This is a genomic window from Roseibium sediminicola, assembly GCF_023156505.1.
Lineage (GTDB): Bacteria > Pseudomonadota > Alphaproteobacteria > Rhizobiales > Stappiaceae > Roseibium > Roseibium sediminicola.
The window spans coordinates 170847-228517 of the sequence record NZ_JALNMJ010000001.1 but is presented as its reverse complement, the minus strand read 5'-3'; the positions used below and the strand labels follow the sequence as shown (position 1 = coordinate 228517).

General features: G+C 62.0%; 45 protein-coding genes and 1 pseudogene (2 of these 46 cut by a window edge). 29 read left to right on the top strand and 17 right to left on the bottom strand.

Translation table 11 applies throughout. The features are described from left to right. The 4 genes from M0H32_RS00990 to M0H32_RS00975 all read right to left on the bottom strand — a co-directional run. Nucleotides 1-15, bottom strand: partial view of a lysophospholipid acyltransferase family protein gene (locus M0H32_RS00990; RefSeq protein WP_248149595.1) — the 5' portion only. The gene continues 684 nt to the left of window position 1, outside the view; the window shows 15 of its 699 coding nt (coding positions 1-15); it begins with the start codon at nucleotides 13-15; its stop codon lies beyond the left edge, outside the window. A gap of 29 nt (nucleotides 16-44) precedes the next feature. Next, on the bottom strand, nucleotides 45-284 hold the full coding sequence (locus M0H32_RS00985; protein WP_248149592.1) for a DUF4170 domain-containing protein: 240 nt from the start codon (nucleotides 282-284) through the stop codon (nucleotides 45-47). A gap of 136 nt (nucleotides 285-420) precedes the next feature. After that, nucleotides 421-1239: a 3'(2'),5'-bisphosphate nucleotidase CysQ gene (locus tag M0H32_RS00980; protein WP_248149589.1), complete on the bottom strand. Its 819-nt coding sequence runs from the start codon at nucleotides 1237-1239 to the stop codon at nucleotides 421-423. Further along, nucleotides 1226-2569: a TldD/PmbA family protein gene (locus tag M0H32_RS00975; RefSeq protein ID WP_248150520.1), complete on the bottom strand. Its 1344-nt coding sequence runs from the start codon at nucleotides 2567-2569 to the stop codon at nucleotides 1226-1228. The genes M0H32_RS00980 and M0H32_RS00975 overlap by 14 nt, the downstream gene beginning before the upstream one ends. Before the next feature lie 445 nt (nucleotides 2570-3014). On the opposite strand from M0H32_RS00975, the gene M0H32_RS00970 reads away from it, so the two are divergent. Beyond that, entirely contained in the window at nucleotides 3015-3605 is a 591-nt protein-coding gene (locus M0H32_RS00970; protein WP_248149586.1) for a DUF6101 family protein, read from the top strand. Nucleotides 3606-3863: 258 nt separating this feature from the next. On the opposite strand, the gene ubiA is transcribed toward M0H32_RS00970, so the two are convergent. Continuing rightward, entirely contained in the window at nucleotides 3864-4805 is a 942-nt protein-coding gene (gene ubiA / locus M0H32_RS00965) for a 4-hydroxybenzoate octaprenyltransferase (protein ID WP_248149583.1), read from the bottom strand. A 186-nt stretch (nucleotides 4806-4991) separates the two neighbouring features. Between ubiA and M0H32_RS00960 the strand changes: the two genes are divergently transcribed. From M0H32_RS00960 to M0H32_RS00930, 7 genes are all read left to right on the top strand, one after another. Next, on the top strand, nucleotides 4992-5816 hold the full coding sequence (locus M0H32_RS00960) for a PEBP family protein (RefSeq protein ID WP_248149581.1): 825 nt from the start codon (nucleotides 4992-4994) through the stop codon (nucleotides 5814-5816). Between the two features lie 139 nt (nucleotides 5817-5955). After that, nucleotides 5956-7227, top strand: a complete 1272-nt coding sequence (gene purD / locus M0H32_RS00955; protein WP_248149578.1) for a phosphoribosylamine--glycine ligase — start codon at nucleotides 5956-5958, stop codon at nucleotides 7225-7227. A 75-nt stretch (nucleotides 7228-7302) separates the two neighbouring features. Then, entirely contained in the window at nucleotides 7303-8208 is a 906-nt protein-coding gene (locus M0H32_RS00950; RefSeq protein ID WP_248149575.1) for an alpha/beta fold hydrolase, read from the top strand. Between the two features lie 306 nt (nucleotides 8209-8514). Continuing rightward, nucleotides 8515-11661 (top strand): bifunctional diguanylate cyclase/phosphodiesterase, encoded by a 3147-nt coding sequence (locus M0H32_RS00945; protein ID WP_248149573.1) that lies wholly within the window; start codon nucleotides 8515-8517, stop codon nucleotides 11659-11661. Nucleotides 11662-11780: 119 nt separating this feature from the next. Continuing rightward, entirely contained in the window at nucleotides 11781-12632 is an 852-nt protein-coding gene (locus tag M0H32_RS00940; RefSeq protein ID WP_248149570.1) for a patatin-like phospholipase family protein, read from the top strand. 115 nt (nucleotides 12633-12747) lie between these two features. Further along, entirely contained in the window at nucleotides 12748-13086 is a 339-nt protein-coding gene (locus M0H32_RS00935; RefSeq protein ID WP_248149567.1) for a hypothetical protein, read from the top strand. Nucleotides 13087-13304: 218 nt separating this feature from the next. Beyond that, nucleotides 13305-14162 carry an MBL fold metallo-hydrolase gene (locus M0H32_RS00930; protein WP_248149565.1) on the top strand — a complete coding sequence of 286 codons (858 nt, stop codon included), beginning with the start codon at nucleotides 13305-13307 and terminating at the stop codon, nucleotides 14160-14162. A gap of 11 nt (nucleotides 14163-14173) precedes the next feature. On the opposite strand, the gene rsmD is transcribed toward M0H32_RS00930, so the two are convergent. Continuing rightward, nucleotides 14174-14731 carry a 16S rRNA (guanine(966)-N(2))-methyltransferase RsmD gene (gene rsmD / locus M0H32_RS00925; protein ID WP_248149563.1) on the bottom strand — a complete coding sequence of 186 codons (558 nt, stop codon included), beginning with the start codon at nucleotides 14729-14731 and terminating at the stop codon, nucleotides 14174-14176. Between the two features lie 371 nt (nucleotides 14732-15102). After that, nucleotides 15103-16164 (bottom strand): annotated as a pseudogene (locus tag M0H32_RS00920) (pseudouridine synthase); the annotation flags it as partial. A gap of 169 nt (nucleotides 16165-16333) precedes the next feature. Here M0H32_RS00920 and M0H32_RS00915 point away from each other — a divergent pair. Next, on the top strand, nucleotides 16334-16801 hold the full coding sequence (locus M0H32_RS00915) for a nucleoside deaminase (protein ID WP_248149559.1): 468 nt from the start codon (nucleotides 16334-16336) through the stop codon (nucleotides 16799-16801). Nucleotides 16802-16940: 139 nt separating this feature from the next. Then, nucleotides 16941-18122 (top strand): porin, encoded by a 1182-nt coding sequence (locus tag M0H32_RS00910; RefSeq protein ID WP_248149556.1) that lies wholly within the window; start codon nucleotides 16941-16943, stop codon nucleotides 18120-18122. Nucleotides 18123-18194: 72 nt separating this feature from the next. On the opposite strand, the gene M0H32_RS00905 is transcribed toward M0H32_RS00910, so the two are convergent. Both M0H32_RS00905 and mutL read right to left on the bottom strand, forming a co-directional pair. Further along, nucleotides 18195-19067, bottom strand: coding sequence for an alpha/beta hydrolase (locus tag M0H32_RS00905; RefSeq protein ID WP_248149554.1), 873 nt, complete (start codon nucleotides 19065-19067; stop codon nucleotides 18195-18197). A gap of 62 nt (nucleotides 19068-19129) precedes the next feature. Beyond that, on the bottom strand, nucleotides 19130-21025 hold the full coding sequence (mutL, locus tag M0H32_RS00900; protein ID WP_248149550.1) for a DNA mismatch repair endonuclease MutL: 1896 nt from the start codon (nucleotides 21023-21025) through the stop codon (nucleotides 19130-19132). A 120-nt stretch (nucleotides 21026-21145) separates the two neighbouring features. On the opposite strand from mutL, the gene M0H32_RS00895 reads away from it, so the two are divergent. Further along, nucleotides 21146-22021: a TIGR01459 family HAD-type hydrolase gene (locus M0H32_RS00895; RefSeq protein ID WP_248149547.1), complete on the top strand. Its 876-nt coding sequence runs from the start codon at nucleotides 21146-21148 to the stop codon at nucleotides 22019-22021. 245 nt (nucleotides 22022-22266) lie between these two features. Here M0H32_RS00895 and M0H32_RS00890 read toward each other — a convergent pair whose 3' ends face one another. After that, complete coding sequence (locus M0H32_RS00890) at nucleotides 22267-22839, bottom strand: TetR/AcrR family transcriptional regulator (protein WP_248149544.1); 573 nt, start codon at nucleotides 22837-22839, stop codon at nucleotides 22267-22269. Between the two features lie 267 nt (nucleotides 22840-23106). On the opposite strand from M0H32_RS00890, the gene M0H32_RS00885 reads away from it, so the two are divergent. Both M0H32_RS00885 and M0H32_RS00880 read left to right on the top strand, forming a co-directional pair. Continuing rightward, on the top strand, nucleotides 23107-24474 hold the full coding sequence (locus M0H32_RS00885) for an efflux RND transporter periplasmic adaptor subunit (protein WP_248149541.1): 1368 nt from the start codon (nucleotides 23107-23109) through the stop codon (nucleotides 24472-24474). Next, on the top strand, nucleotides 24471-27590 hold the full coding sequence (locus M0H32_RS00880) for an efflux RND transporter permease subunit (protein ID WP_248149538.1): 3120 nt from the start codon (nucleotides 24471-24473) through the stop codon (nucleotides 27588-27590). Before M0H32_RS00885 ends, M0H32_RS00880 begins: the two co-directional genes overlap by 4 nt. A gap of 206 nt (nucleotides 27591-27796) precedes the next feature. On the opposite strand, the gene M0H32_RS00875 is transcribed toward M0H32_RS00880, so the two are convergent. Together M0H32_RS00875 and M0H32_RS00870 are read right to left on the bottom strand one after the other, a co-directional pair. Then, complete coding sequence (locus M0H32_RS00875; protein WP_248149535.1) at nucleotides 27797-28489, bottom strand: protein phosphatase CheZ; 693 nt, start codon at nucleotides 28487-28489, stop codon at nucleotides 27797-27799. A 166-nt stretch (nucleotides 28490-28655) separates the two neighbouring features. Next, nucleotides 28656-29039, bottom strand: a complete 384-nt coding sequence (locus tag M0H32_RS00870) for a response regulator (RefSeq protein ID WP_006935666.1) — start codon at nucleotides 29037-29039, stop codon at nucleotides 28656-28658. Between the two features lie 252 nt (nucleotides 29040-29291). On the opposite strand from M0H32_RS00870, the gene M0H32_RS00865 reads away from it, so the two are divergent. The 3 genes from M0H32_RS00865 (at nucleotide 29292) to M0H32_RS00855 (ending at nucleotide 31852) form a co-directional block, all read left to right on the top strand. Continuing rightward, on the top strand, nucleotides 29292-29738 hold the full coding sequence (locus M0H32_RS00865) for a MaoC family dehydratase (protein WP_248149532.1): 447 nt from the start codon (nucleotides 29292-29294) through the stop codon (nucleotides 29736-29738). A 177-nt stretch (nucleotides 29739-29915) separates the two neighbouring features. Next, nucleotides 29916-30914 carry a bifunctional riboflavin kinase/FAD synthetase gene (locus M0H32_RS00860; RefSeq protein ID WP_248149530.1) on the top strand — a complete coding sequence of 333 codons (999 nt, stop codon included), beginning with the start codon at nucleotides 29916-29918 and terminating at the stop codon, nucleotides 30912-30914. Next, complete coding sequence (locus M0H32_RS00855) at nucleotides 30911-31852, top strand: DMT family transporter (RefSeq protein WP_248149528.1); 942 nt, start codon at nucleotides 30911-30913, stop codon at nucleotides 31850-31852. Before M0H32_RS00860 ends, M0H32_RS00855 begins: the two co-directional genes overlap by 4 nt. On the opposite strand, the gene M0H32_RS00850 is transcribed toward M0H32_RS00855, so the two are convergent. Next, entirely contained in the window at nucleotides 31828-33090 is a 1263-nt protein-coding gene (locus tag M0H32_RS00850) for a glycosyltransferase family 87 protein (RefSeq protein ID WP_248149526.1), read from the bottom strand. The genes M0H32_RS00855 and M0H32_RS00850 overlap by 25 nt on opposite strands. Nucleotides 33091-33469: 379 nt before the next feature. Here M0H32_RS00850 and ileS point away from each other — a divergent pair, with 379 nt between their 5' ends. The 5 genes from ileS (at nucleotide 33470) to M0H32_RS00825 (ending at nucleotide 42458) form a co-directional block, all read left to right on the top strand. Next, nucleotides 33470-36427 carry an isoleucine--tRNA ligase gene (ileS, locus tag M0H32_RS00845; protein ID WP_248149523.1) on the top strand — a complete coding sequence of 986 codons (2958 nt, stop codon included), beginning with the start codon at nucleotides 33470-33472 and terminating at the stop codon, nucleotides 36425-36427. 21 nt (nucleotides 36428-36448) lie between these two features. Next, on the top strand, nucleotides 36449-36985 hold the full coding sequence (gene lspA, locus M0H32_RS00840) for a signal peptidase II (RefSeq protein ID WP_248149521.1): 537 nt from the start codon (nucleotides 36449-36451) through the stop codon (nucleotides 36983-36985). A 92-nt stretch (nucleotides 36986-37077) separates the two neighbouring features. Beyond that, the gene (locus M0H32_RS00835; protein WP_248149519.1) at nucleotides 37078-37773 is read left to right on the top strand and encodes a hypothetical protein; all 696 of its coding nucleotides are present in this window, start codon (nucleotides 37078-37080) and stop codon (nucleotides 37771-37773) included. A 166-nt stretch (nucleotides 37774-37939) separates the two neighbouring features. After that, entirely contained in the window at nucleotides 37940-39172 is a 1233-nt protein-coding gene (locus tag M0H32_RS00830) for a hypothetical protein (RefSeq protein WP_248149518.1), read from the top strand. 1 nt (nucleotide 39173) lies between these two features. Next, nucleotides 39174-42458 carry a tetratricopeptide repeat protein gene (locus M0H32_RS00825; RefSeq protein WP_248149515.1) on the top strand — a complete coding sequence of 1095 codons (3285 nt, stop codon included), beginning with the start codon at nucleotides 39174-39176 and terminating at the stop codon, nucleotides 42456-42458. Here M0H32_RS00825 and M0H32_RS00820 read toward each other — a convergent pair. Together M0H32_RS00820 and M0H32_RS00815 are read right to left on the bottom strand one after the other, a co-directional pair. Beyond that, nucleotides 42412-43494 (bottom strand): hypothetical protein, encoded by a 1083-nt coding sequence (locus M0H32_RS00820; RefSeq protein ID WP_248149512.1) that lies wholly within the window; start codon nucleotides 43492-43494, stop codon nucleotides 42412-42414. The two genes, M0H32_RS00825 and M0H32_RS00820, sit on opposite strands and share 47 nt — an antisense overlap. A gap of 88 nt (nucleotides 43495-43582) precedes the next feature. Continuing rightward, nucleotides 43583-44077: a hypothetical protein gene (locus M0H32_RS00815; RefSeq protein ID WP_248149510.1), complete on the bottom strand. Its 495-nt coding sequence runs from the start codon at nucleotides 44075-44077 to the stop codon at nucleotides 43583-43585. A gap of 425 nt (nucleotides 44078-44502) precedes the next feature. Between M0H32_RS00815 and M0H32_RS00810 the strand changes: the two genes are divergently transcribed. Both M0H32_RS00810 and M0H32_RS00805 read left to right on the top strand, forming a co-directional pair. Beyond that, a complete protein-coding gene (locus M0H32_RS00810) occupies nucleotides 44503-45873 on the top strand; it encodes a M16 family metallopeptidase (RefSeq protein ID WP_282449062.1) in 1371 nt (456 codons plus the stop codon). A 1-nt stretch (nucleotide 45874) separates the two neighbouring features. Beyond that, complete coding sequence (locus tag M0H32_RS00805) at nucleotides 45875-47200, top strand: M16 family metallopeptidase (protein WP_248149504.1); 1326 nt, start codon at nucleotides 45875-45877, stop codon at nucleotides 47198-47200. A gap of 289 nt (nucleotides 47201-47489) precedes the next feature. On the opposite strand, the gene M0H32_RS00800 is transcribed toward M0H32_RS00805, so the two are convergent. Further along, nucleotides 47490-49025, bottom strand: coding sequence for an EAL domain-containing protein (locus tag M0H32_RS00800; RefSeq protein ID WP_248149502.1), 1536 nt, complete (start codon nucleotides 49023-49025; stop codon nucleotides 47490-47492). Nucleotides 49026-49562: 537 nt separating this feature from the next. Here M0H32_RS00800 and M0H32_RS00795 point away from each other — a divergent pair. From M0H32_RS00795 to groL, 5 genes are all read left to right on the top strand, one after another. Next, nucleotides 49563-50192, top strand: coding sequence for a hypothetical protein (locus tag M0H32_RS00795; RefSeq protein WP_248149500.1), 630 nt, complete (start codon nucleotides 49563-49565; stop codon nucleotides 50190-50192). Nucleotides 50193-50482: 290 nt separating this feature from the next. Continuing rightward, nucleotides 50483-51964 carry a sigma-54 dependent transcriptional regulator gene (locus tag M0H32_RS00790; RefSeq protein ID WP_425607279.1) on the top strand — a complete coding sequence of 494 codons (1482 nt, stop codon included), beginning with the start codon at nucleotides 50483-50485 and terminating at the stop codon, nucleotides 51962-51964. Nucleotides 51965-52188: 224 nt separating this feature from the next. Next, complete coding sequence (locus M0H32_RS00785; protein WP_248149497.1) at nucleotides 52189-52725, top strand: hypothetical protein; 537 nt, start codon at nucleotides 52189-52191, stop codon at nucleotides 52723-52725. A gap of 270 nt (nucleotides 52726-52995) precedes the next feature. Then, nucleotides 52996-53283, top strand: coding sequence for a co-chaperone GroES (gene groES / locus M0H32_RS00780; RefSeq protein WP_094074079.1), 288 nt, complete (start codon nucleotides 52996-52998; stop codon nucleotides 53281-53283). 54 nt (nucleotides 53284-53337) lie between these two features. Continuing rightward, entirely contained in the window at nucleotides 53338-54981 is a 1644-nt protein-coding gene (gene groL, locus M0H32_RS00775) for a chaperonin GroEL (RefSeq protein WP_248149495.1), read from the top strand. A gap of 181 nt (nucleotides 54982-55162) precedes the next feature. Here the strand turns inward: groL and M0H32_RS00770 are convergent, their stop codons facing one another. Further along, entirely contained in the window at nucleotides 55163-55753 is a 591-nt protein-coding gene (locus tag M0H32_RS00770) for a hypothetical protein (RefSeq protein WP_248149493.1), read from the bottom strand. Between the two features lie 294 nt (nucleotides 55754-56047). Between M0H32_RS00770 and M0H32_RS00765 the strand changes: the two genes are divergently transcribed. After that, a protein-coding gene (locus tag M0H32_RS00765; protein WP_248149491.1) for an HTTM domain-containing protein crosses the window boundary here: on the top strand, nucleotides 56048-57671 show its 5' portion. Its footprint extends 152 nt past the window's final position; 1624 of the gene's 1776 nt are visible here — the first part of the coding sequence; its start codon is at nucleotides 56048-56050; its stop codon lies beyond the right edge, outside the window.

Sequence of the window (57671 nt, the reverse complement as noted above, 5' to 3'; positions counted from 1 at the left end):
AAGGCGTTTGATCATTTTTGTTTTTGCCTGAAAATTCCGACCGTTTAACTTGCCGTTTCCGGATCAAGCAGGCGGTGCATGTGGACTATGAAATAGCGCATATGCGCGTTGTCGACCGTCGCCTGCGCCTTGGCTTTCCAGGCGGTGTAGGCTGTGGCGTAATTCGGGTAGATACCGACAATATCAAGGTCATCCAGATCGCGGAATGTCAGCCCGTCCGGCGATTCCAGCTCTCCGCCAAAGACGAGATGCAACAGCTGTTTCGGGGCGTCTGTGTCACTCATATTTTCCTCGCTTCTCGTCACTGCAAGCCTGAGCCCTGGACGGTTTCTGGCCCGGATCTCACGTCCACAAGCTGTCCATTTCCAAACTCGTGGAGCAAGCAACCCGCATTCTCAGGGACGCAGGTTGCCCCAGTTGTCAGCCGATCACGCCCTTCAGCGCCTCGCGCACCTTTTCGATCAGGGCGCCGGGCGCTGCGATCAAAGCCGGATGGCCTGTCTTGGCGCGGTTATAGGTCAGCAGCCGGCCTGACAGGTCGGTCAGCTTCCCGCCCGCTTCCTGCACCAAAAGATCGGCTGCCGCAAGGTCCCAATCGCTGGGGCCTCCCCGTGCGGCACCGACATCCACACGCCCGGCTGCAACGGTGACCAGCCTGTAGGCCAGAGACCTGAGAATATCGGTCGCCACGAAACCCGAGGCCAGAACATCCTCATTGGCAACGATCGAATGCGGCCCGGTCAGCGTGGCGCCGGCGACAAACTGCTGCCCGGAAACGCTCAGCTTCTTGCCGTTCAGAAAGGCCCCACCGCCCGAACGGGCCAGGAACATTTCCGCACGCACGGGACAGAACACGGCACCGGCAACAGGCCGGCCCGCCTCGACGACTGCCAAAGAGACCGTCCACTCGTCGCCACCGGCCAGAAAGGCCCGCGTTCCATCGATCGGGTCGACAATAAAGACCCTGTCATGATCCAGGCGCGAGCGATCGTCCGCGGTTTCCTCCGACAACCAGCCGTAGCCCGGCCGGGCCGTGCGCAGCGTTTCCGCTAGCATCCTGTCAACGGCCAGGTCCGCCTCCGACACCGGCGAGACACCCTGTTTGCCCTTGAACCAGCTTTCCGGATTCTGGCCGAAGAACGACAGCGCCAGGTCGCCGGCCTGGCGCGCCGCCGCTTCCAGGAGCGCCAGATCGTCTTCCGGTCCGGTGTCTGTAAAGTTGCCGTCAGCTACCGGCAAGAGCCATTCCCTCAATCATCAGGGACGGGGTCGCCGACGAGTAGCGGTTGTCCAGATCGTTGCCCGGAACAAGCCGCTGGAACATGTCGATCAGATTGCCGGCAATGGTGATCTCGCTGACGGGCTCGACAATCTGGCCGTTCTCGAACCAGAACCCGGAAGCGCCCCGGGAATAATCACCGGTGATGCCGTTGACGCCATGGCCGATCAGGTCGGTCACCAGCAGGCCCTCGCCCGCATCCGCCATCAGCTCCTCAAGGGATTTGTCGCCCGGCATCAGGGTGATGTTGGTCGCGCCGGGTGAGGTTCCGCTGCCGCTGCGATGGGCGCGTCCGTTCGGCGACAGGCCGAGTTCGCGGGCCGAGGCCCCGTCCAGGAACCAGTGCCTGAGAACACCGTCCTCGATCACGTTGAGCACATCGGCGCGCGTGCCTTCGCCGTCAAAGGGGCGGGTGGCGGCGCCGCGGCGCTTGAACGGATCGTCGACCACCTGAATGCCGGGCGCGAACACCGCCTCGTTCATCTTCTCTTTCAGAAAACTGGTCTTGCGCGCAATCGACGCGCCGTTGATGGCGCCGGCCAGGTGGCCGAGGATGCTGCGGGCGGCACGGGATTCATAAATGACATTGGTCGTGCGGGTGGAGAGTTTCTGAGGATTGAGGCGCCGGACCGCGCGTTCACCCGCCCTACGGCCGATCTCGGCCGGTGCTTCCAGATCCTCAAAGAAGGTCCGGCTGTCGAAATCATAATCCCGTTCCATGGCGGTGCCGTCTCCGGCCACCGCCGTCATGGACATGCCATAGCGTGAAGACAGGTACGAGCCTTCGAAGCCATGGCTCGTTGCCAGGACCACGCCGGCCAGACGCCAGGAGGCCCCGGCCCCGCCCGATTTGCTGACGCCGTCGACAGCCAGCCCGGCGGCCTCCGTCTCGAGCGCGATCTCGGTCAGCTGCTCAGCGGTCATTTCAGTGGTGTCCAGCAGTTCCAGCACCGGGAAGTCCTTCACCAGAAGCTCCGGATCTGCAAGACCGGCGTAAGGATCTTCCGGCGCGACCTTGGCCATGGCAACGGCGCGTTCGGCCAGACTGGCCGGATCGTCAAGCCGGTTGGCGGAAACAGCCGCCGTGCGCTTGCCGACAAACACCCGCAAGGTGACGTCGTCGCCTTCGGCACGTTCCGTTTCCTCGACCTTGCCTTCGCGGACATCGACGCCAAGCGAGACGCCGGTCACCGCGATGGCGTCGCAAGCATCGGCGCCTGCCTTGCGCGCAGCCTCGACAAGGCGTGCCGCGCGGGATTGCAATTCACTTTGATCGATCAGGTCCGACATGTTCTCAAGCTCATCCGCCATCTGGTCCGGCTGTTGTTTACGCCCCGTGCGTCCGCACCGCAACCGCCGGGGCCATTTGCCAACAATCCATTGCGTCTTCGCACCGCAATGGGACGATGCGCGCAACGGGATTTACAGCAAATGGGTTTGCGGCCATGTCCCGGCAAGAGGTTGCATTGCCACAGCCGTCAGCGGGATTTTTGCAGTCACCGCCGAGGCATAGCAAAAAGGGCCGCAGTCCGTCGCTGCACCTTTTACGTGTAAATCCAAGTTCCTGGCCACACAGCTGAACAAGCCGTTACTACCTTGATTACATTCCGGTAACCCTCTTTAAAATCAGACTTTTTTAACTCTGTCTCTTAAGCGGTTCACGACTCTTCTTCGCTACATTCAATCCCATCGAGAGACCAAAAAGGTCCGACCAAAAGGTCCGGTGGAGAGTCATTTGAGACGTCAAACAGAACAACAGGAAACTTCGGCAACCGGGACAGGCATTGCCACAATGCCCCAGCCCGGTTGCCTTCCGGTCCGCTTCGAGCAACGCCTTGAAAGCCGTCCCGGAACACCGTCCCTTCCTGCAGAAATCTTTCTCGACCGCGACCGGGCGGTCATCAAGCGCCGGGTCGCCGGTGTCCCGGTCACCGTCGTCGTGCCCGCACAGGGGTTCGACGGTGTCATGGTGCGTATCGTGCCTGGTGCCGCGGCCGGTGAAATCGTCGCTGCTTTGATCCTGAAACATCCGGACAGCGCCCTGTCGATCACCCTGGCCGAGACGAACCATTCCGACGACCTCGCCGTGTTGTGGAGCCGTTGGGCCCAGGTGTTCAACCTGCCGATGCTGGTCTGCGACCTCGGCGGCAAGGTCAAGCCGATCGAGGCCTTCAGCGCCGTGCCGACAGCAAAACCGACGCCGCGCCGCAAGCTGCGGCTTCTGACCGGCCGCCGCCCGCGGTTCCTGAACCGCCGCCAGCCGGGCCGCACAGCTGAGGCGACAAAGGTCCATGCCAACGAACGGGAAATCATCGCCCGCTCGTGATACCTCAGCTTGAAGCAGAACGCAGGAAAAAAGGCCCCGTCTTTCGGGGCCTTGATCGTTTTCAATCCTCAAATTCGTCATCCCGGACGCAGCGAAGCGGAGATCCGGGACCGGCGCGCCGATTTCCTAAGTTAGATCCTGCAATATTCGAAGACTTGAGCCTCTCCGGTCCCGGCTCGCGCTGCGCTTGGCCGGGAAAACACCGATGGGTGTTATTTCTCCCTAACAGCGCATGACACGCCGGACATGCCCGCCCGCCTACAGCCAGCCGATGAACGCATCCGCCACGAAACCCGCGAACAGGATCCAGCCATAGGTGCCATTGGAGCGGAACAGTTTCAGGCACTGGTCGCCATCGTCGATATCAAGCACGACGATCTGCCAGCCGAGATGAACCACACCGGCGAGAATGCCGAAAAAGGCGGCCGGGCCTGCATCCGCGAAACTCGCTGCCAGCATGAACAGCACCGTAGCTGCGCTATAAAGCAGGATCAGTGCGATCTTGGTGTGTTCGCCAAAGAGGCGCGCGGTCGATTTGACACCGACCAGCGCATCGTCTTCCTTGTCCTGGTGGGCGTAGATCGTGTCGTAGCCGATGGTCCAGCAGATACCGCCGAGATAAAGCAGGATCGGCGTCCAGCCGAGATCGCCGAACACCGCCGACCAGCCCATCAGCGCGCCCCACGAAAAGGCGAGGCCCAGAAACAGCTGCGGCCAGTTGGTGACGCGCTTCATGAAGGGATAGATGGCGACTGGCAGCAGCGAGGCGATGCCGAGCCAGATCGAGAATGTGTTGAACTGCAGCAGCACCGCCAGACCGATCAGCGCCTGGATCACCAGGAAAGCCTTGGCCTGGAATTTGGTCACCTGTCCCGCTGGGATCGGCCGCGAACGGGTCCGCTCCACCTTGGCATCGATGTCGACATCGACAATGTCGTTATAGGTGCAGCCGGCGCCGCGCATTGCCACCGCGCCGACGAAAAACAGCACCAGGTGCCACGGGTTTGGCCAGCCATGACCAGCGGCAATCGCGGCCAGGGCCGCGGACCACCAGCACGGCCAGAGCAACAACCACCAGCCGATCGGCCGTTCCCAGCGCGCAAGGCGCGCAAAGGGACGCAAGACAGGCGGCAGGCGCGTGTCGACCCAGTGACGCTTGACGGCGTCGGCGACAGGTCCGGTGTCCTTGGTGGTAAACATGGTTCAGCTGCCTATGCGAGTCTGTTGAGAGCGGGCCTACCGCCGGTCCGGGCGATGTCCCCGGCACTTCTACCGATATTTGAGATGAAATTCACCCTGCAACAGGTCATAGTGCCGCTGTCGTGGGCCTGTAGCCGAAAAGGCCAGGGAACCCACCCCCGGGCCATCCGGAAATCGGAGACCGTCTTGACACTTTCAGCCAGACACGCCGCCGCAGTTCTGCTTTCGCTTGCCGTTGGCCTAGCCGCCGTTCCCTCCATGGCCTTCGCCCAGAAACCGCCGCCACCGCCAGGGCATGGCGACGGCAAGCCGCCCCCTCGCCCGGGTGACGGAAATCCACCGCCCCGGCGTGGTGACGGACCGCCGCCGCGCCCCGGCGGTGGCGGAGACGTTCATGAGAGTGCCCCGGCCTCTTCCGGCGCGCGGACGATTGTCGGAGAAGTCTGGGTCGACAACTGGTTTCGGCTTTATGTCAACGGCGTACCACTTGTGGAGGACAGCGTTGCCTACAAGAGCGAGCGTTCGTTCAATGCCGAACGGTTCCGGTTCAACGCCGACCTGCCGATGACACTGGCCTTCGAATTCCGCGATTTCATGGAAAACGAAACGGGTCTTGAATATATCGGCACCCGGCGCCAGCAGATGGGCGACGGCGGAGCGATCGCACAGTTCAAGGATGCTGCGAGCGGAAAGGTGCTTGCCGTCACGAGCCGGGACTGGCGCTGCCTGACGGTCCAGGCCGCTCCGGCAAATGCGTCCTGTGCCGATGAGCGCAAACCCGATGTCTCGAAGGCCAATTGCGCGCCTGTCCGGGCAACGGTCGCAAGCGATTGGATGGCTCCTGGCTTCGACGACAGCGCCTGGCCGAAGGCAAGCCTTCATTCGGCCCGCGACGTCGGCCCCAAGGGCGGGTATGACCGGATCGACTGGGACCGGTCGGCAAAACTTATCTGGGGACCGGACCTGAAAAAGGACAATATTCTCTATTGCCGCCTCACCGTTGGAGGCTGATCCGAGCATTACCGGCCGCTTTCACGCGGCCGGGATTTGCAGCGCCCGGGCACCCGTGATAGACCGCGCCAACGCCATCCTGCCGTTCGGCAGGCTCCGGCCTTGCGCGTCAATCTCCTCAAAATGAGGCAGCCTTTTCATGAAACTCCTCCTGATCGGATCCGGCGGCCGCGAACATGCGCTGGCCTGGGCCCTGGCGAAATCTCCCAGACTGACCAAGCTCTATGCGGCGCCCGGCAACGCCGGCATCGCGGATGTCGCCGAACTGACGGATCTGAACGTCACAGACCACGCGGCCGTCATCGACTTCTGCCGCGCGCAAGACATCGATCTGGTTGTCGTGGGTCCGGAAGCCCCTCTGGTTGCCGGGCTCGTAGATGACCTGGCGGGCGCCGGCATCAAGGCCTTCGGGCCTTCTAAAGCCGCTGCCCAGCTGGAAGGCTCCAAGGCTTTTACCAAGGGTGTTTGCGACGAGGCCGAGATCCCGACCGCGGGCTATGGCCGGTTCGACAATGCCGAAGCGGCTCTTGCCTATATAGGCGACAAGGGCGCGCCGATCGTGGTCAAGGCCGACGGGCTGGCCGCAGGCAAGGGCGTGGTTGTCGCCATGACGCTGGAAGTGGCCGAAAAAGCCGTCACGGACTGTTTTGAAGGCTCCTTCGGCGCGGCCGGCGCGGAGGTCGTGATCGAGGAATTCCTGGAAGGCGAGGAAGCCAGCTTCTTTGTCCTGTCCGACGGCACCAACGCGCTGCCGCTGGCCACCGCCCAGGATCACAAGCGTGCCTTTGATGGCGACGAAGGCCCGAATACCGGCGGCATGGGCGCCTATTCGCCCGCTCCCGTCATGACCGACGAAATTGTCGCCGATGTCATGCGCCGGATCATCGAACCGACCATCGCGACTCTGGCCAAACGGGGCACGCCGTTCAAGGGCGTGCTGTTCGCCGGTCTGATGATCACCAAGGACGGACCGAAGCTGATCGAATACAACACCCGTTTCGGCGATCCGGAATGCCAGGTGATGATGATGCGCCTGACCAGCGATCTGCTGGATCTGCTGGAAGCCAGCATCGACGGGACACTGAACTCAGTTGAAGCCCATTGGCGCGATGAGGTCGCGCTCACCGTTGTCATGGCCGCCAACGGCTATCCGGGCAGCTACGACAAGGGCACCGAAATCCGTGGACTGCAGAACATCGATGCCGACGGGCTGACCGTGTTTCATGCCGGCACCAGGCGCGACGGCGACCGGATCCTCGCCAATGGCGGCCGCGTCCTAAATGTGACCGCGCTTGGCAAAAGCGTGCGCGAGGCCAAGGAGCGCGCCTATGGCGCCGTCGAGGCCATCGACTGGCCGGAAGGCTTTTGCCGCAGCGATATCGGCTGGCGCGCCGTCGCCCGCGAAAGCTGACGCCTCTCAATAAGAGCTTGGCAAGCGCTTAAAATCACAGGTAGTCTTTCCCCGGCGCAGGCTGGGGAGACTGACTTGCACAACAATTTGCCGGACCTGTTTCCGGGTTTCGACAGCATCACGGTTGAAGCCAATGAGGAGCGGCTGTTCTGCCGGGTTGGCGGATCGGGCCCCCCGCTTCTCTTGCTGCACGGCTATCCTCAGTCCCATGTGTGCTGGCACAAGATTGCCTCCCGGCTCGCAGAACATTTCACTGTCATCGCCGCCGATCTGCCCGGCTATGGCAGATCTTCGATACCGCCGCTCTCCGAGGACCACATGGCCTATTCCAAGCGGGCCATGGCGGCGACCTTTGTCGAGATGATGCGGGTCCTGGGGCACACCTGTTTTTTCATGGCCGGCCACGACCGCGGCGGCCGTGTGGCCTACCGGATGGCGCTTGATCACCCGGACCGGATCCAGCGGTTGGCGGTGCTCGATATCCTGCCGACCTGCGACTATTGGGACCGAATGGACCGGGCCTTCGGCCTGAAAATCTATCACTGGATGTTCCTGGCCCAGCCCGCGCCCTTTCCGGAAAAACTGATCGCCGCCTCGCCGATACGGTTCCTCACCCACACCTTGAGAAGCTGGACCGCCGCCAAGAGCCTGAGCTGCTTTTCCGAAGGCGCCATGACGCATAACCGCGCCTGGTTCTGCGATCCGGATCGGATATCCGCCACATGTGAAGATTACCGTGCCGGTGCCGGGATCGATTACGATCACGACCGCCAGTCCCTCGAGGACGGGCAGAGAATTAAACGCCCGCTGCTGGCCCTTTGGGGTGACAAGGGCATTGCCATGAGCGTGAAAGATCCCTTGGAGGTCTGGCGCGGCTGGAGTCCAATGGTCGAAGGTTTGGCTTTGCCAAGCGGTCACTTCCTGCCCGAAGAAGCGCCTGCTGAAACATTTGATGCTCTGTTCGGCTTTTTCGCCGTGTGAGAAAGCAGCCAATCGTCTTTTCAAGACGTGATTTCCGCCACTGCAGCCAAGCAATAGCCGACGGTGTTTTGTACGATTTCGTCGGGTCGGCAGAGTTCTATTCTTAATAAGCTTTAAGAAATCTATTCAATACAATTTAACCATTCGAGACTATTGAGAAAAATGGCAGTGATGGTTTGCAAAAATCTCCAAGCCTCAGGGGCATAAAAAACAGCAAACTGGTCCTGCCGGATCAGGCACAGCGAAAGCTGGCCGGGGGAACAGGTGCAACGCGTGGGAAAGCAAGAGTCATGGCATCGACAAGACTTGCGTGGGGGCAGGCCGCGCAAACGCCGCTTCAGCGCCGGTCTTGAGAAAATGCTCGACAAATGGTCTGCGGATGAAACCAGGTTCGAGAAACCGTTGCGGGCGGTTTTTCTGGCCTTTCTCGGCCTGACCGTTGTCGTTCTCACCTTTCAGAACATCGTTTCGGAATACCGGAGCCTGCGCGAGCCGCAGGAGGCGACCGTCAAAACAGCCGAACGGTTGCTGATGCACCAGCGCAAGCTCGGTTCACAGACCCTCGACCAGGCCGTCGCAACCGTGAGCAAGGACACGGATCTTCAAAACGCCATCCTGACCAGAGACCGGCAGGAAATCAAACGTGTCGCGGACCGCGTGTTTGCCAGCAAGACCGTCGGCCTCGACATGAGCGAACTGACGATTTTCTCTGCTGACCAGCAAATTGTCTACAAGGCCGACGGCGCAGACGCGGCCGCTACGCAGTCCGAGGATTTCCAGTCCGAGCTGAATGCCAGCCTGTTCCGCCAGACCAACGACATCGAATTTGGACCGGATAACAAGCTGGTCGTCGGCGTGCTGCGTCCGTGGATCGTTGACGGGACGCTGATCGGCTATCTCAAGCTTTCGATCAATATTGAATCTTCCCTGGCCCTCGCCAGTTCCGCCGTCGACGCGCAGATCGTCAAACTGTGCGAGATCGCAACGGCCGACGCACCGGGCGGCAGCACGATCCGCTATCGTGTTCTCGGCGACCTCACGCCTTCCGGCCTGGATTTGGACAAGGCCCTTGAAAACAGTGGCAGCGTCAACGACGTCGACCGCTTCCTGATCCAGGACAGCAAAGTGTTCATGGCCCGGGATCTGCCGATCCCGGTGATCAGTTCCAAACATGTCGTCCGTCTGGTTCTTGTGAAAGACATCACCGGCAACGTCCTCGCCTTCCTGGAAGGAACGGCACTGTCCCTGATGGCCGGCATCGGTCTGGCGCTGCTGGCCTGGACGGTGGTCTTTCGCCTGCTGTCACGTCTCCAGACCTCGGTCCAGAAGACCCGTCTGCGTCTGGAAGGCGAAATTCGCGACAGGACCCTCCGTCTCGAGGAGAGCGCCCTGCAACTGAACGAGGCGCAGCATATCGCCAAAGTCGGCAGCTGGGAGCGGACCATCGCCACCAATGAAATCCAGGCGACGGAAGAGTTCTACCAGATCATGGGCCTGCCGCGGGACCTGCCCGCCGATCAGATCCAGAAGCACATCTTTGCCCGCATTCCCAGCCATGAACATCATAGCGCCCTCGGCATCGTCCGGAAGGCGATCGAGATGTGCGGTGATTTCGACGTTGAGCACGGACTTGTTCTGGAAGACGGCAGTCACAGGCATCTGCACATCAGAGGCTACGTGCTGGCGGGGCCCGACGGCAAGGCGGCGAAGGTGGTCGGCATCGTGCACGACATCACCGCCCGGCGTGAGGCGGAGCGGCGCAACCATCTGCTGGCCAGCATTCTGGAAAGCTCGCTCAACGAGATCTACATTCTCAACGCCGAGACCTTCCACATCGAATATGCCAACGAGTGCGCCCTCCGCAATCTCGGCTACAGCCTCGAGGAGCTGAAATCCCACCGCATCTGGGACATCGATCCGGTCTACGATCTGGAGACGGTGCGCCGTCATGTCTCGCCGCTGCTGGACGGCGTTCAGGTCAGCCTGTCGGTGGAAAGCGTTCACCGGCGTAAGAACGGCAGCGAATATCCCGTCGATCTGCGGGTTCAGCTGATCAAGGAACAGGACCGCGACCTTATCGTGGCCATCGCGAACGACGTGTCGGAACGGGTTCAGCGCGAAAACGAGACCCGTGAGGCGAAGGTGCGCGCGGAGCGCCTGGCCTATTTCGACCCGCTGACAAAGTTGTCCAACCGCGCCGGCTGCCAGCGCGACGCCAAGATCCGCTTTGACGATGGCGACAAACCGGCGTTCCTGGTGCATGTCGACATGGACGGTTTCAAGCGGGTCAACGACACGCTTGGTCATCGGGCCGGCGATCAATGCCTGGAAGAAACCGGCCGGCGGCTGCGGGAAGTCTGCCGCGGCCTCGGGACCGCCTATCGCTGGGGTGGCGACGAATTCGTGATCCTCGCGGAAAGCAACACGTCGGATCCCAACGAATTGTGCGAGCGCGCAAGACGGCTCATGCGCCAGCCGATGGAAAATAACGGCAACCGCTATTGGCCAACGGTCAGCATGGGGCTGGCGCTGTGCCCGGATGACGGCGACGATTTCGACACGCTGCTGGTCAATGCCGACCTTGCGCTCTACCAGTCCAAGGAAAACGGCAAGGACCGCTACACTTTCTTCAAGCCGGACATGCGCGCAGACAGCGAGACCGAAGCGCGCCTCGAACGCGAACTTCAGGACGCGATCCAGAACGACGAGTTTTTCCTGGTGTTCCAGCCCCAGGTCAACCTGCGCACCCAGGCCGTGACCGGTGTCGAGGCGCTCGTCCGCTGGCAGCATCCCGAGCGCGGCACCGTGTCGCCCGGGGAGTTCCTTCCTGTGATCGAGAAATCGGGACTGGCACCGTTGCTGGGCGAGATTGTCATCGACAAGGCTCTGTCGGCCGCACGGGATTGGTTGGAGGCCGGCCTTGATTTCGGACGCATTTCGGTGAACGTGTCGCCGTCCCACCTGGCCTCCGGAAAGCTGCTTGACCACTTCAATACCTCAATGGACACACATGGCATCGCGCCGGAACGGGTCACGGCTGAGGTTCTGGAATCGGTCTTTTTGAACGACACCCGGTCAGGTCATCTGACAACCCTCAAGAAGTTGTACGATCTGGGCGTTCACATCGAACTGGATGATTTCGGCACCGGTTACGCGTCCCTGTCCCATGTGACGGACCTGCCCATCAACGGCCTGAAGATCGACCGCTCCTTCACCAGGCAGATGCTTCAGGATCCGAAGAAGGAAATCGTGGTCAACCAGCTCATTCACCTGGCCCGGTCCCTGAATATCGGGATCGTCTGCGAGGGTGTGGAAACGGAAGCCCAATATGACCGGCTCCGGATGATGGGCGACTTCTCGATCCAGGGCTACCTGATCGCCCGGCCGATGCCGTTCAAGGAGACAACCGGCTGGATGTCCGAAGCGGCCGACGATCTCTATTTCGTCATTTGAATGTCGCCCCCTCCGACAGCCCAATGACGCTTTCCTGACTTTTTTGCGCCGGGACGCTTGGAAAAACGAAACGCCTCCCCATCTAAAGTGAACAACGTTCACTAAGAGGATGGCCGTTCATGTCCACGTCAACTCACGCCCCGCGTATCGGCCTTGCACTTGGCGGTGGCGGCGCCCGCGGCCTTGCCCATATCCCCGTTCTGGAAGCCTTTGACGATCTGGGCCTCAAGCCTGCCCGGATCGCGGGCACCTCGATCGGCGCCATCATGGGCGCGGTCTATGGCAACGGCCGCAGCGGCGAGGAGATCCGGGAGATCGCGCGGGACCTGTTTGCCGACCGAAACGGCGTTTTCTCGCGTCTGTGGCAGCTGCGGCCGAAGCGGTTCGCCGACATGTTCCGCTCGACCCCCGTGCAGTTCGATCCGCAGCGTGTGCTTGAGGTCTTCATCGGGGATTATTTGCCGAAGCGGTTCGAGGACCTGCAGATCCCCCTGCGCATGCATGCCACCGACTTTTACGGCTGTGAGGAAGTCACCTTCGACAGCGGACCGATTCTGCCCGCACTGGCCGCGTCGATTGCGATGCCTGCGGTTTTCAAGCCGGTTCTGCACAACGGCCGCTACCTGATCGATGGCGGCGTGGTCAATCCACTGCCCTTTGACGGCCTGCGCGCGGATTGCGATATCGTTGTCGCCGTCGATGTGGTCGGTGCGCCCGTGCCCCGGGACGACAAGGACGATATCAGCATGCTGGACTCGCTGTTCGGCTCGTCGCAGATCCTGATGCAGACCATCACCAAGCAAAAACTCAAGATGGATCAAGCGGATATCCTTGTCCGTCCGCCGCACGATCCGATCCGCGTGCTAGATTTCATGAAAGCGGAACGCATTTTGAACAACGCGGAATCCCTGCGCGCTGTGACAAGGGAACATCTGACACAGCTAGTAAAAGAACCGATGAAAGTTACTTGAAAGCAACATTCGCACAATTGACCAGATAAATCGATTCTATTGAAGCGAATTTGGGCTTTAATAAAACATTAAGAAAACTCCCAAATAATTTTCTTAAGTTATTAGGAGAAAAACAATGCAGCCCACGGGATCGACAGATTTGGAAGCATGTCCGGTATCGGACGATTTGTTGAAACGGCTGCTCGACACGACCTTGAGCGCGGTTGCCGATCTTGGCGGTCAATTGCCGGAACCCCAGCGGGCGGCGCTGGCGGTTTATTGTTACCGCCGGGCGCATTTCCGCAAGCTGGGCCTGACGCTGGCTGCGCTTTGCAGCCGGCAAAGCCTGGCGATCGAAGCCGGTCACGCCGGCGAATTGATATTCCGGCAGGCGACAGCCGGGTCGGCGCATGAACTCGACAAGGATATCCGCCACAGGAGCACCAAGGCACCCGTCAGTCTTCACGTGGTTTGAACCCTCCAATCCGGGGCAGGTCCTTCCTCCCACCCGCCCCCACCTCAGGCAACCGCCTTCGCAGCCACAGCGCGAGCCGGTTGCCTTTTCTTTTGGCATTTCCGGTCCGGATAGAGCCAAGTTTCAGGCATTCGACCCGTAACCGGGCGGTTCCTGCTTGCCTCAATGCCCGAGCCCCCTACTCTTAAGCGGACAGACCAGATATCGGGTGGCGCATCATGGCATCATTGCTTCACGCTTTTCTCGGCCTCCTGCGCGGGGGCACGACGCGTTTCGGCCAACTGGCCGCATTCGTTTCGCTGGCCCTGTCCGCTTCAACGCTCCCGGCTCTCGCCGTTTGCCAACTGGTCGCGCAGGCGCCCTTCGGATCGGGCGAGCCTGGAGAAGCCAGGATCTGGCAGGTTGCGCTTCAGGCGGGCGACGTCCAGATCCGCTATATCGGCCATTCCACGTTCGAACTGGAGACACCGAAGGGCGTGCGGATCGCGACGGACTACAATGACATTCATCGACCGCTGCAGCCGCCGACCGTTGCCACCATGAACGGTGCCCACAGCACCCATTATTCGATGAGCCCCGATCCCAATATCGAACATCTGCTTTATGGCTGGAATCCCGGGGGCGGTCCGATGGACCACGATCTGACGGTCGGAGATGTCCGTATCCGCAACATCCAGACCAACATTCGCGGCTGGGACGGCGAAAGCCGGCGGCTTGGCAATTCCATCTTCATCTTCGAGGTCGCTGACCTGTGCATTGCCCATCTGGGCCACCTGCATCACAGGCTCACCCAGGAGGACCTGACCCGGCTCGGCCAGATCGACGTGGTGTTCGCTGCGATTGACAACACGTCAACCCTCAGGCTCGACAGTCTGATGGATGTGTTGGCAAGCGTCGGCCCGGCCATGGTGATCCCGATGCATTTCCATTTCGCCGGCGCCCTTCCGGCTTTCACGGCGCGCGCGCAGGAAGCCGGTTATGACATTGTTCAGGCGAAAACTTCGTCCGTGGTCGTCAGCCGCTCAAGTCTGCCGGTCAAACCGACGGTCTACATCATGATGCCGGGTGGCGCTTAGGCGTCCGCGCCTCAGCCCTCTAAGCGCAGGAAAAGCACCTGACTGTCGCCGGCTTCGCGCTGATCGAGCGTTTCGAAGCCCTGCGGCACCTCCACGTCGGCGGACGCCCGTTCCTCCAGCACGCAGATGGAGTTCTGTTTCAGCCACCCTCCGGCAGCAGCCGAGGCCAGGGCCTTTTCGCCCATGCCCTTGTCATAGGGCGGGTCGGCGAACACCAGATCGAAGGGCGCGATCGTGCCGGCGCTGCCGAGGCGGGTGGCATCGCGGCGGAAGATCTTGGCGGCCCCATTGAGGCCGAGCGTTTCCATGTTGCGTCGGATAACGCCACGGGCCTCCGTCCCCTCTTCGATGAAGGTGCAATGGCCCGCGCCCCGGCTGATCGCCTCGAAACCGAGCGCGCCGGTGCCGGCAAAGAGATCCAGCACGCGCATCCCGTCCAGATCCACATCCAGGCCATGCGCCAGGATGTTGAAGACGGTCTCGCGCAACCGGTCGCTGGTCGGCCTTGTGCCCTGGGTTTTGGGCGCGGCGAGTGCCGTGCCCTTGAACCGCCCGGCAACGATCCTCACGAGCGGTCTCCGCGCCGCGGGCCGCGTCCCCCTTTTGGCGGGCCGCGCCGGTCATCCTTGTCCCGGTCCGTGCGGCTCTGCTGCTGCTTGTCTTCCACCAGGCCGTCCTCGCCCCAGATGCGGCGTTGCGGCGGCGAGCGGCGTTCTTCGCCAAAATCCTTACGCGGCTTCGGTTCGGACGTCAGGCGGAAGCGCGAACGCGGCGAGACCTTCTCCTGGCGCGGACCGCTGTTCTTGCGCGGGCCCTGGCCCGGGCCCTTGTCAGCCCTCTTGCCAGGCCCCTTGCCGCGCTCCTGCTTGCGCTCGGCCCGATCCGCCTTGGCAGCCTTGCGCCGGTCAGTTTCGCCCTGCCCCTCACGTGCCGTCAGCCATTTGCCTTGCGGACCATCCCGCTTGTCACCGGGACGGCCGCCACGCTTTGCACCAGCAGGTTTCTTTTCCGTTTCCTGTTTGGGCGTATGGAAGATCGGCGCGTCGAAATCCGCACCAGCCTCTTCGGCGAGCGCTTCGCCCAACTGGTCACGCAAAACGCGGCCGCGGATTTCACGCACGCTCTTTTCCGGAAGGTCCATCAGCTGGAATGGGCCGTAGGACAGGCGGATCAGCCTGTTCACCGTAAGACCCAGATGCTCCAGAACCCGCTTGACCTCGCGGTTCTTGCCTTCGCGCAGACCAACCGTCATCCAGACATTGTCGCCCTGTTCCTTGTCGAGCGTCGCTTCGATGGCGCCGTAAAGCACGCCGTCAATCGCAACGCCGTCCTTCAGTCCGTCGAGATCCGCCTGGGTGACCTTGCCAAAGGCGCGCACGCGGTAACGGCGCAGCCAGCCGGTCGCCGGCAGTTCCAGCACACGGGCCAGACCGCCGTCATTGGTCAGGAGCAGCAGGCCTTCGGTGTTGATGTCGAGACGGCCGACGGTCAGGACACGCGGCAGGTCGTCCGGCAGGCGGTCGAACACGGTCGGCCGGCCTTCCGGATCCTTGTTGGTGGTCACCAGGCCGCGCGGCTTGTGGTAGAGCCACAGGCGCGTGCGCTCACGCATCGGCAGAGGTTCGCCGTCAACGAGAACCTTGTCCGAAGCCGTCACGGTGACGGCAGGCGTGGTCAGCGGTTTGCCATTCAGCTGCACCCGGCCGTTTTCGATCCAGGTCTCGGCGTCCCGGCGCGAGCACAGGCCGGCGCGCGCCATCACCTTGGCGATACGCTCGCCGCGATCACTGCCCTCACCGGCTTGGCGGACCGCCGCCGGTTTCGGGCCGGCCGCAGGTTTCGGACCGGCCGCAGGTTTCGGACCGGCCTTTTTGAAGCCGGGTTTCCGGTCGCCCGCCTTATAGGCGCCACCGGGAGCGGAGCGGCGTTTGCCGTCTGCACGCTTGTCGCGGCCCTGGCCTCTATCGCGGCCCGGGCGCTCGGAAGATTTTCTTGTCGTCATGCGCGCGTCATAGCAGAGCTTGAGCCATTCGGGAATCGCTTGTTTTCACCATTTTCCGCATGGGACGTGTGCCGGCACCGCATGGCGCGGCAAGACCGGGGCTGACGACGCCGTGAAATCCAACTAAGAAGACAGGAACCGGCTTCTGAAATCCCGCCTCAAGACCAACATGACCGCACCCGACCGAGACACCCGTCAGACTTCCTTCATGGACCTCGCGCTGGAAGAAGCGGAGCAGGCGGCGGACCGCGGCGAAGTTCCGGTTGGCGCGGTTCTGGTGAAGGACGGCGTGGTGCTGGCAAAGGACGGCAACCGCACGCTGGAACTCAACGATCCGACCGCCCATGCGGAGATCCAGGTCATTCGCACGGCCTGTCTCGCCTTGAATTCGCAGCGGCTGCCCGATTGCGATCTCTATGTCACGCTGGAGCCCTGCCCGATGTGCGCGGGCGCGATTTCCTTTGCCCGCATCCGCCGGCTGTATTACGGCGCCGGCGACGAAAAGGGCGGCGCGGTCGATCACGGCACGCGCTTCTTCCGCCAGCCGACCTGTCATCATGCCCCGGACGTCTATTCTGGCATCGGCGAATCACGGGCCGGAAAATTGCTGAAATCGTTTTTTCAATCTCGCCGGTAGAAGCGTCCTGCGTTGCTCAACGGCAACAGCTCCATCCGAAAGTGCCTCTAAGTCAGATTTCTGGTCCTTCGTTAAAAGAAACTGTCACTTCAAGGCACAATATGGAGTTCAGGGATTCGCCGTTCTTTCGGAGAGAAACATGACTCGTTTTGCTGTTCTTGGGGCTATCGTCGGCCTGATGGCCGCCAATCCGGCTTTTGCCGCGGACCTACCAGTGGCGCCTGAACCCGTCGACTATGTCCGGGTCTGCGATGCCTATGGTTCCCGCTTCTATTACATTCCCGGCACCGAAACCTGCCTGCGGGTCGGCGGCCGGGTGCGGACCGAGTTCCGCGTCCGCAATTTCGGCGAGGCCGAAAACGCCTGGGGCGACCGTGATACGGACGGTTACGAGTGGCGCTCCCGCGGCTACCTCTATCTCGATGCCCGCACGGCGACCGAATTCGGCACGCTGCGCGCGTTCATCGAGATGTACATGACCCAGACCAACGACACGACGTCGTCGACCCTGGACAAGGCCTACATCCAGTGGGGCGGGCTGCTCGCCGGCCGCAACGGTTCCAATTTCGATTTCTTCACCGGATATTCCTGGAACGCCCAGATCGAGAGTTATTCCGACCGGAAGACCAATCAGCTTGCCTACACGGCCGCCTTCGGCAACGGCTTCAACGCAACGGTTGCCGTTGAAGATCGCTCGAGCCGCGAGACCAATATCGGCCTGAACGGCGGCACGCTCGCCTATGGCGGCACCCGCTTGCCGGACTTTGTCGGCGCTCTGGGGTTGAGCCAGGGCTGGGGCTCCGCCCAAGTCATGGGCGCCCTGCACCAGGTCTATCCAAACGCGACCTATAACGGCATCACCGGCAGCAGCGAAGACGAACTCGGCTGGGCCGTCGGCGGCGGTGTAGAGATCGAATTCGGCGGCCTGCCCAAAGGCGGCAGCGTGGCTCTGCAGGCCGTCTATACCGATGGGGCCAGCGACTACGGCTCGACTGGCTGGACCAGCCGCATCACCGATGCGGTCTGGGACGGCAACAGCACGGAAACCACCAAGACGCTGAACATCTTCGGCGGCGTCAGCATTGGCGTGACCGACACGGTCGTCGTCAATGTCGAAGGCGGCTACCACAATGTGGACGCGGCGCTGAGTGCCTATGACTTCACCCAGTGGAGCGCTACGGCAAACGCGGTCTGGTCACCGGTTGCCGGTTTTGAAATGGGTCCGGAAGTCCAATACCGGGACATCGACTACGGCAGCGGTTCCGGCCTCAGCGATACCTACGAGCTCTACGGCACATTCCGCCTGCAGCGCACGTTCTAAGCGCCCCTGCCTTGAACCAAGAAAGCCCCGGTCATTGGCCGGGGCTTTTTGCTGCAACACGCTCGTTGCGTTTTAGCTGGATCGTCCCTGCCAAACGGACAGGACTTTCTGCCAGAGACCGTTTTTCCAGAGATCCGAGTGATCGACGCCGTCCAGAATGACAAGTTCCTTCGGATTGGGCGCGAAGCCGAACAGGCGCCTGCCATGGTCCACCGGTATGACATGGTCGGCCGTGCCGTGCAGGATCAGGACCGGTGCCTTCACCTTGGTGATCCGCTCCCGTGTCGGCATCGGGTCCTTCATCAACAGCCCCACCGGCAGCCACGGATAGCGCTCCGAGGCCATGTCGACGAGCGCGGTATAGGGTGCTTCAAGCACAAGCAGGTCCGCGTCCGGCCGCTCGGCGGCAACCGCCGTCGCGACGCCGGTGCCGAGGCTTTCGCCGTGCAGGATGATCGGCGTTCCGGTCTCGGCCGCCCGGTCGTAATGTTCCAGGGCATCTGAGATGAGGGCGGCTTCCGACGGGTTGCCGCCGCTGCCGGCATAGCCCCGGTAGCTTGGCGCATAAAGGCCGAAGCCACTGTCCAGGATCTCCTTGAACCGCTTCCAGCGCGCGGAGAGATTGCTGGAATTGCCGTGCAGATAGAGCACGGTCGGCGCGCCTTCCAGTTTTGGCGCCGCCCGCCACACGGTCACCTCGGTCCCGTCGGCCATCGCGACCGTTTCCACGGTGACGCCTTCAAGGCCCTTTTCCTGCGGCGTCGCCAGTTCCCCGGTCGGGACAAACACAAACCCGCGCTGGGTGAAATACATGAAAGCCGCGGCCATGACATAGGCGACGGCCACGACGATGACGACGGTTCTGAGGAACTTCAGACCCTTGTTGCCAGCACGAGCCGTCCCGGCCGTGTCCTGCGTTTCCTGTTCCGTATCGGCCTCGGCCATCCACCTGTCTCCTTTGCGGCCCCTCGCAGATACGCTTCAAACGCGCCTTCCGATCAGACGCTCTATTTACGGCCGAACAGTTTCTCGATATCGCTGAGCTTCAGTTCAACCCAGGTCGGCCGGCCGTGATTGCATTGGCCAGACAGAGGCGTTGCCTCCATGTCGCGCAGGAGTGCATCCATTTCCTCCGGCCGCATGCGCCGTCCGGCACGCACCGAACCATGACAGGCCATGGTGGCGGCAACATGGTCGAGCTTTTCCTTCAAGCCGTCAGCCGTGTCCCATTCGGCCAGTTCGTCGGCAAGGTTCTTGACCAGGCCCTGAATGTCCATGTCACCGAGAAGGGCCGGGGTCTCGCGGACCGCGATCGCTCCGGGCCCGAAGGCTTCCAGAGACAGTCCCACCTTTTCCAGGTCCTCAGAGCGCTCGGCAAGGCGCGCGGCGTCTTCCTCCGGCAGCTCGACGATTTCCGGGATCAGGAGGATCTGCCGCGCGACCTCCTTCTTCGCCAGCGCTTCCTTCAGCCGTTCATAAACAAGGCGCTCATGGGCTGCGTGCTGGTCGACAATGACAACGCCGTCGCCGGTTTGGGCGATGATATAGGTCTCGTGCACCTGTGCCCGCGCCGCGCCGAGCGGCAACTGGGTCTTTTCGATTTCGACCGGCACGTCATGGGCCCGGGCGTCGGCTGACGGTGCTGAAAAATCCGCAAAACCGTTCTGGCGCTGAAGATCGGGTTGGCGGGCTTCGGCAAAGCCTGCCGCCGGTGCGCCCGCCGTTTCCAGCGGCCGGAAAGCCTCCGAGCTCCAGCGCGCGGCCGTTGCGGTCTGCTGATAGCCGCCTCCATAGCCACCATGTCCCGGTTGTCCTGCCGGCGAAGCGGCGTGAGAACCGGCATAGGCCCCACCCGGCTGGCCGCGCAGCGCATCCAGCGCCACGGCGGCATTGGAGGTCGACGAACGATGCCCCGCCTGGACCAGGGCATGCTTGATCGCGCCGACCAAGAGCCCGCGCACCAGCTGGGCATCGCGGAAGCGCACATCCGCCTTGGCCGGGTGCACGTTGACATCCACCTGGGCCGGGTCGAGATCGATGAACAGCACCACCACCGGGTGCCGGTCGCGGGCAAGCACGTCGGCATAGGCACCGCGCAGGCCGGAAAGAAGAAGCTTGTCCTTTACCGGACGGCCATTGACGAAGAAGAACTGATGCTGGGCATTGCCGCGGTGATGTGTCGGCAGACCGGCAAATCCCGAGAGGTGCACGCCTTCGCGGGCGGCGTCGATCTCCATGGCGTTGTCGACGAAGTCCTTGCCGAGGATCTGCGAGATCCGGGCGAGATGCGGATCATCGCCGCGCGCGGCGAGCCAGCTTTGCGGCTGCCGGTCGGCACCGGACAGCGAAAAGCCGATCTCCGGATAGGCGAGCGCGATGCGCTTGACAATCTCGGTGATGGCGGCGGCCTCGGCCCGGTCGGATTTCAGGAATTTCAGCCGCGCGGGCGTCGCGAAGAAGAGATCCCGGACCTCCACAAGGGTGCCCCTGGTCCGCGCCGCCGGGACGAGCGGCTGTTCCTTGCCGCCCTCGACCGCGATCGCCCAGGCATGGTCTTCCCCGGCATGGCGTGTCTGGATCGCCAGCCTGGCGACCGAGCCGATCGACGGCAGCGCCTCGCCGCGAAAGCCGAGCGTCCGGATGTCGAAAAGATCGTCGTCGGAAATCTTCGAGGTGCAGTGGCGGCGGATCGCGAGCTTGAGATCGTCCTGGCGCATGCCGGCGCCGTCGTCGGCGACGCGCATCAGGGTCTTGCCGCCGGCGGCGGTAACGATCTCGATCTGGCGCGCGCCGGCATCGACCGCGTTTTCGACCAGTTCCTTGATGACACTGGCCGGCCGCTCGATCACTTCTCCGGCGGCGATCTGGTTGATCACCTGCTCGCCAAGTTGCCTGACTGCCATAAAACTCTCTCTGTCGTCCGCGGCTTTCGCAGCGCGTCCTGTTCCTATATGGTCCGCGCCGAGTTTGTTGCGATTCTTTGGCGCAGCTTATCAGACCCACCGTGATCCGAGTGACCCGACATGACCGTTTCTGCACCGCTTCTTGTTGACGGGCTCAATGCCCTTGCGCCTTCCTACAAGGGCATCCTGTGCGATGTCTGGGGCGTGCTTCACAATGGTGTAGCGGCTTTTGAAGGCGCGCACAAAGCGCTCAGGACCTATCGCGAGGAAACCGGTGGCAAGGTGGTCCTGATCACCAATGCGCCGCGTCCGGCCAAGCAGGTCGGCGAAATGCTCGCCGGTCTCGGCGTGCCGGACGGCACCTATGACGACATCGTCACTTCCGGCGACGTCACCCGCGGCGTGCTGGAAGCGGAAGGCAAGAAGACGCTGCTGCATATCGGCCCCAACCGGGACCAGCCGCTCTACTGGAACCTGGAGGCAACCTTCACCCAGAACGACGACGAAGCCGAGGGGATCAGCTGCACCGGGCTCGCCGACGACGAGGTGGAAACGCCGGACGACTATCGCGAGCGCCTGGAAAAACTCGTGGCGCGCGGTCTCAAGATGATCTGCGCCAACCCGGATATCGTCGTGGAACGCGGCGACCGGCTGATCTGGTGTGCCGGCGCCCTGGCACGCCTCTATGAAGATCTCGGCGGCGAGGTCGTCATTCTCGGCAAACCGCACGCGCCGATCTACACCGCCGCGATGGAGCGCCTGTCGCAGCTGGCCGGCACGGAAGTAGCCAAGGAAGACGTTCTGGCCATCGGCGATGGCCTGCCGACCGATATCCGCGGCGCGGTTTCCCAGGACATCGATGTTCTGTTCATCACCGCCGGCATCCACGCCTCCGACTTCGGCCCGAGCGATGCCCCGGACGAACACCTGATCCGCCGCCGCCTCACCGAAGAAGGCCTGCGCGCCCGCGCCGCCCTGCCGCGTCTGTGGTGGTGAGAGCGGAGCAATCGCTTCGCGCCAATCACGTCAATAGGCTGAAATCCGGCTGTTTTCAGTAGGGTGTCACCCCCGGACAAGCAACGCGCGGATCCGGGGCCCACTCGCAGTTCAGCAACCTGAAGCGCCGAACAGTTCGCACAATGTTGCGACACGACAACTTCTCTGGAAATGAGCAGGCCCCGGGTCTTGCTTCGCGCGCCCGGGGCGACACCGGTGTGTCTGGCGCGTTCCTGCCAAAAGACCTACTCAGAGCTCTCCGCCCCATGCCCGGCCAGATAGGTCCGGACGTAATCGTCAACATCGAGCGCGGCATGCCCCGGCCCCATGCGCATTTCGCCCATGAAGCCGATCATGGCGAGCGGGGCGATCAGTTCCAGCGCGAAGCGGCCCGGATCCCCCGGACGGAGCCGGCCGGCCTCCTGGTGCGTGCGCAGGAGCGCGCCAACGGCCTTGAGGTTTTCCATCAGCACGGGGGTGATGCCATGCAGTTCCGGGTGGTGCGGCAGCTGCGAAAACAGCGTCAGGGCCAGGCCGCCATGCTCCCGGTAAGTCGCCAGATATGCCCGGACAACATTGCCGAGATCCGCCAGAACATCGTCGCTCGCCGGCACCTGGCCGAAGGGGGCGTTGGCCAGCGCGTCGATGATCGCGGCTTCCATCAGGGCCGCCTTCGAGCCGAAACGGCGGAACAGGGTCACCTCGTTGATACCGGCCCGGTCCGCGATCTGGCGGGTGGTGGTACCGCCGAAACCGCGTTCGCAGAAAAGCGTGATCGCAGCAGCGTAAATATCGGCACTGTCAATGGTTTTGGGCACAGGCATCTCTTGGGCGCATTCTGCGCCGCGGGCAAAGTTTGTGGGACAATGCCAACCAGCTAACGCCAGGGAGAGACAAAATGCAAGCGAACACTTGCAATCGCTTGCCGTCACGCTCATTTGCAAGTATACGCTTGCATTAATACCTTGCAGGGCCATTCGTGGCAACACTTGGCGCGTTGCCCATACGAAACCCTCACGGAGACCTTGTACAAAGGTGCGGACCGATGAACCCGCCCTTGCCGAGCGAACCCAGGAGACAAGTCCGTGTCACTGTTGCGCAAAGCCCTGATCCTTCCACCAGTCGTCCTGGGCGCGGCCCTGCTTTATTACGCCGTCAGCGGGCGCGAGGCGCCGAAGCGGGCGGAGATCGCGGAGACGGCAACCGTCGTGCGGGTGGTCACCGTGGAGCCGAGCGATTTCGTACCTCGCGTGATCGGCTACGGCACGGTTGACCCGGCCCGCACACTGGATGCCATCGCCCAGGTGTCGGGGCGGGTTCTCTTTCTCAATCCGAGTTTCAGGCGCGGCGATTTCATCGCCGAAGGCGACGTCCTGATCAAATTGTCACCGGAAGACTACGAGCTTGAGATCGCCGAGGCCGAGACGGATATCGCCAGCGCAAATGTCGATCTTGAGGAACTTGCCGTCACGCTGGAAACCCAGAAGAAATCCCTCGAGATCGCCAAATCTGTTCTGGATCTGGAAGAGCGGGAGCTCGCCCGGCTCAAGACCCTTCTGGAGCGCAAGGTCATCTCCGACCAGCAGGTCGAGAACCAGGAAGCCGTGGTGCTGCAACAGCGCTCCAATGTGCAGGACCTGGAAAACGACATCGCGCTCAAACCGGTCAAGCAGAAAGCCCTGGAACAAGCCAGGCGCAAGAACGAGGTCCGCCTGGAAACGGCCCGGCTGAACTTGGCACGCACCACCATCGAGGCACCTTTCAACGCCCGGGTTGCAAAGGTCTCCGTCGAGATCGACCAGTATGTCGCCGCCGGCACCTCCATTGGCGAACTGGACGGCATTGAGGCCGCCGATATCGACGTCCAGATCAGCCCGGCCAACATGGCCGGTTTCGCCAATCTCGCCTTTCCGGGTCAGCTGGACACGGAGGAAGGTGTGTTCAGGGCTCGCCGCTCCCTGGACAGGCTGTCGGCAAAGGTTCATGTGGGCTCGGTCGGCGACGCGGCAACCTGGGACGCACGGGTCAAGCGGGTCAGCGACACGGTCGATCCAGACACGCGCTCCATCGGCCTGATCGTCACGGTCGACAAGCCCTATGACACGGTTCGCCCCGGCATCCGCCCGCCTTTGGTCAAAGGCATGTTCACGGAAGTGGAATTGTCCGCCCCCGCCGTCAAAGACCGGACCATCCTGCCGCGCAACGCGATCCAGAACGGCAAGGTCATGACGGTGTCGGACGACGACCGCCTCGCGCTTGTCGACGTAAAAGTCGGCTACCATTTCGACGACATCGTCGTCCTGGAAAGCCCCCTTCCTGCGGGCACAAGGGTGATCGTCAGCGATGTCTCGCCGGTCATTGAGGGCATGCTGCTCAAACCGGTGGAGGACGAGGCTGTCCAGGAGCGCATTGCCGCCGCCACTGGCACCAACAGCGGCGAGGCCCGGCCATGATCCGTTATTTCGCCTCGCACCCGACCGCAGCCAATCTCCTGATGGCCGGGCTGATCATTCTCGGCCTGCTCAACCTGTCGGGGCTCCTGATGGAGACCTTTCCGCAGATTCCGATCAAGAAGATCACCGTCAACGTTGCCTATCCCGGCGCGACCTCCGCGGATGTGGAGCGAACCGTCTGCCGCCGGATCGAGGACGCGCTCGACGGCATCGAGAATATCGACGAACTGAAATGCGACAGCCGCGAGAACCTGGCTCTGGCAACCGTCAAGATCGTCGAGGGCAAGGACATCGACCAGCTGATGCTCGATGTCGATCGCGAGATCAACGCGATTTCCGACTTCCCCGATGGGGTCGAGGATCCGGTCATCGAGGAAGCGGGCCAGCTCAGCGACGCGACCTCCGTGGTCATCACCGGAATTGACGACAAGCCGCAGCTGAAGAATTACGCCGAGGCGGTCAAGGAGCGCATGCTGCAGTTCGGCGGCATCCCCCAGGTGGAAGTGTCCGGTTTTTCGGACCGGCAGTTCCGGATCGAGGTGCGCGATGCCGCGGCCCGCGAACTTGGCCTGACCCTGTCGGAAATCGCCGACACGCTGACCCGGCAGAACATCAACGCCCCCTCCGGCGAGATCACCACCGTGGGCGGTTCCATCCTGCTGCGCTTTGCCGACGAGCGGCTGGCAGCCGATGCCTATGCCTCGGTGATCGTCGCCTCCTCCGCGCAAGGCGGGCAGATCACGCTCGGCGACATCGCCACCATCACCGATCTTTTCGAGGATGAAGAAGTCGAAACCCGGCTCAACGGCCGGCTGGCCGCCGTGCTCGACATTTCCATGACCCGCAGCGACGACCTCATCCAGGTGGTCGAACGGGTCAAGGCCTTTGTGGCGGAAGAACAGGCGCGCGCAGCGCCCGGCATCGACCTGACCATCATCAATGACGGCTCGATCGCGCTCAAGGACCGGCTGTGGATGCTGGTTAACAATTCCGGCCAGGGCCTTCTGCTGGTTGTCGCCGCCATGTGGATCTTTTTCGGTGGCCGCCAGGCCTTCTGGATTGGCATGGGCCTGCCGGTTTCCTTCCTGGGCGCCCTGGCGATCATGTCCCTCTTCGGGCTGACCATCAACATGCTGTCCATGGTGGCCCTGCTGATCGTGGTCGGCATCATGATGGACGATGCCATTGTGATCTCGGAAAACATTGCCACCAAAAGGCATCAGGGTCTGAATGCGCTCGAAGCCGCCGTTCAGGGCACCTTGCAGGTGGCCCCAGGCGTGTTCGCGTCCTTCCTGACGACGGCGGCGATTTTCGGCGCACTCGCCTTCATCAGCGGCGATCTCGGCGATCTCCTCAGGGTCATCCCGATCGTCATGCTGCTTGTGCTGGTGATCTCGCTGATCGAGGCCTTCCTGATCCTGCCAAACCACCTGTCGCACGCGGCCAAGGACGAGCCAAATCTCATCACCCGCAAGGCCGAAGCCGCGGTTTCCTTCGCGCGCGAACATATTGTCGGCCCCTGCGCCACCTGGTCGGTGCGCAACCGCTATTTCACCGTCGGGATCTGCATCATGCTGTTCCTGTCGACACTGGCGCTGATCGCCGGCGGCCTGGTGAAGTTCCAGGCCTTCCCGAATGTGGAAGGCGACCAGATCGAGGCGCGCATCGAATTGCCGGCCAGCGCGACGCTCCAGGACACACGCACCGTCGTTGCCGAAACCATCGCCGCATTGGAACGCATGGACGCGGCTCTCGCGCCGCGCAATCCGGACGGTGCCTCCCTGCTCAAGAACGTGCTGGTGCGCTTCAACGAAAACAGCGATGCCGGCACCAACGGCGCTCATCTGGCGACGCTCAACATCGATCTCCTCGAAGGCGCGGCGCGCGATGTCGGCAACCAGGAGATCCTGACCGTGTGGCGCCGGGAGCTGCCGGAAACCCTGGATGTGCGCCGGGTCATCATCACCGAATCCAGCGTCGGGCCCGCGGGCCGCGCCATCGAGCTGCGCCTGGCGCATCCGGATCCGGCCGTGCTCGACACGGCCTCGGAAGAGCTGCAGACCTGGCTCAACGGCTATCAGGGTGTCTACAACATCTCGGATGATCTCAGCCTCGGCAAGCCGGAACTTGCCCTGTCGCTGAAGGACGGCGCCGGTGCCGTCGGGCTGGATGCCAAGGAAATCGCCGATCAGCTGAAGGGGGCCTATAACGGCATCACCGCCGACGAGGTCCAGGTCGGCTCGGAAAGCTTCGAGGTCGACGTGCGCCTTGCCGGATCGGACCGTAACAGCCTGGGCGACCTGGAACTCTTCACCATTGAGACGCCGTCCGGACACAGGGTGCCGCTCGGCACCGTCGCCAACATCCTGTCCGACCGCAGCTATACACGCATCAACCGCATCGACAGGGTGCCGACGGTTACGATCACCGGCGACGTTCTCCTGGGTGTCGCCAATGCCAACGAGGTTGTCAGCGACACGGAAAAGAATTTCCTGCCCGGGCTGCTGGAGCGTTATCCCGGCCTGACCGCCTCGACCGAAGGCCAGAACGCCGAAGGCGCCAAGACCCAGGCCTCGATGGCCGCAGCCCTCGGCACCGGGCTGATCTTCGTCTTCATTCTCCTGAGCTTCCAGTTTCGCAGCTACACGGAACCGGTCGTGGTGATGGTGCTGATCCCGCTCGCCATGATCGGCGCGGTCTGGGGGCATTTGCTGATGGGGATCGACTTCGCCCTGCCGAGCATGCTGGGGTTCATCTCGCTGGCCGGGGTTGTGGTCAACGATTCCATCCTCTTGGTCGAGTTCATCAAGGACGAGCACGCCCCGGACATGGAAAACGTCGCCGACATTGCCCCGCTCGGCGCCAAGGCCCGCTTCCGCGCGATCCTCCTGACCTCGGTGACAACGATTGCCGGCATGCTGCCGCTGCTGTTCGAGACCAGCCCGCAGGCCCAGGTTCTGATCCCACTGGTGACGTCGATCTCCTTCGGCCTGATCGGCACCACTTTGATGATCGTCTTCGTCGTGCCGGCCTTCTACACAATCCTCGACGATTTCGGCCTGACCTCACTGGCCAGGGAACGGCGCGCGCACCGGGAAGCGGTGGCCGCGGAGTAACCCACCTTCCTCTCGTGCTTCGTCATTGCAGGGCTTGACCCTGCAATCCATGCCGTTGCGTTGCCCCGCGAAAAGCCCAGCGATTGGCGAGGGAACGGCATGGATCCCATGGTCAAGCCATGGGATGACGAAGGAAGAGTTGCCAAGGCTCAAGAAAAAGGGCCCTCCAAATGAGAGCCCTTCAAAACCTTGCTTGTCCGCCTGGATCAGTCGAACAGCTTGTCGATATCTGCCTGGGCGTCGCCGAGCATGGCGTCGATGTCGTCCTGGGAGACCCCTTCGCCAGAATGCTGCGGGCCGTGCAGGATCAGTTCGCGTTGCCGGCGCTCCTCATCGGTTTCCACAATGGCCGCTTCAAGGTCTGCCGGAATGCGCAGATGCTCGATGAAGGAACTCACACGCTCGTCGATGTAGCGGAGTGTCGCGACAACCTTGGAAATGCGCTGGCCGGTGATGTCCTGGAAGGTACAGGCCTCGAAGATGCCGATCATCTTGTTGCTGACCAGCTCCTGATACGCTTCCGCATCGCTGGTATCGGCGCCCATGATCTCTTCGGCCGCTTCCATGATGGAATTGGTGGCTTCTTCAGTCGCCTCGACAATGGCGTCGAGCTCGCGACCGGCATCCGGGATCTTGTTGCCCGTCATGTCGTTGGCGCGCAGTTGGGAGATTTCCTCCTTCATGCGCGTGATTTCCTTGGCGATCAGCGTCAGTTCTTCGGTCACGGCCGGCTGAACGGTCGACAGGAAATCATGCATGGAACCGGACATGACCTCGGCGAGATGCATCACATCGGTGAGCGAAACCTCGCCTTGCCGGCTCTTGTTTTCTTGCAGAAAGTCGATGACGCGGGCAATGTTTTCCTGTTTCATATTTGCCACCAGGTCGAGCCTTTCCATGCGAGGCGTCCTCCCAAAACGACCCCTTCTCAGGGCGCCGCTATTACTACGCGGATGCGCCAAACCAGACCCGGCCTGCCTGCCCAGCAAGACCGTGCCGATCGTTCACACCCGTCTGGCACTGGCGGAGACGCGCCCCAACGCGGACCCCGCCAAGTGCAAGAAATCAGTCGGAGAAGACCGCCTCGATCTTGCCTTTCAACGTCTGGGCGTTGAACGGCTTCACGATATAGTTGTTCACGCCGGCCTTTTTGGCGGCGATGACGTTTTCTGTCTTGGATTCAGCCGTCACCATGATGAACGGCGTCTTGCTGAGGCTGCCGTCGGCACGGACCTGCTTGAGCAGCTCGTAACCGGTCATCGGCTCCATATTCCAATCGGAAATCACCAGGCCGTAACGGCGCTGCTTCATTTTTTCCAATGCTTCGGTGCCGTCCGCAGCGTCATCGATGTCTTCGAAACCAAGTTGCTTGAGCAGGTTCCGAATGATGCGAATCATCGTTTTGTAGTCATCGACCACGAGGACCGGCATCTGAAGATCAAGGGCCATTGTCTACTCCATACTGTCAAAGTGCGCGGCCCCTGGCCGTGGGCCGTTGGATCGCGTTATGACTTCGAAGGAGAGTGACACATATTCTTGTGTCCTCACCTCCCCACACTCAACGCAATCTACCGACTGCCCCTGAAAAGACCGTTAATAACAGACGCTTTTTTTCTTCGCCCAAAGCACAATTGCCAGAAATCCTTGGGACGCCTAGCGTCCGGCTTGCTAAAAAAACGACAAGTCAGGGCGGAAATCTCGATGCTGGAACTGCAAAAACTGTGTTTTGAAGATCTCACGGTGGGGATGAGTGAAGAACTTGTAAAACATGTCAGTTCTTCAGATGTGGTCGGTTTTGCGGAAGTATCCGGCGACCGGAACCCCATTCACCTGTCAGAACATTTTGCAGCCAGGACCCCGTTCAAGACCCGAATCGCCCATGGTCTTTACACCGCCAGCCTGATTTCGGCGGTTCTGGGCACCAGACTGCCTGGTCCGGGCGCGATTTATCTCTCCCAGACCCTGAACTTCAAGGCACCGGTGCGAATCGGTGACGACGTCAAGGTGACCGTGACCGTGGAAGAACTCATGGAACGCGGAAACCGGGCGCGCCTGTCCTGTATTTGCAGCGTCGACGGCACCGTCGTCCTTGAAGGCGAGGCGCTCGTCAAAGTGCCGAGCAAAGACGAAGACCGCTCCGGCCTGTGACCGGAATTCCCCGGCCGGACATCTTCGGTTTGGCCGATCTTGACCTTTCTACTTCTTGACGGCAGGTTCCTCGCCAGCGTTGGCGGGGCCCTTTGAGCTGCTGCGGACGTTCCCTCTCCCGGACATCAGGGCCCTGCCTGGCTGTCCCGGCCGACACGTTGCGCGAAGGTTTGCTGCATGAGCTCCTCTGACACCTCCAGGTTCCTGGTTGCCGAAAGCCTGGACAGCTTTCCGGCGGAGCTGAAGGGCGGTATCGTTGCCATCGGAAATTTCGACGGCCTGCATCGGGGCCACAGGGCCGTGCTCGACGCCGCCATGGGGCTTGGCCACGGCACGCACCATCCGGTTTATGCGATGAGCTTCGAACCGCATCCGCGCACCGTCTTCAATCCATCCAAGCCTGTCTTCCGCCTGACGCCGCGGGCCCAGAAGCTCGACATGCTGCGCGTCTGCGGTCTTGGCGGCGCCTTGATCCTGCCCTTCACCAGGGACTTCGCCGGGATCGAGGCCAACGCTTTTGTCCAGGACATCCTGATCGACACGCTCGGCATTTCCCACGCGGTCACGGGTTACGATTTCCATTTCGGCCGCGCCCGCCAGGGCACACCGGACTATTTGCGCGATGCCGGTGCCAAACACGGCTTCGGCGTCACCATCGTCCAGCGCGAGGAGGACGAGGGCGCGGAGGTCATCTCCTCCACCCGCATTCGCGACAGTCTCGCTGAGGGCGACATCGCCCAAGCGAATGCCCTGCTCGGGTATCGCTGGTATTTCGAAGCCGAGGTGAGGCACGGCGACAAACGCGGCCGGGATCTCGGCTACCCGACCGCTAACCTCGCGCTTGCCCAGGACTGCCCGCTGAAACAGGGCATCTATGCGGTCAAGGTGCGGATCGGAGACGACTGGCATGACGGCGTCGCAAGTTATGGCCGCCGGCCGACCTTCGACAATGGCGCCATCCTGTTCGAGGTGCATCTGTTCGATTTTTCAGGCGATCTCTATGGCAAAACCCTGCGCGTCCATGTCGTCTCCTATCTGCGCGGTGAAGAAAAGTTCGACAGTGTCGAGGCCTTGATCCGGCAGATGGACCAGGACAGTGCCGAGGCGAGAGCCGCGCTCGGCTCCTTGCAGCCCCTCTCCGACATCGACCTGAAGCTCCTGGATTCTTCGGCGTGAGCAAGGCTTCAGTCTCCGGCGTCATGGAGCAGAACCCACTGCTGGCGATCTTCCTGATGAGTTCGGCCATGCTGATCGTGCCGGTGATGGATATCATCGCCAAGTATCTGTCGGCCGAACTGCCGCCGCTTGAAGTCACCTTCGGCCGGTTCTTCTTTCAATTCCTGATCTGCCTGGCTTTGGCCATCGTCACCGGGCGGGTCACGCGTCTGCGCGGCAAGCAGCCGGTGATCAACTATCTGCGCGGCATCTTCCTGGCCGCTGCGTCCTTGTGTTTTTTCACCGCCGTGAAATTCATGTCCGTCGCCACCGCGATCTCGATCTTCTTTGTCGAGCCGATGGTGCTGACCATCCTGGCGGCGCTGATTTTGAAGGAGCAGGTCGGCATCCGCCGCATCGGCGCCATACTGGTCGGCCTGTTGGGTGCCGTCATCATCCTCAGGCCGAACCTTGCCGAGATCGGCCTGATCAGCCTGCTGCCGGTCGCCACCGCTTTCCTGTTTTCCTTCTACCTGCTGCTCAACCGGCTTTATCCGGTCACCGACGGCCTGTTGACGATCCAGTTCAGCGCCGGCCTGTCCGGCTCGCTGATGCTGGGCGCCGCGCTGCTGATCGGCAATCTGGCCGGCTATGAGGGCATCGCCTTCGTGATGCCGTCCGTGAACCAGGCCGGGCTGCTCACGCTGATCGGCCTGATTTCCTTTGCCGCCCACGGCCTGGTGGTCGCGGCCTTCCAGCGCGGCAGTGCCAGCCTGCTGGCGCCGCTGCAATATATCGAGATCGTCAGCGCGACCCTGTTCGGCTATCTGGTGTTTTCGGACTTCCCGGACGGTCCGACCTGGATTGGCATCGCGCTCATTATCGGCAGCGGGCTCTATATCGCCCACCGCGAACGCAAGCTGAAAAAGAAGATTCAGGCCGTCGTCGCGGAGGTGTGAAGCGTCGGCGCCTGCCCCATCCGCCTCATGCCGAGCCAGAGAATGATCAACGGCAGGAGCGGTGCCAGCGGCACGTTCAGCCAGACCGCGAACGCGCTGGTCGAGGCCGAAAGGACAATCACCAGCGCAAGCAACGCCTTTTCGTAAGGCAGAAAGCCGGATTTCAAACCCTCCCGGATCAGGAAGGCACAGGGCACCACCAGCAGCGTGAGGTCATAGGAAAGAGCAAAAGGCGTCACCAGCAGCGTGCCGCCGATCAGCACCGGAGCGCGCACCGCCATTGCCTCGGATTTGCGCCAGGCGTGCCAGACACAGGCCAGCGCACCGAGGCCAATTGCGGCTTGAACGACCATGGCGGCAAGATGCGGCATGCCGAGCAGGCGCAGCCCGCCATAGACGGAGACCATCTTGCCCCATTCAACTCCGCCAAGCTCCATCATCGCGGAGGCGACCGGGGCCTGCAGCCAGAAGGCGTGCCAGACGCCGATGCCCAGCACCGCGACGCTGACGCCGGCAAGAACAAGCGTCGTCACCGAGGCACTCAGGAAGGCGCGCCAGTTCCAGCTGGCGATCAGCGCCACGGGCGCCAGAATGCCGAGCTGCGGCTTGATGGTCAAAAGCCCAAGGGCAATGCCGGCCAGGATCATCTTCTGCCGCTCGACACCGACCAGAAAAAAACCGTAGAGCGCGGCGGTCAGGGCGGCGTTCTGACCGTGAAAGGCATTGTTGGCGCATGCCGGAATGACGATCAGACAGGCCGCCAGCAGCCATCTTCCGGTGATCAGCCGGCAGGCAAAGCCCAGCAGGCCGGTGGTTAATCCGACGAAGCTGGCAAAGGCCGCCTTATAGGGCAGCAGCGCAAACCCGCTTTGCAGTATCTGAAAGGTCGGCGGATAGAAGAATCCGAACACCGTATCAGACCCAGTGTAGGCGGCCTGGATCGCCGAGAAGTCTTTCGGGCTGTAGGCTAGTTCGGGTGTGCCGCTCAGAACCTGGCTGCCGGCCAGCCAGAAGCTCAGGTAGTCCATCAGCAGCATGCCGTTGGGCGCGCCATAGGTGTTGGGCACGGCCAGCATCCAGACCAGCCCGGCGGTAAGGCCGAGCCCCGCGCACAGGCAGGCAAAGCCGATCCGGTCCCAGGTGAAATAGTCTCCCGAGCGGACAAACCGGTGCCAGAGCCCGGCCGTCCGGCTGTCTTCTGCCGCCGCATCCGCGTCAATCTTGGTTGAAGTGGCCATGGCGCCCGTGTCGTCCTGTCTGGAACCCTTACCCGGCAGCCATCAATGCCCGACAGACATTCATATTCGGTTACCCCTCCGCATTTTTCCTGAACAGCCAGGCAGACGGAAAGGACAAACCGCAGATGAATTTCCAGAACATCTTTATTCATCGACGAAGTGCTGCTATGTCCCTTGCCATGCAACATCAGGCTCTCATAGTCGTCGCGCTGCCGATGACCGCGATACCGCGAATTACTAGCCCGGCCCTCGGCTGACGCGACTTGCGCGGCGCCAGGGACCGGGATCTTCCTGCTTTCCGGTTGCAGCCTTGAGATGAAGGCCGGCAATCCCCTCCCATTGAACGACGGGCCCAACGCCCGAACGGATCGACCTGACGATGACCGACACCGATAAACGCGACTATTCCGAAACCCTCAACCTGCCGCAGACCGAGTTTCCGATGCGCGCCGGCCTGCCCAAGAAGGAGCCGGAAATCCTGGCCCGCTGGGAAAAGCTCGACGTCTACAAAAAACTGCGCGAGCAGGGCAAGGACCGCAGCAAATTCGTGCTGCATGACGGCCCTCCCTACGCCAACGGCAACATCCATATCGGCCATGCTCTCAACAAGACGCTGAAGGACATCGTCACCCGCTCCATGCAGATGCTCGGTTTCGAGAGCAATTACGTGCCGGGCTGGGACTGTCACGGCCTGCCGATCGAGTGGAAGATCGAGGAGCAGTACCGCGCCAAGGGCAAGAACAAGGACGAAGTGCCGATCAACGAATTCCGCAAGGAATGCCGCGACTTCGCCGCGCACTGGATCGACGTCCAGCGCCAGGAATTCAAGCGGCTCGGCATCGAGGGCGACTGGGACAACCCGTATCTGACCATGCGCTTCGAAAGCGAGGCGGTGATCGCCAAGGAACTGATGAAGTTCGCCATGTCCGGCCAGCTCTACCGGGGTTCCAAGCCGGTGATGTGGTCGGTGGTCGAAAAGACTGCCCTTGCGGAAGCCGAGATCGAATATCACGACCACAAATCCGACATGATCTGGGTGAAGTTCCCGGTGACAAGCGCCGGTGGCAGCGATGAAACCGCCGTGGACGAACTTCTGGCATCGTCCGTGGTCATCTGGACGACCACGCCCTGGACCATTCCTGGCAACCGCGCCGTCTGTTTCTCCTCGAAGATCGCCTATTCCATCTTCGAGGTCACCCAGGACGGCCTGCCGGACGACAACTGGGTGCAGAAGGGCGACAGGGTGATCCTGGCGGACGCGCTGGCCGACGACGTTTTCAAGAACGCCCGCATCACCGACTTCAAACGCTTGCGCGCGGTGACGGCGGACGAGCTGGAAACCATGACCCTCGCCCATCCGCTCGCCGAGCTTGACCTTGGCGGTTACGATTTCGACGTGCCGATGCTCGATGGCGACCATGTCACCGACGATGCCGGTACCGGCTTCGTGCACACGGCGCCCGGCCATGGCGCGGACGACTTTGAAATCTGGATGGCCAAGCGCACTGACCTGGAAGCCCGCGGCATCAACACGGCGATTCCGTTCACGGTCGCCGATGACGGGTTCTACACCAAGGACGCCCCTGGCTTCGACGGCTGCGAGGTCATCACCCACAAGGGTGAGAAGGGCAAGGCCAACAAGGCGGTGATCGAAAAGCTGAAGGAGGCCGGCAACCTGATCGGCCTCGGCCGGCTGACCCACTCCTATCCGCATTCCTGGCGCTCCAAGAAGCCGGTGATCTTCCGCAACACGCCGCAATGGTTCGTCTATATGGACAAGACCCTTGACGGCGAAGGCGATACCCTGCGCGCTCGCGCCCTCAAGGGCATCGACGACACCCGCTTCGTGCCGGGCAGCGGCCAGAACCGCCTGCGCTCGATGATCGAGAACCGCCCCGACTGGGTTCTGTCGCGCCAGCGTGCCTGGGGTGTGCCGATCACCGTGTTCATCCACAAGGAAACGGCCGAGATCCTGAAGGACGAAGCCGTCAACAAGCGTATTTTCGATGCCTTTGTCGGCGAAGGCGCCGATGCCTGGTTCGAGGATGGCGCCAAGGAACGCTTCCTCGGCAACGACTACAAGGCCGATGAATGGGACATGGTCACAGACATCCTCGATGTCTGGTTCGACAGCGGTTCCACCCATGCCTTTGTCATGGAAGAACGCGCGGATCTTTCGCCGAAGCGCAAGGTCGATGGCGGCGATGACTATGTGCTCTACCTGGAAGGCTCGGACCAGCATCGCGGCTGGTTCCATTCCTCGCTGCTGGAGAGCTGCGGCACCCGCGGCCGGCCGCCTTATGACGCGGTGCTGACCCACGGCTTCACCATGGCCGAGGACGGTCGCAAGATGTCCAAGTCGCTCGGCAATCAGGTGTTCCCGCAGGACGTCATCAAGCAATATGGTGCCGATATCCTGCGCCTGTGGGTGGCCTCGACCGACTATTGGGAAGACCAGCGCCTTGGCCAGGAAATCATCAAGACCAATGTCGATGCCTACCGCAAGCTGCGCAACACCCTGCGCTGGATGCTCGGTTCGCTCGCCCATGCCAAGGGTGAGGAAGTCGCGCTGGCCGACATGCCGGAGCTGGAACGGCTGATGCTGCACCGGCTCGCGGAACTCGACGCGCTGGTGCGCGAGGCCTATTGGGAGTTCGACTACAAGAAGATCACCCACCAGCTGTTCACCTTCATGACGGTGGAGCTGTCGGCCTTCTATTTCGACATCCGCAAGGACGCGCTTTATTGCGACGCCGCCTCGTCGACCCGCCGCAAGGCGTCTCTCTATGTGATCGACAAGCTGTTCAACTGCCTGGTCACCTGGATGGCACCGATGCTGCCCTTCACCATGGACGAGACCTGGACCTCCCGCTACGGCGAGGACGCCTGCGTGCATCTGGAGCAGTTCCCAATGGTGCCGTCCGAATGGCGCGACGATGCGCTGGCCGCCAAGTGGGCCAAGATCAAGACCGTCCGCCGCGTGATCACAGGTGCGCTCGAAGTGGAGCGCCGCGAAAAGCGGATCGGCTCCTCGCTCGAAGCTCACCCGGTGGTGCATGTCACCGATCCGGACCTGATGGCGGCGCTTGAAGGCAAGGACATGGCGGATATCGCCATCACCAGCCAGCTGACGCTGTCCGCGGATCCGGCCCCGGACGGCGCCTTCACGCTGGACGACACCAAAGGTGTCGCCGTCGTGCCGGCTCTGGCCGAAGGCACCAAATGCGCCCGGTCCTGGAAGATCCTGCCGGAAGTTGGTTCCGATCCGGACTATCCCGACGTGACCCCGCGCGATGCCGAAGCACTCCGGGAATGGGACGCGGCAAACGCCGCCTGAGGAAAAGGTGCCTGAAGGCTCATGACCGACGCTGGCAAATCCGGCTCTTCACTTGCAAAGCGGCACCTTGTCTGGGGCCGTTTCAGCACTTTTGTGCTTGTGGTGGCTGCTGTCGGCCTGCTGCTCGACCAGGGCAGCAAACTCTGGCTGCTGCACGGCTTCAACCTTGCCGCCAACGGCCCCGTCGACCTGTTGCCAGTGCTTGAAATCGTGCTCGTCTGGAACCGCGGCATTTCCTACGGCCTTTTCCAACAACACAGCGAGCTTGGACGCTGGCTGCTTGCCGGTCTGACCGTTGCCGTCACAATCGGCTTGTGGATCTGGTCAACGCGGGCGCAGTCCAGGCTGGTCGCACTGGCGCTGGCGCTGGTCATCGGCGGGGCGATCGGCAACGGCATCGACCGGCTTTGGCATGGTGCCGTGGTCGATTTCGTCCATTTTCACGCCGGCACGTTCTCCTGGTACGTGTTCAACCTGGCAGATGTGTGGATCGTTGCGGGCGTCGTCGGTCTCCTGTATGACAGTTTTCGAAATGGTCCTAATTCAGCCGCAAAATAACGGTTTAACGCTGGACTGATGAAGTGCGGACGGGCTATCGACCGCTTCTTTCAAAGAGAAATCGAGGGGTCTGCGCAGTGCGGACATTAGTTGTGTTGGTGAGAAATTCTGCGGTGCTGGCAATCCTGGCCGGATTGGCAGCCTGTCAGGCAGCGGACGGGACCAGTCAGGCACCGGATGTTGCTCTTGTGAATTCGGTCATGAAAGGCCTTGGCGCCGTTGATCCGAACGAAAAGCCGATCGACTACAAGCCGCGCGCGCCCTTGGCCATGCCTTCGGAGCCGAACAAGCTGGTTGAACCGGAAACCAATGTTGCAGGCGTCAATTCCGAGAACTGGCCGAAACAGCAGAAGAACCAGCAACTGTCCGAAATCGAGGAGCTTTATGCCAGTTCGGGCAAACGCGGCAGCATGAACTCCGAGCCGCTGACGCCTGAGCAGATGCGCGGCTTCAAGATCACCGGCGTCACCGGTCAAGGCCGTGACCTGAATTCGGAACGCCGTGACAACGAAGTGACCGAGGGGAGTACGCTGACCCGCGCGGAACAGCAGGCAGAGTGGGAACGGCTGCAGAAACTGAAAAGCCAGCAGGCCGGCATCGACCAGAGCGGGCTGGCTACGCGCCGCTATCTGACCGAGCCGCCGACAGACTACAGCACGCCGTCCGCGAACGCGCCGATGCCGGAAGTCGTCAGCAAGAAAAAACGGAAAGCCAGCAACCACGACGAATACAGCGCCAAGCCGCTCGATCCGCGTTGCCTGGAAGGCGAGTCTCAGTATTGTAACTAAGCCAAGGCCAGTGGGTTGGCTCGCCGGACAAAGAGTTTTAAAGGGCCGTCAGAGACATCTGGCGGCCCTTTGTCGTATCCGGTGATCGAGAATTCCGGTCCGCTCTGTTAGACTGAAAGCAGTCTCACACGGAAAGGTATCTATCTTTCCTGGCCGGAAGACCCAAATGAAACGCGTCCTTGCCGCTGTTTTGTTATCTGTCCCACTGTTTTGCGCCCCTCGGACGGTGCAGGCCTATGATTGCGGCGCCCACGCCTATGAAACCAGCCGCCAATACGCACCGGGAAAGGTGCGCCTCTCCTGCCGCTGCAATCCCGGTTACCTGCTTCACGAGAAGATCTGTGCCGTCCTCGACGTGACCCGGGAAGCCCTGGAACACTTGACCGGCGACGCATTCAAGCTCGGTCACGATTTACGCGTCTATGCAGAGGCCAGGTCCAACGCCTGGTCGGCGACGCATGCAGCCGCCTTTCTGATGGCCGTTGCCAAGGCCGAAACCGGAGACTTCGACGGGGCGCAAGGCCTGATGAAACGGCTGGCGCTGGACCTTTCGCCCCCGGAGCCGGTGGTCGACAAGATGATCCATGTCCTCGCAGGATTTTCTGCGAAACAGACGATGAAACCCCATGAACATCTGCCGGATGTCTCCAGGGAAATCGACCTTCTCGCCAACGCCCTTGCAGGGGACGCCGTGCGCACACAACCTGCCTACCAGGCCCGGATGCGGCGCATCGACCAGTTGCTGATCGAGGGCGCATATCTACGAAACGCCAAGGATCTGGACGCCGCGCTGCAAGCGGTCGCGGAAGCCGCCGAATTGAACGAGACTCTTGACGATCTGATCCGGACCGGCAGCTTCGGAGTGGACATGTCCAATCCGGCGGACGTTCTGGCAACGGCCCGTATTCAGGACACCTTGTTGTTGTTGCGCGCACTCGCCAGGCAAAGGGACGAAAAATCGCAGTCTCCGGATGTGCTGAAAGCCCGCTCCGATAAGAGCCGGCGCAAGCGGGCCGCGGTTGCAGCCTGGGATCTTGCCAACGAAGCAGACGGGGCCGTCTCCGAGACGGCCGCAAGAGCACTCAGCCGAGAGGCGATCGAGCAGCTTTTGGGTTTGGACCCGAGCGGTCAAGCGCTCGAACGCAAGATGATGGAGAACGACGCCCTTCTGCTGCTGCCCGAAGAACGGCACGCCTTCTGCTGTGCCCATCTGGACGGTGACAGCAGCACCACGCTGTTGCTCCAATCACTTGAATTCGGCAATGGCAACTGGGACCGCAGCCACCAGTTTCTGCGGGCCGTCCGAAAGGTCTATCCCAAGGACCCGATGGTCGGCGAGGCGCTGGCGCGACTGAATGCGTTCCGGTCGACAGGGGCCGACCTTAAGAAGGACCCGTGACATGCGCTTCCAGCTTGCCCTGATGCTGGTCATTGCACTGAGCCCGGCTTTCGCGGCAAGCGCGCAGCAGAACGTGACCGGCAGCGCGTTCTATCCGGAGCTCGCCGAAGAAACCCAGAGCACTCTTGCCGGCGCGGACACTGCCCTGACCCGGTTCGACAACCTGATGGCAAAACTCGACGCCGCCACACCGCCGTCGCAGGCAACGCCGGTGAGCAACGAGGAGACAAATCCGTCGGGAGATTTCGTCCGGACATTCGACACGGACGACGCTGGCGGCAAGGAAGCGGCCGAAGAGCCCACCGAAGAAGCCGCCGCAGCAGCCCCCGTCCCAGCACCCTCTGCAATCGCGCCGGTGAAGCGACGGGAATTGAGCCTTCTGCGCGAACAGGCGGCGGTCCACCGGGATCGTGCGGCAGCGGCCTTGAACAAGGCTGCGGACGCGGAAAAGAACGGCGACGCGATCATGGCGCGCTACTACCGGAAGGAAGCCCAATCCGCAGCCCAAAGCGCACGCTCCTGGGCGGAAAAAACCTATCGCGGCGCAACTGCCGCCACGGGTCCGCCGCCCTCGCCGGCAGCTTTCGGATCGACCTTGTCGGCCTCGGGCTGTTCGGGCGGCGGTCTGCAGAAGGCCTGCGACTGTTTCAGGAGCACCAACAGCGAGTGCCAGGCCTTCTGGCAGCTCAAGAGCCTGGCCAGAGCCAGCGGCAGTCTGTCCGGTTTTGATACCGGCCTGCCCTCTCCCGTCAATGTGACGTTGCCGCGGCCGGCGCCGGGACAAGAAACCGTCACGCCCCCCGACGCGCACCTGGACGGTCGTCCGCCGGTCTCCCTGCTCGATCTCGCCAGGACCTTGCGCAAGGTGGTTCCCGAAAAAGAGCTGCGGCAGATTTTCGAAGACGATCCCGTAACCGGAGCCCTCGTTCTGAGTTCCACGGGGCGCCGGGTCTTTGCCCGGCCAGGCGTGAAATCCGAACTGGAGAAGATCGGCGGCGTGTCCCTCGACGTCGCGATCGGCGGGCAAGGCACGCTTCTCACATCGATGCGGCCGGCCGGTCCACGTGAAAGCCATCTGGACGATGTTGTCCTGGTCTCCTTGCGAAACCTGACTGCGGCGGCCAAAACCTTCACGGCAACGGGCGCCTGGGTGGATCTGCCGGGTGACCTCAGACATCCCGGGGGGATCGGCCGTGTTTTCGGCGTGGTGATGACAACGAGCGGCGATGTCGTTCTGATCGGCCGGACAGCGCGGCGGCCCTCGGCGGCGTTGGACATCGACAGCATTACGCTGCTGTTTTCAACCGTCTGGCGGCAGGGCCGCACACCATCCGTGTCCCTAGATCCGAGAGGAGAAGCCCTGACGGGACCGATGTATCCACGGCTGGTCAATGTCCCGCCGGACACCGAGGTCGCCCGGATCATGCTGGAGGCGGACTATGCGCTGAAAACCCTGGTTCAAGATGCCGTAGACGATCCGGCGCGGTCACGAATCCTGTTTCCCGAGCTCGGCGTCAGCGCTCCCTATGACACGCTGAAGCGACTGACCTCCGACCGGTTCTGGCTCCAGCCCAATCCATTGCCTGCGGCCTCCATCGAACTGTCTCAAAGCGGAAGGACAGCAGTCTTTGACACCGGTGTTGAAGTCCTGACCGAAAGCACCCTGATCACGGATAATGACCCCTCAAGCACTGCCAATTCCGGGTCTCAGCTAGCGCTGGCAAAGGCCCGCGCGCTCACCATGCGGTATGAGGATCTGGAAGAAGGAACGCTCCAGGCGGGACCTGACGGGGTCTATGAACAGCTCCATGGACTGATTGACCTGACAACGGCCGCGACCTTGCTGCGCCTTGGCGCGTTTCAGTCGACGTCCCTTACGCAGTTGACCGATCTGCCGGTCCGAAAAGTCCCGACCCGGTCTTCCTACCCCAATGTCCACGCCCTTGTTGCCGTACCGGCGCTGAAACACGCATATTTCCAGTACGGTGGCGTCGCGATGCGGCCAAGGTTGTCGCCGGATGCGCACAAGACACGCCTCGACGGTAGTTTGCAGAAGCTGGAGACGGCGGCGGACGCGCTGTCCGCCTCCGGTCAAATTGCGAGCGCCGTTGATATTAAGCTGAAGCTGCCGACCGCGCTTGTTTCCCCTGAATTGGCTGCGGTGCAGAACCTTGCCCGGCGCGATTTTCTGACCGCTGAACAGAAATCCCTGACCAAGGTGCGGCTGGCGCCTTCGTCCCACGCGGCCTGGGAAGAGCTCGCACGGGCCCGGCTGGGCCTGGGCGACCTGGACGGTGCCATGGCTGCTATCGACCGGGCGTTGACGCTCGCGCCAATCGATCCGGACACCAGGGTGCTTGCCATGGACATTGCCTGGAGGCGAGATCCCGAAGCGGCCTACGCCGCCCTGAAGGACATCGACACCGCCCTGCGCGACCTGTCACATCACTATTTCAGCCTGGCCCGCGCCGCCCTGGACGACGGTTCACGCGCGCGCGCCGAGAGCTATGCCGGCTGGGCGGCCGAGCTCTGGAGCGGCAATTTCGATGCGCATCTCCTGAGAGCGCAGCTGCGCGTCAGGGACGGCAATCTCAATCGAACCGACCTCTCCAAGGCCAAACGGGCACTTCTGAGATTGCAGTCTTCCGCGCCCGACGCGGCCCGCAAACCGCTTGCGTTGGTGCTGACGCTTGATGCCCAATCCCGTCTTGCCCGGGTTGAGCGCCTGATCCGCAGCGCGGTCGCGGACCCGAATGATGCGGCGGGTCAGGCGCATTACCAGACCGCCTTCCAGGATCTGCAACAGGCCTTTGAAGCCACGCAGAAGGCGGGGCAACTGGATCCGCAATCTGCCGAACCCGGCGCCCTGCAGGCTCTGGTGCGCGCCTATCACGGCGCTCTGTTCCTGGAAGACGAAGGTGCCGCGAAGAAAGAAATCGAAACAGCGCTGCTGGCGGCGCGCGCTGTCGCTGCGCGGCATCCGGACAGCCCGTTCCCGCCCTTGAGTGAGGCAGCCATCCTTCTGGTACAAGGCGATCCGGAAGAGGCTGAAGACGTTTTAAGACAGGCAGTGAAAGTGTTTCCGGAAAACGCAGCGCTGCGGCGCGCTCATGCCGAACAGGCAATCACCGTCGGCGCATGCGCGCATGCCGGGATCGATATCGATTTCCTGTCCGCCCTCAATCTGCCGAGCCTGCGCGAAGACGTTGCAGATCTCTCGGATCGGCTGCGATCCTGCTCTACCGGCCGACAAACAACAAAGGCGTCCCCGTCTGCGGATGATTGAACACAACAAGGCGGGGGCGCGGGCTGGAACGCCCCTTGGCGGAATAGCTGCCGTCCTTGATCTCGAAAGTGCCGTTGATGACGCAGAGTTCCAATTGCTCGGTGGCGCCATCAATCGTCGCTTCCGCCGACACGGAGGCGAAGGCGTGCTGGTAGATCACGAAACCGACTGACGGGGAAAAGGCGTAGAGATGGCTCACCTTGATATCGATCGACGTCATCTCGAAATTCGAGGCCATGGCCGGGGTAAAAGTGAACGCTGTGGGCTCCAGTTCGACAATGTCGATCTCTCCGAGCCCCTCGACATCGAACACGGAAGAGAGTTTGCCCTCAAGCTCGAACGAGACGCTGCCGACATTGGGAATGTTCATCGTCCGCGTTCCCGCGGCCCAGGCGGCTCCGATAGCAACCGGCTCCTGCGGAAACTTCACAAAACCGCTGGCAAGGCTGTCTTCCGCCGTCGCCTCGACGGTTTCGCGGAAGACGGGATCAGGATGTTCGATCTCGAAATCCGTCAGTTCACCGGCAGGTGACAGGGTGACGGCATAGCTCAGATCGAGGTTGCTCAGCGCCGCCTTGTATTCGGGCGGAAAATCCGGGTCGGTCCGCGCCTGCTCAATCTGCTCGTCATAGCCACTGTCGAACAGGAAAGCCGGTGCGCCGGCGATCATCTTGGCCTTGAGCAGGCGAGAAATGCTCGTCGACACAACGGTATCGCCATTGGCCTTTCGGTCTTCAATGACAAAGTCGCGCATCGTCATGGTGAGTTCCGAAAGCTGTTCCTTCACCACCGGCCCAGGCTCGATCTGAATTTCGAGCATGGCCTGGTGGCTGAACCGGTCGCCCTTTTCCCGACTGTATCTCAGGTCGAACGTATCCGCCTGATCCGGGCCGCGCGCGGTTCCAGTCGGCTTCTTGATGATATGATTGCCGAGATCCTGAACGTAGAAAGACTGATAGCACGCCGCCCCGCCGCCCACCGTGACAGCGGGTTCCGCAAACGCCGGTCCAGGGCCGGTGCAAATGCTTGCCAACATCAGACATCCGGTCCACAGGGCCGTCCGCAACAGCGCGTCAGCCGGAGCCTTCTGTTTACCTACAGAAAAAGGCATCGGACCGCTCCTTTCATGGTGTCGAGATGTCGACGATCCGGCAATCCGCGTCGATCGGAGTGCCTTCGGCATCCAGGATTTCCACTGCTGACGCAGTGTTGAAATATTTCTTCACCGGCCGCCAAGTACCGGGTGAGCCAAGCAGTTTGTGCTCAACCTGAGTGGCGACAGAAGCCGACGCGTTGTCGGGCAGCCGGCAGGACAGATGCAAATGACAGACGTCTCGCGTTTGCGGATCCATCGATTTGAAGAAACCCGGATTGATCGGAGTAATACGCTCACGGATCCGGAAGCTGCGCCGGTCGGCGCCTGCCTCTATCTGGAGCTCCTGCTGGTATTGCGCGTCCTGGCCAAAGGCCCAGAAGACGCATTCGGAAGACGAGGCGCCTAAGGCGGAACCGGCCTGGACGGCGAGGCAGCTTGCGACAAGGGCAGCAAGCCGCCAAACCGGCGATAGCCGTCGGCGGAAGATCGACCTGTTGATGTTACGTGGCACAGGGGTCGGCATGAGACGGTGCTCCTGCTCTTGTCGTTGGTGCGGGCAAGATATCTCCGGGCGTTGAACGCTCTGGCGTCACCATTCTCGGGTTCTGATTGTGACGCCGCATGGGTCTTGTCCGGCAGGCTCAATGATACGCCTTCCGGATCGGTCCGGCAAAACAGCTTCCGGCTGCGGCAGGCGATGCCACCCGTCTGGTGAGAAAAACCGCCTCAATTTCGTTGCATCTGTCGCAAATAACAAAATTGTAACGGGACCTGCGGTCTCTGAAACCTATATTGGATTCTGGTTCAAACATGGCCGCGGCCCTAAGCCGCCAAAGGACAATGCACGTGCCCCCATCACCGTTCTCACGCTCGCATCCCGCCGCCCGCGGTCTGAAACGATCGCTCGGTCTGTTGCTCGTCCCGGTTCTTGTCTTAGGCGGTGGCGGACTGGCCACCTCGGTGTCCGCGTTTGCCAAGGCCGATGATCCGGCAGCAATCCGGATCGCGCCCAATCTGGAAAGCTTCACGCTTGAGAACGGCCTGCAGGTGGTCGTTATCCCGGACCGCAGGGCGCCGGTCGCCACCCACATGATCTGGTACAAGGTTGGCTCCGCCGATGAACCGGAAGGCCAGTCGGGCGTCGCGCATTTCCTGGAACACCTGATGTTCAAGGGCACGACCGACCATCCCGACGGTGCCTTTTCGAAGATGGTGGCCGAGCGCGGCGGCCAGGAGAATGCCTTCACCAGCACGGACTACACCGCCTATTACCAGCGGGTCGCCAAGGAACACCTGCCCCTGATGATGAAGCTGGAAGCCGACCGGATGGAGAACCTGGTCCTGTCGGAAGAGGTCGTCGCGCCCGAGCGCGACGTGGTGCTGGAGGAGCGCCGCATGCGTGTCGACAGCGAACCCGGATCGCGCCTGCGCGAGGCGCTCAACGCCATCACCTTCGTAAACCACCCCTACGGATCGCCGGTGATCGGCTGGCAAAGCGAAATCGAGGCCCTCAACACCGACGCCGCCCTCGCCTTCTATGACAGGTTCTATACGCCCAACAATGCTGTGGTTGTCGTTGCCGGCGATGTTGATGTCGACGAGGTGCGCCGGATCGCAACCGAGACCTATGGCAAGGTGCCGCGGCGGGCGGAACCCGGCGCCCGCATGCGTCCCGCCGAACCGCCGCTTTCCGGCGAACGGCGCATTGCGGTCCGCGACCCGCGCGTGCGCCAGGAATCCCTGTCGCAGACCTGGATCGTGCCCAGCCAATCGACCGGCAAGGGCCGCACGCCCGAAGCACTTGACGTGCTCGCCTATATCCTCGGAGAAGGCCCGTCGAGCCGGCTGCACAAGGCGCTTGTCCTCGACCAGGAAGCCGCCCTTGGCGCCGGCGCCTATTACCAGGGCAGCGCGCTTGATGACGGCCGGTTCGGTGTCTACGCCTCACCCCGGCCGGGCCATACACTCGCGGAGATGGAGCGCCTGATCGCCGCCGAGGTCGCGAAGCTTCTGGAAACAGGCGTCAGCGAGGAAGAAGTCGCCAAGGCCAAGAACAGCATGATTGCGGGCGCGATCTATGCGCAGGACAGCCAGTCCGGCCTTGCGCGCCTGTTCGGCAGCGCCCTGACCACCGGCCTCAGCATCGAAGACGTTCAGTCCTGGCCCGCCCAGGTCAGCGCGGTCACGCCGGAAGACGTTCTGGAAGCGGCCCGAACCTATCTGACCGGCATTCCCGTCACCGGGGAACTTCGCCTGGAAACGCCATCCGTCAATGACGCCGCCCAGACAGCTCCGGCCAACGAGAAGGAAAAGACCTGACATGGCGCCCCGCATCCCGTCACACGGCCTGTTGCCCTTTGTCTGCCTGGCCCTGATCGCGCTTTTTGCCTCGGCTCCGATGGCAATGGCCGTTGAAATCCAGAAGGTCACCAGCCCGGGCGGTATCGAGGCCTGGCTGGTCGAGGACCACACCGTTCCGCTGGTCGCCCTGAATTTCTCGTTTGAAGGCGGCTCCGCCCAGGATCCGGATGGCAAGGAGGGCCTGACTCGGCTGCTCGCGGCAACGCTCGACGAAGGTGCCGGCGATCTGGACTCCGAGGCCTTCCAGGCCCGCCAGGAAGCGCTCGCCATCAGCATCGGCTTCAGCACCGGCAAAGACCGGTTCTACGGCAGCCTGCGCAGCCTGACCCCGACCTTGCGCGACGCCACAGAGTTGCTGGCGCTTGCCGTCAACGCGCCGCGCTTCGACACGGCGCCGATAGACCGGATGAAGGCCCAGCTGGCGACCCAGGCGCGGCGCAATGAAAGCGACCCCGACGCCATTGCCGGCCGGGCACTCGCCAAGGCGATGTTCGGAAATCACCCCTACGCGCGGCCGACGCTCGGCAGCACGGAGACACTTGAAGGCCTGACCGCGGCTGACCTGGCGGAGCAACACAGGAAATTGCTCGCCCGCGACGGTCTGACCATCGGCGTGGTCGGGGCGATCGATGCCGACACGCTGGCAGACATACTGGACGAGGTTTTTGCTTCCCTGCCGGCGAAGGCCGATCTGGTGCCGGTCGCGGAACTGAGCCCGGCCACGGGCAGTGAAATAAGCGATGAACTGGCCGTGCCGCAGACGACGATCCTTCTCGGTCTCCCGGGCCTGAAGCGCGACGACCCGGATTACCAGGCCGCCTATGTCATGAACCATATTCTGGGCGGCGGCACCTTTACCTCCTGGCTCTATCAGGAGGTGCGCGAGAAACGCGGCCTTTCCTACAGCACCGGCACGTCACTGTCGCCCTATGCTCATGCTGCGCTGCTGATCGGCTCCGCGGCGACCAAGGCGGAGCGCGCCGGCGAAACGGTGCAGGTCATGCTCGACCAGCTGCGGCGCATGGCAACCGAAGGACCGACGGAGGAGGAATTGCGCGCGGCCAAACAGTATCTGACCGGGTCCTATGCGCTGCGCTTCGACAGTTCCGGCAAGATTGCCGGTCAGCTGGTCGCCTTGCAGAATGCCGGCCTCGGCATGGACTATTTCGACCGGCGCAACGGCGAAATCGACGCGGTGTCGCTGGACGATGTCCGCCGCGTCGCCCAAAGGCTGCTTGCGGACAAGGCCCCGACCATTGTTACGGTCGGGCCGAAACAAGGCTAGCCGGTGGCTTGAAGCCTCAATTCGGCAATGCTCTGATTTTTGGGCAAAACACTGCGGAAATCATTGTGTCACCCCGGGCGACCAACGGGAGACCCGGGGGCCTACTCGTTTCCAGAGAGATGTCCGTGGAAATTGATTTGGCTTGTTGTCTGCGCAACTCCAGCGCTTCAGCAAGCTGCCCTGCGAGCGGGCCCCGGATCTGCGCTTCGCTTGTCCGGGGTTACACCTGAACACAGGGACACGCAGAGGGAAACGGATTAGGTCTTTGTCGGGCCGACGTAGCAGCGTCTTACTGAGCCGCAGCCGTGCGCCTCGGCCCGGGAGCCGGCGTCCCTTGAAGAACCTCCGCCCGGACCGGCCGCGGCGGTGAGAACAGGTTGCCCTGCGCCAGCTTGACGTCGTAGTCGAGCAGTTCCAGCACCTGAGATTCCGTCTCGACATGATCGGTGATCAGCTGCATGCCGTAACGGTGCAGCAGGTCGCCGAAATCCGACGGATGGATGTGGCCATGGATCGCCTCGCGGCGGCCGATCAGATAATCCGCATTCAGCTTGCCGTATTTGAAGCCGCGACCTGCCAGCGAGTTGAAGTCCATCTTCATGTCCGAGATCTGGTCGACGGAGAACCGGAAGCCGAGGTCGTAAAGCGCGCTCAGGCTTTCCAGCTCCATGGCGCCCATTTCCGCGACATCGCTCTGGCTGAATTCGAAAACCAGCACATCGGCGAAATTCTGGTTGGCCTTCACGAATTCCAGGAAGCCAGGGAAGAAGGTTTCATCCACCAGGGAGAGCGAGGAGATGTTGCAGAACAGGATCGCATTGCGATTGCGCGAGGTCAGCCGGCGCACGACCTGGATTGAGCGGAACAGCAGAAGATTGTCGATGCGAGCGATCTGCCCGGAATGAACCGCTTCCGGCAGGAAATCGGCTGCCTCAATCAGGTTGCCTCCAGCGTCGCGCAGGCGGGTGAAGGCTTCATAATATTTCACCTGGCGCTGCGGCAGCGTCACGATGGGCTGCAGATGCAGTTCCACCCGGTTGGCATTGAGCGCAGACGTGATCAACTCGCGCATGGCCATGTTCGGCTTGGGCTTTTCCAGCGCGGGCATCATCACCGGGTCGTCGGCAAGGGACGTCGTGGCCGCGGCGCGATCGTCGCGGACGGACTGTTCCGGGCGCGGATAGGCGTTTCGATGCATAGGCTGATCGCCCTGCCGCGGCGCATGGACGCCATAGCGGCGATCAAGTTCCGACATGTCGCGGTGCGCCTGGACCGGTGGAGGGGCGAAAGCGGCCGGCTGTTCGTGCGGCGGCTGATGCGCAAAGTGCGCGGCAGGTTCGGCTTGCTGCCGAGGCGGCCAGTCCTGAGACGCCCGGTAGACCGGTTCTTGCGGATGGGGCTGTTGCGGCTCCTGGGTGTAGCGCGGCAGGCTCGGCGTCCGCGGCGGCGGCGCGATCGCCTGCTGGTCCTCAACCCTGGCCTCCAGGTCGGACATGGCTTCCGCCATTTGCTTGACCAAGGTGCCCAGCACCTCGACTTCGGCAAAGAGCGGATCGATTTCGGCGCGGGTGCGGCGCGGCGCGGAGTGCTCCATGCCCGTCAACCGGCCTTCGAGATTGCCGACATCCTCATCCAGATCCGACATGCGCTCCTCGAGCCGGTCCACCGCTTCGTTGACGGCGCCGCGATCGCGTGCCCGGCCAATGAGCAGATGAAACAGGATCATGGTGCACATCAGTGCCAGCGAGAGGGACACGGCCTCGCCAAAAGGACGGCCGAACTGGAAGACCAGCACTGTCGCGGACGACAGGGCGATCACGGCCATGCAAATTGCTACAAATATGGTCCCTGTCCGGCCCATGGCGTTCGAAAGTTCCGACCCGAATCAAAAGTTACTGCTTAATCATGCCTTAAGAACCAGTCGCCTCCGAATCCGCAACCCGCTTTCAGGCGTGAAATCCGTGACTTGTCCCCGGTTATGGCCTTCATTTGCGAAAATGAGGGCTCTTTTCCCGCCCCGCGTCCACACGGCCCAGGCCGGGACAACAGCACGTTTCAACTATTGCCGGCACATTCGCACTTTGCATTCCGAAAATGCTTCCGCTAAAGTTACGCAAGGGAAGCCGTGTCGTGGCAGTGATTTTTTATACGAATTTTCATGGGGGCTGGTATGCAGGCAGCCGGACGGACATCCCGTCGTATGACACGCGGGACGGCAACGAACAAAGCGCCAAGCGATTCCGCGAGGAATCGAGCCGCATCGCTACGTCTTGGACCAGGCGCCGCGGATCGGCATCCACCGCACCCTTCTGGCGACCAGGATCCGTCGACGTCGCCGCCTCACACCGGTCTCTCTCTGGAAATGGTGCAGTCCGCACTCGTCACGGCGCTGCAAAGCCGTGAATTCCAGTCCGCGCCGCAACTGAGAGCCTTTCTCGGATTTGTGGTCCGCGCCACACTGAACAACGAACAGGAAAAGCTGAAGGGTTATACCATAGCCGTGGAAGCCCTTGGCCGGCCGGAAGATTTCAATCCGGTGACCGACCCGATCGTGCGTGTCGAAGCCGCGCGTCTGCGCCGGCGCCTGGAGAAATACTATTCCGGGTCCGGAGCTGGCGATCCCGTGCGCATCGTCATTCCGAAAGGCAGCTACGCGCCGGAATTCCATCCTGCCTGTGGCGAACGCGCGGTGAGCCCCCCCTCGGAAAGCCTGCTGGCCTTCGAGGAAGAAGGCAGCGCATTCGAGGGCCCGTCTGCAAGCGATTTGCAGGCCGACGCCGACCTCGCCGGGGCCATCGCGCGCGGTACGGCTCTCGGGCCACCGGCCTCCGCGCCCCAATCCGGACGTGCCGCATCGGCGACAGGTCCAATCCGGGACACAGACATCAGACTGTCGGCCGGACGGCTTCTCCACCGGCCCGTCCCCCTGTCTCTGGCGCTGCTCTTTGCGGGGCTGTGTTTCCTGGCCGGCTATCTTGCCGCCGCGTCCTGAGAGGCTGGCCCATAAATGAACCTGACATGGTTTCACCCCGTGTCGTCAGCGCGCTTGACCGGGCAATAAGCCCGCAACACGCCCACTTCCTATCGGTGCTTCGCCATTTCCCATGCCATTTCGACTTCATTTATGGGCCAGGCTCTCAGGCTAATTCGGACCTCTCCCCCGTTAATTCTGCAAAATGCGTCGTCTGACAACGCTTTGTTTACCCTGTTCGAAGAATTATCAAATTGACGAATCTTTCGATTTTCGAATGACCCAGACCGCAGAATGGGAGTTACCCAGCAATGGGGAGTAACGAGGGCAAAGAGTTGCCTGCAATTGTACGCGTATTGGACGCATCGGCTTCTGAGGCCTCCCGCACCTCCGCGGTTTGTGCCAAATTGTCAGCCGCCTGCACGGACCCCATTCTTTATACCGACAGTGCCTCCTGCCTGCAGGATCTGGCCGACAAGACCACCGACATTCTCATCATCGACCTGGAAACCATTGGCGGCGACGACGCTCTGGAAGCCTATGCGGTGCGCTGCCCCAGGGCCGTCATCATCGCTGTGTCAGCGCAAGGTTCGGTGTCTCGTGCCGTCAGCGCCATGCGCGCCGGTGCCCATGATTTCCTGACCAAGCCGTTTTCCCTGGACGCCCTGTCGTCCAAGATCATGTTCCAGCTCGAACAGCGACGCCCGGTCCAGACGGTGGCCGCACTTCCGGTGCCGCATCACGCGGAACCGGCACCAGTGGACACCATCCCGGCACGCCCGGTGCGGACAGCCGACACCGCCGGCCACCAGGCCAGGCTGATCGGCGTCTCGGCCAAGATGCGGGACATTCACGACCAGATCGCCCGAATGGCACCGTCCCAGGCTCCGGTCTTCATCACCGGCGAGTCCGGCACCGGCAAGGAGCTGTGCGCCAACGCGGTACACACCCAGTCGGAACGACGCCACAACCGTTTCGTCACGTTGAATTGCGCGGCAATCCCGCGCGACCTCATCGAAAGCGAAATCTTCGGCTATGTTCGCGGCGCTTTCACCGGGGCCACCGACAACCGCGCCGGCGCGGCGGAACAGGCCGATGGCGGCACCCTGTTTCTCGATGAAATCGGCGAGATGGATCTGCTCTTGCAATCGAAGCTGCTGCGGTTCCTGCAGACCGGAACGTTCCAGCGCCTCGGTGACACCAATACCCGCAAGGTCGACGCGCGCATCATCTGCGCCACCAACCGCAACCCGGTGGCCGAAATTTCGGCGGGCCGGTTCCGGGAAGACCTTTATTACCGTCTCCACGTTTTGCCGATCCACCTGCCGCCCCTGCGCGAACGGCGCGACGATATCCTGCCGCTGGCGGAAACCTTCCTGGATCGCTATTCAAACGAGGAACGGCGCTCCTTCAAAGGCTTCGATGCGGATGCCGAGGCACGGATCGTGTCTTACTCCTGGCCCGGCAATGTGCGCCAGCTGGAAAACACCATCCGGCAGATGGTGGTGATGAATGACGGGGTGGCGGTAACTTATGACATGCTGCCCCTGGTGATCCGGGATCAGACCGCCAGGCCCAATGCCATCATCGACCTGTCCCGGGAACGGTCCCGGTCGGCGCCCCCCAGCCGCCCCTTCGGCACCATCGAGCCGCTCTGGGCTCAGGAACGCCGGATCATCGAGGACGCGCTCGACGCCTTTGACGGCAACATTGCCATGGCGGCGGCGGCTCTGGAAATCAGTCCCTCGACGATTTACCGCAAACGCCAGTCGTGGAGCGCGCGTGCACTCTGACACCTGCGCTCTAAATGCAGTACAGAGAGCATTAACCGCGTTCAGGTTTTCTTTTTTCACGGATAAATATTTGGCCTTTGTTTGAGCCGATATTTACTGCGTCGCACACATAGTCTTGTTTCTTGGCGAAAGTCGGTCTATATCGGCAAAATCGCTGAAAACGAAAAGATTTAAAGGCGTGCGGGGAAAAGAATATGGTGGCTGGAAGACGTGTTCCTGGGCAGATGGTTTCTGCTGTTCTGATTGCGGGCGGACTGTTTGCAGGTTTGGCAAGCGCCTATGCTCAATCAGGGGCCAGTCAGCCTTCCCCGGCATTCCAGAATGCACTTGCCGCCTATGACCAGGCCTGGACCGCCTCCGGACTTGCCTTCACCGAAGTGACCTTTACCGACGGCACAGCCACCGGCTACGGGCAGTATACGCCACGGGAGAACGCCGTCTTTACCGACGAAGAAGCCCTGACCGTCTATGCCGAACCGGTCGGCTACGGCTTCAGTGAAAGCGGCGGCGGTTACGCCTACCAGCTGACAGCCAGCTTCCGCCTGCTCAACCTGTCCGGTCAGGTGCTGGCCGAACAGGACAATTTCGCGACCTTCACCGGCAGCGGCCGCACCAAAAAGCGCGAGCTTTCCGCTGCTCTGACCTTCCAGTTCAGCGGTCTTCCGGCAGGCGACTACCAGCTTGAAGCCCAGTTCCAGGACGAAGTCGGCGGCGGCCAGTCCAGCTTCACCTTGCCTTTCTCGGTTACCGGCACCAACTGATTGCTCAGTGTGATTGCGCCTGAGAACTCAGGCTTCGGGCTTTAAGCGGCCGGTCCAAACCGGCTGCAGCCATTTTTCCCGATTAAATTCTCGTCACAAAGCATTGACAAGACGGGCTCGGCTTCATAAATCCATGGCGCTGTTAGCACTCGCCTCAAGGGAGTGCTAACACGCTGCGAAGGGCAGGGTCCTTCGTATCAAGTCAACCTAGAAATCATGTCTCGCGCGCTGCCTATTGCGTGGGGCGCGCTCATGAGAGGAAACAGTCTTATGGCATTTCGTCCACTGCACGACCGTGTCGTTGTTCGCCGCGTAGACTCTGAAGAGAAGACCGCAGGCGGCATCATCATTCCGGACACCGCGAAAGAAAAGCCGCAGGAAGGCGAGATCATCGCTGTCGGCACCGGTGCCCGTAAGGACAATGGCGAGATCGTCGCCCTCGACGTCAAGGCAGGCGACCGCGTCCTGTTCGGCAAGTGGTCCGGCACCGAAGTCAAGATCGACGGTGAAGACCTCCTGATCATGAAGGAATCCGACATCATGGGCGTGATCGCTTAATCCAGCGAACCGCTTCTGATCTCAACATCATTCCAGAATAAGTGAGACGACCACATGTCTGCTAAAGAAGTAAAATTCTCCTCCGACGCCCGCGAGCGCATGCTGCGCGGCGTGGACATCCTGGCAAACGCCGTCAAAGTGACCCTCGGCCCGAAAGGCCGTAACGTCGTTCTCGACAAGGCTTTCGGCGCACCGCGCATCACCAAGGACGGTGTTTCCGTTGCCAAGGAAATCGAACTCGAAGACAAGTTCGAAAACATGGGCGCCCAGATGGTGCGCGAAGTGGCTTCCAAGACCAACGACATCGCTGGCGACGGCACCACCACCGCAACCGTTCTGGCCCAGTCCATCGTCCGCGAAGGCGCCAAGGCTGTTGCCGCCGGCATGAACCCGATGGACCTGAAGCGCGGCGTCGATCTCGCTGCTGCCGAAGCCGTCAAGGCCCTGACCGCTGCGTCCAAGACCATCACCACCTCCGCTGAAGTGGCCCAGGTCGGCACCATCTCCGCAAACGGCGACGAGCAGGTCGGCAAGGACATTGCCGAAGCCATGCAGAAAGTCGGCAACGAAGGCGTGATCACCGTCGAGGAAGCCAAGTCTCTCGAGACCGAGCTGGAAGTCGTCGAAGGCATGCAGTTCGACCGCGGCTACCTGTCCCCGTACTTCGTCACCAACGCCGACAAGATGCTGGCTGACCTCGAAAAGCCGTACATCCTGCTGCACGAGAAGAAACTCTCCAACCTGCAGGCCATGCTGCCGATCCTGGAAGCCGTGGTTCAGTCCTCCCGTCCGCTGCTCATCATCGCAGAAGACGTTGAAGGCGAAGCCCTGGCGACCCTCGTCGTCAACAAGCTGCGCGGCGGCCTGAAAATCGCTGCTGTCAAGGCTCCGGGCTTCGGCGATCGCCGCAAGGCCATGCTGGAAGACATCGCCATCCTGACCGGCGGTACCGTCATTTCCGAAGACCTCGGCATCAAGCTGGAAAACGTCACCCTCGACATGCTCGGCACCGCCGAGAAGGTGTCCATTACCAAGGAAAACACCACCATCGTCGATGGTGCGGGTTCCAAGGACGACATCCAAGGTCGCGTTGGCCAGATCAAGGCCCAGATCGAGGAAACCACTTCCGATTACGACCGTGAGAAGCTCCAGGAGCGTCTCGCCAAGCTCGCAGGCGGCGTTGCCGTGATCCGCGTCGGCGGTGCGACCGAAATCGAAGTGAAAGAGAAAAAAGACCGCGTTGACGACGCTCTGAACGCAACCCGCGCTGCCGTTGAAGAAGGCATCGTCCCGGGTGGCGGCACGGCTTTGCTGCGTGCGAAAAAGGCTGTCGCGGCTCTGGCTTCCGACAATGCCGACATCGCAGCCGGCATCAAGATCGTCCTGCGCGCTCTGGAAGCTCCGATCCGTCAGATCGCTGAAAACGCTGGTGTCGAAGGCTCCATCGTGGTCGGCAAGATCCAGGAAAACGACGACGACACCTTCGGCTTCAACGCTCAGACCGAAGAATTCGTCAACATGATCGAAGCCGGCATCATCGACCCGACCAAGGTTGTGCGCACGGCTCTTCAGGACGCTGCTTCCGTCGCAGGCCTGCTGATCACCACCGAAGCCATGGTTGCCGAGCTGCCGAAGAAAGACTCCGGTCCGGCCATGCCGGGCGGCGACATGGGCGGCATGGGCGGCATGGGCTTCTAAGAAGCCCAAAGCTCACAAACTTACCGGAAAGGGCGGCCCTCGGGCCGCCCTTTTTGCATGGCGCTCCGCCCATCATTCTGGCTTTGTGCGGCCAGCCCGATGCACCGCGTCTTGGGTCGCGGCACGCTTCACCGATCAACTGGTCATCGGCTGAAGGGACCAGAGTGACCGAAAAACCGCTCTAGGACCTGTCGCTGAAATATTGTCCGGCCTTGTACCAGAGATACGCCGCGACCAGGCCTGCGCCACCAAAGGTCGCCATTGTTTCGAGGAGCGTGGCGGAAAGAGGCTCGTCCGCTTCGATATCCGTGCGCAGGCCGAAGATGCCCGACCAGTCATAGGCGGCAATGTCGCTGAAGTCCTGCTGTTCGCTCACCATGAAATAGACAAGGCCCGCAATCATGCCCAGGACCGGCACCAGCGGATATTTTGCGCTGATGGCACGCTTGATGCGCTCTTCATCGTCCTGCATCTGCGCCTGCAGCCCCCGGAACTGCAGGTACATTAGATAGCCGACCAGGAGCATGACCGGAATGACGGCGAGGGAAAGCACGCCCTTGCCCGCACCGGTAAGGAACAGTCCGCCGGTGAGTGTCAGGGTGATCCCGGCCGCAGCGGCGGCCGGCCAGGGACGGTTGGCAACGAAGCTCGCCGCCGCAGGATCCTTGTATTCTTCTATTGCCTGGTGAAACGGCTTCGGACGGCCGGCAGGATTTGCGGCCGGCCGATTTCCAGACTGCCCGCGTTTGCCGAAAGACTGCTTCTGCGCCATGACACCCTCACCACAATCGACCCGTCAGGACATATAAGCATTGCAACTTAAGATAAGTTTAGCGTTACTGCTGGCGAGTTCCTGACGCCCCGAGCTGGGAGCTCGGAGTCCCCGCGGGCCGAGGTTGCCTCGCAAGCAGAACGAAAGCTGCTGGCCGCTTCGGCAAGGCTCACACCCTAGCATCCCGTCATGGCGTGTGGTTTGTTAACCATACCAAGGCACGATAGCGAAACCCGTTAGGATCTCAGACCGAACCGTCGTGCCAGCCAGCCCATGAAGCCAATCCGCACACATTTGGCACCCCTTAGAACCATCTTCGGCATCGACCTGCGCACGCTGGCGCTGTTCCGGGTGTTGCTCGGTGTCTATATCCTGATCGATCTCGCGATGCGCTCCCGCGATCTGGTGAGCCACTATACCGATGCCGGGATCATGCCACGGTCGGTGCAGATTGATCATCTCTACATCACCACCTGGTCGCTGCATCTGGCCAATGGGGCGGCCTGGTTCCAGGCGTTGCTGTTCGTCCTGGCAGGGTTCGCCGCAATCGGTCTCTTGGTCGGCTGGCGCACGCGTGCCATGACAGCGATCTCCTGGCTTTTGATGCTGTCGGTGCAGAACCGCAATACCTTCATCCTGTCCGGCGAGGACAATCTGGCGCTGCTGATGCTGTTCTGGGCGATGTTCCTGCCGCTTGGCGCGCGGTGTTCGGTGGACGCCGCCCTGGACCGGACCAATCGTTTCACCGGCAACGACTATTTCACGATGGCGACAATGGCCCTGCTGCTTCAGGGCATGTCGATGTACTTCTTCAGCGCGCTCCTGAAAACCCATCCGATCTGGTATCAGGACGGCACGGCGGTCCATTACGCCCTGCAGCTCGACTACCTGGTGACCCCGTTCGCGCTCTGGTTCCGGCAGTTCCACGAGCTGATGGCCGGTCTCACCTACTATGTCTACGCGCTGGAACTGGTCGGGCCGTTCCTGATCTTCTCGCCGATCTTCCACCGCACGCTGCGGACGATCTTCATGCTGGCCTTCATGACCATGCATCTGTCGTTCCTGCTGTTTCTCGAAATCGGCTTTTTTCCGTTCATTTCGATCATCATGAACCTGACCTTCATGCCGGGCTGGATGTGGGACAAGCTGGCCGGCTGGCTGCCGCTGCGCTGCCAAGGGCAACTGACGATCTGGTACGACCGGGGCTGCGATTTCTGTGAGAAGTCCTGCCAGCTGCTGCGTGTCTTTCTGTTCCTCGGCGACACGCCCGTGCGGCCGGCCCAGGACGATGCCGAGATCGGCGCGGAGCTGGAACGCCAGAACTCCTGGGTGGTGAGCGAGGGCGAATGCCGCCACTTCAAGACCGGGGCGCTGGCCGCGCTTGCCGGAACCTCGCCTGTGTTCTTTCCGCTCGGCTGGCTGCTTAGGCGCAGCCTGGTTCAGGCGATCGGCGACCGGTGCTATGGCTGGGTCGGGCGCAACCGACCGCTTCTGTCGCGCTTCACGGCGAGATGGCTGCCCTGGCGCCTGGTCCCGCAGCGCTTCGGCCCGGTCACGCAGGTCTTCGCGGGCCTCTTCCTGGTGTTCATCACCGTTCAGAACGTCTCGACCCTGCCAGGAAGCGGCGTGACGCTGCCGGACGGATTTAGAATGGTGCGTCAGGCGCTTGGGCTTTACCAGAACTGGACCATGTTCGCACCCTATCCGGAAATGACCAGTCCCTGGCCGGTGATCGAAGGCGAACTCACCGACGGCACCATCGTCGATGTCTATCATGACAGGCCGGGACTGGCGGACTTTGAGAAACCGGCGGTCGTTTCAAAGGTCTATGCCAATTACCGCTGGCGCAAGTTCCTGTCCCAGCTGGAAGACCAGACCTATGAGGATGTGCCGCAGACCCTGGCGCTCGCCTATGGAC

Coding starts and splice junctions, on each gene's coding strand:
- M0H32_RS00985 (WP_248149592.1), bottom strand. CDS start 284: ATGAGTGACACAGACGCCCCGAAACAGCTGTTGCATCTCGTCTTTGGC.
- M0H32_RS00975 (WP_248150520.1), bottom strand. CDS start 2,569: ATGTCGGACCTGATCGATCAAAGTGAATTGCAATCCCGCGCGGCACGC.
- ubiA (WP_248149583.1), bottom strand. CDS start 4,805: ATGTTTACCACCAAGGACACCGGACCTGTCGCCGACGCCGTCAAGCGT.
- purD (WP_248149578.1), top strand. CDS start 5,956: ATGAAACTCCTCCTGATCGGATCCGGCGGCCGCGAACATGCGCTGGCC.
- M0H32_RS00940 (WP_248149570.1), top strand. CDS start 11,781: ATGTCCACGTCAACTCACGCCCCGCGTATCGGCCTTGCACTTGGCGGT.
- M0H32_RS00935 (WP_248149567.1), top strand. CDS start 12,748: ATGCAGCCCACGGGATCGACAGATTTGGAAGCATGTCCGGTATCGGAC.
- M0H32_RS00930 (WP_248149565.1), top strand. CDS start 13,305: ATGGCATCATTGCTTCACGCTTTTCTCGGCCTCCTGCGCGGGGGCACG.
- M0H32_RS00915 (WP_248149559.1), top strand. CDS start 16,334: ATGACCGCACCCGACCGAGACACCCGTCAGACTTCCTTCATGGACCTC.
- M0H32_RS00910 (WP_248149556.1), top strand. CDS start 16,941: ATGACTCGTTTTGCTGTTCTTGGGGCTATCGTCGGCCTGATGGCCGCC.
- M0H32_RS00905 (WP_248149554.1), bottom strand. CDS start 19,067: ATGGCCGAGGCCGATACGGAACAGGAAACGCAGGACACGGCCGGGACG.
- mutL (WP_248149550.1), bottom strand. CDS start 21,025: ATGGCAGTCAGGCAACTTGGCGAGCAGGTGATCAACCAGATCGCCGCC.
- M0H32_RS00895 (WP_248149547.1), top strand. CDS start 21,146: ATGACCGTTTCTGCACCGCTTCTTGTTGACGGGCTCAATGCCCTTGCG.
- M0H32_RS00880 (WP_248149538.1), top strand. CDS start 24,471: ATGATCCGTTATTTCGCCTCGCACCCGACCGCAGCCAATCTCCTGATG.
- M0H32_RS00875 (WP_248149535.1), bottom strand. CDS start 28,489: ATGGAAAGGCTCGACCTGGTGGCAAATATGAAACAGGAAAACATTGCC.
- M0H32_RS00870 (WP_006935666.1), bottom strand. CDS start 29,039: ATGGCCCTTGATCTTCAGATGCCGGTCCTCGTGGTCGATGACTACAAA.
- M0H32_RS00865 (WP_248149532.1), top strand. CDS start 29,292: ATGCTGGAACTGCAAAAACTGTGTTTTGAAGATCTCACGGTGGGGATG.
- M0H32_RS00860 (WP_248149530.1), top strand. CDS start 29,916: ATGAGCTCCTCTGACACCTCCAGGTTCCTGGTTGCCGAAAGCCTGGAC.
- M0H32_RS00850 (WP_248149526.1), bottom strand. CDS start 33,090: ATGGCCACTTCAACCAAGATTGACGCGGATGCGGCGGCAGAAGACAGC.
- ileS (WP_248149523.1), top strand. CDS start 33,470: ATGACCGACACCGATAAACGCGACTATTCCGAAACCCTCAACCTGCCG.
- lspA (WP_248149521.1), top strand. CDS start 36,449: ATGACCGACGCTGGCAAATCCGGCTCTTCACTTGCAAAGCGGCACCTT.
- M0H32_RS00830 (WP_248149518.1), top strand. CDS start 37,940: ATGAAACGCGTCCTTGCCGCTGTTTTGTTATCTGTCCCACTGTTTTGC.
- M0H32_RS00825 (WP_248149515.1), top strand. CDS start 39,174: ATGCGCTTCCAGCTTGCCCTGATGCTGGTCATTGCACTGAGCCCGGCT.
- M0H32_RS00820 (WP_248149512.1), bottom strand. CDS start 43,494: ATGTTGGCAAGCATTTGCACCGGCCCTGGACCGGCGTTTGCGGAACCC.
- M0H32_RS00815 (WP_248149510.1), bottom strand. CDS start 44,077: ATGCCGACCCCTGTGCCACGTAACATCAACAGGTCGATCTTCCGCCGA.
- M0H32_RS00805 (WP_248149504.1), top strand. CDS start 45,875: ATGGCGCCCCGCATCCCGTCACACGGCCTGTTGCCCTTTGTCTGCCTG.
- M0H32_RS00800 (WP_248149502.1), bottom strand. CDS start 49,025: ATGGCCGTGATCGCCCTGTCGTCCGCGACAGTGCTGGTCTTCCAGTTC.
- M0H32_RS00795 (WP_248149500.1), top strand. CDS start 49,563: ATGGTGCAGTCCGCACTCGTCACGGCGCTGCAAAGCCGTGAATTCCAG.
- M0H32_RS00790 (WP_425607279.1), top strand. CDS start 50,483: ATGGGGAGTAACGAGGGCAAAGAGTTGCCTGCAATTGTACGCGTATTG.
- M0H32_RS00785 (WP_248149497.1), top strand. CDS start 52,189: ATGGTTTCTGCTGTTCTGATTGCGGGCGGACTGTTTGCAGGTTTGGCA.
- groES (WP_094074079.1), top strand. CDS start 52,996: ATGGCATTTCGTCCACTGCACGACCGTGTCGTTGTTCGCCGCGTAGAC.
- groL (WP_248149495.1), top strand. CDS start 53,338: ATGTCTGCTAAAGAAGTAAAATTCTCCTCCGACGCCCGCGAGCGCATG.
- M0H32_RS00770 (WP_248149493.1), bottom strand. CDS start 55,753: ATGGCGCAGAAGCAGTCTTTCGGCAAACGCGGGCAGTCTGGAAATCGG.